Source organism: Polyangium fumosum (assembly GCF_005144585.1).
Lineage (GTDB): Bacteria > Myxococcota_A > Polyangia > Polyangiales > Polyangiaceae > Polyangium > Polyangium fumosum.
In genome coordinates this window covers 1-46087 of the sequence record NZ_SSMQ01000089.1, presented here as the reverse complement: position 1 = coordinate 46087, position 46087 = coordinate 1, and the positions used below count along the sequence as shown (strand labels likewise).

Annotated in this window: 17 protein-coding genes; 16 read left to right on the top strand and 1 reads right to left on the bottom strand. The window is 66.4% G+C overall.

Translation table 11 applies throughout. From position 1 onward, the window contains the following. Window positions 1-292: 292 nt before the first annotated feature. On the top strand, window positions 293-4930 hold the full coding sequence (locus E8A74_RS45870) for an nSTAND1 domain-containing NTPase (RefSeq protein WP_170229882.1): 4638 nt from the start codon (window positions 293-295) through the stop codon (window positions 4928-4930). Further along, entirely contained in the window at window positions 4927-6354 is a 1428-nt protein-coding gene (locus tag E8A74_RS45865; protein ID WP_136967379.1) for a sigma 54-interacting transcriptional regulator, read from the top strand. The genes E8A74_RS45870 and E8A74_RS45865 overlap by 4 nt, the downstream gene beginning before the upstream one ends. Window positions 6355-6365: 11 nt before the next feature. Here the strand turns inward: E8A74_RS45865 and E8A74_RS45860 are convergent, their stop codons facing one another. Beyond that, window positions 6366-8306, bottom strand: coding sequence for a multicopper oxidase family protein (locus tag E8A74_RS45860; RefSeq protein ID WP_136935500.1), 1941 nt, complete (start codon window positions 8304-8306; stop codon window positions 6366-6368). Between the two features lie 556 nt (window positions 8307-8862). Between E8A74_RS45860 and E8A74_RS45855 the strand changes: the two genes are divergently transcribed. The 14 genes from E8A74_RS45855 to E8A74_RS45795 all read left to right on the top strand — a co-directional run. After that, window positions 8863-9096: an MbtH family protein gene (locus E8A74_RS45855; RefSeq protein WP_136935499.1), complete on the top strand. Its 234-nt coding sequence runs from the start codon at window positions 8863-8865 to the stop codon at window positions 9094-9096. A 10-nt stretch (window positions 9097-9106) separates the two neighbouring features. Continuing rightward, window positions 9107-9856: a thioesterase II family protein gene (locus E8A74_RS45850; protein WP_136935498.1), complete on the top strand. Its 750-nt coding sequence runs from the start codon at window positions 9107-9109 to the stop codon at window positions 9854-9856. 11 nt (window positions 9857-9867) lie between these two features. Then, window positions 9868-10434 (top strand): YcjF family protein, encoded by a 567-nt coding sequence (locus E8A74_RS45845; protein ID WP_136935497.1) that lies wholly within the window; start codon window positions 9868-9870, stop codon window positions 10432-10434. 64 nt (window positions 10435-10498) lie between these two features. Continuing rightward, the gene (locus E8A74_RS45840) at window positions 10499-27904 is read left to right on the top strand and encodes a non-ribosomal peptide synthetase (protein ID WP_170229880.1); all 17406 of its coding nucleotides are present in this window, start codon (window positions 10499-10501) and stop codon (window positions 27902-27904) included. After that, entirely contained in the window at window positions 27892-29523 is a 1632-nt protein-coding gene (locus E8A74_RS45835; protein ID WP_136935495.1) for a cyclic peptide export ABC transporter, read from the top strand. Before E8A74_RS45840 ends, E8A74_RS45835 begins: the two co-directional genes overlap by 13 nt. Next, a complete protein-coding gene (locus tag E8A74_RS45830; protein WP_136935494.1) occupies window positions 29520-31145 on the top strand; it encodes a cyclic peptide export ABC transporter in 1626 nt (541 codons plus the stop codon). Before E8A74_RS45835 ends, E8A74_RS45830 begins: the two co-directional genes overlap by 4 nt. Beyond that, window positions 31142-31867, top strand: coding sequence for a DUF6875 domain-containing protein (locus tag E8A74_RS53470; RefSeq protein ID WP_170229879.1), 726 nt, complete (start codon window positions 31142-31144; stop codon window positions 31865-31867). The genes E8A74_RS45830 and E8A74_RS53470 overlap by 4 nt, the downstream gene beginning before the upstream one ends. A 143-nt stretch (window positions 31868-32010) precedes the next feature. Next, the gene (locus E8A74_RS45825) at window positions 32011-33420 is read left to right on the top strand and encodes a substrate-binding domain-containing protein (RefSeq protein WP_170229878.1); all 1410 of its coding nucleotides are present in this window, start codon (window positions 32011-32013) and stop codon (window positions 33418-33420) included. A 39-nt stretch (window positions 33421-33459) separates the two neighbouring features. Beyond that, window positions 33460-34176, top strand: coding sequence for a DUF697 domain-containing protein (locus E8A74_RS45820; RefSeq protein WP_136935492.1), 717 nt, complete (start codon window positions 33460-33462; stop codon window positions 34174-34176). Between the two features lie 23 nt (window positions 34177-34199). Then, a complete protein-coding gene (locus tag E8A74_RS45815) occupies window positions 34200-35282 on the top strand; it encodes a prohibitin family protein (RefSeq protein ID WP_136935491.1) in 1083 nt (360 codons plus the stop codon). 1251 nt (window positions 35283-36533) lie between these two features. Continuing rightward, complete coding sequence (locus E8A74_RS45810; RefSeq protein ID WP_136935490.1) at window positions 36534-37802, top strand: nucleotidyl cyclase domain-containing protein; 1269 nt, start codon at window positions 36534-36536, stop codon at window positions 37800-37802. An 8-nt stretch (window positions 37803-37810) separates the two neighbouring features. Beyond that, window positions 37811-40966, top strand: a complete 3156-nt coding sequence (locus E8A74_RS45805; RefSeq protein WP_136935489.1) for a type I polyketide synthase — start codon at window positions 37811-37813, stop codon at window positions 40964-40966. After that, window positions 40963-44412, top strand: coding sequence for a non-ribosomal peptide synthetase (locus tag E8A74_RS45800; RefSeq protein ID WP_136935488.1), 3450 nt, complete (start codon window positions 40963-40965; stop codon window positions 44410-44412). Before E8A74_RS45805 ends, E8A74_RS45800 begins: the two co-directional genes overlap by 4 nt. A gap of 57 nt (window positions 44413-44469) precedes the next feature. Continuing rightward, window positions 44470-46087 (top strand): type I polyketide synthase (locus E8A74_RS45795; RefSeq protein WP_136935487.1); only part of this gene is annotated, 1618 nt, incomplete at its 3' end.

Below are 46087 nucleotides of genomic sequence, written 5' to 3'. Positions count from 1 at the left end.
GGAATCCGCTGGAGGTTCAGTGTCCAGCACGCTCGCAAGAAGATGGGGCACGCATACCCACAGCCAGCGCATCCCGCGCTGCCCGTCGCAGCGTGAAACAGTCAAGACCCCTGTGTCGAGGAACTAGCTCGACCGATGCGATCCGTGGTCATGTTCGTCGAGGCGGTGCCACATGAGGTGTCCTGAGGAGCGAAGGCTCAGCGCCCGTCTGCCGCCGGATGCGAGCGTCACCGCGGACTTCGCTCGTCACGAGCGGACAGGACGCTTGTCGCAGGCTGCTTCGCCGTCCCCCATGTCCGGCGTGCGAGGCGCGCTCCCCGAGGCCTCCCTTCCGCTCGACGGCTTTCTCAAGCACTACGAGATCATCCGCAAGCTCGGCGAAGGCGGCATGGGGGTCGTGTTGCTCGCGCGGGACATCAAGCTCGCGCGCCTCGTCGCCATCAAGCTCCTCCAGGACAGCGGGCAGGCGCCCTCACGCTTGCTCGCCGAGGCGCGCGCGACGGCGCGTTGCAGGCACGAGAACATCGTGGTCATCCACGACGTGGACGAGACCGACGGGCATCCCTACATGGTCCTCGAATACCTCGAGGGCCGCACGCTGCGGGATCTCCTGTCCTCGGGCGCCGGAGGACCGAGCCGCGTGCTCCCGCGGGGCCTCGCGCTCGACATCGTGATGTCGGTCCTTCGTGCGCTCGTCGCCGCGCACGCGTGCGACGTCGTGCATCGCGACCTCAAGCCCGAGAACATCATGATCCTCGACGCTGGGGGGATCAAAGTGCTGGATTTCGGGCTGGCGAGGCCAAGCGATGGCCTGTACCCGGGTGACGGCGGCACGCTCGCGTACATGGCGCCAGAGCAATGGCTCGGCGAGAAGGTCGACGCGCGCGCCGATCTCTGGGCCGTCGGCATGATTCTGTACGAGCTGCTCGCAGGCGCGCATCCGCTCGCGCCGATCACGATGGAGCGGCTCGAGAGCGTCGCCGACCTCTCCGCGCCCATGCCCAGGCTCCGGGACGTCCTGCCCGATCTCGCCGCGCTTTCGGACGTCGTGGAGCGAAGCCTGCGCAAGCAAAAGGCGGAGCGGTTCGCCTCGGCCGACGAAATGCTCGCCGCGCTCACGCCCTTGCGTGAAGGGGGAAAACCTATCGCGTTCGCCGAGGGCGAGCTGCCGTTCGCGGGGCTCTCGGCATACCAGGAGGCGGACGCGGGCCGCTTTTTCGGCCGCGAGCGGGAGGTCGTGGCCGTCGTGGGGCAGCTCCGTCGGCAGCGGCTCGTCACCGTCGTGGGCCCGTCCGGCGCTGGCAAATCGTCGTTTCTCCGCGCGGGCGTGATTCCGGCCTTGAAGCACTCCGGCGAGGACTGGGACGTCCTCGTCCTGCGCCCGGGCCGCGCCCCGATGGCAGCGCTCGGCGAGGCGCTCGCAGAGGTGCTCGCCAAGAGCACGTCGGACGAGCCCCCCGCGGCCCTCGGCGATCTTCGCGCCGCGCCCGGGCTGTTCGGCGCTCGCCTGCGCGTCCATTGCCGCGCGCGGGGCCCAGAGAGCCGCGCGCTCGTCTTCGTCGATCAATTCGAGGAGCTTTATACCCTGGTCTCCGATCCGGGGGAGCGATCCGCGTTCCTTCAATGCCTCCTCGGCTCGGCGGACGACGCCTCGTCGCCGTTGCGGGTCATCGTGGCCATTCGCTCGGATTTCCTCGACCGCGTCGCCGAGGAGCCCACTTTCCTGGCCGAGGTCACCCAGGGGCTCTTTCTCCTGCCGCCCATGAGGCGCGAAGCCTTGCGGGAGGTCTTGCTCCGTCCTGTGGAGGCGTCCGGGCATCGTTTCGAGGACGAGGCGATGAGCGCCGACATGCTGGACGAGCTGTCGCGCACCAAGACCCCGCTCCCGCTCCTGCAATTCGCAGCCGCGGAGTTATGGGAGGCGCGTGATCGGGAGGCGAAGGCCTTGACGCGAGCGAGCTACGAGCGGCTCGGCGGGGTGGTCGGATCGCTCTCCACGCACGCCGATGCGGTCTTCGGGGCGCTCGCATTGCCGAGCCAGCGCCTCTGCCAGGCCGTCTTCTTGCGCCTGGTCACGCCCGAGCGGACGCGCGCGATCGTGAGCATGCCCGAGCTCGCCTCCCTCGCCGAAGAGCCCGCCGCCGTGGAGGCGCTCGTCCAGCATCTCTGCGGCGCGCGGCTCTTGCTCCTCGAAGTCGGCGGACTTCCGGGCGCGGTGACGGTGGAGCTCGTCCACGAGTCGCTCATCGAGCGCTGGCCGAGGCTCGCGGGGTGGCTCGACGAGAGCACGGCGGACGCCCAGTTCATGGCCCGCCTGCGCGCCGCCGCCTCGCAATGGCAGGCCGGCGGAGAGGCGTCCGGCTTGTTGTGGCGGGACCGCGCCGCCGAGGACGCGCGGACGTGGTACGAGCGAAGGCGCGCGAACCCCGAGGCGGAGCGCGGTTTGCCGCTCGGCCGCGCGGAAGAGCGGTACCTCCTCGCCGTGATCGACCTCCAGGAGCGGGCGCGGCAGAGGCGACAGCGCTCGATCGCCGGGGCGTTCGTGGTTCTCGGCACCGTGTCGGTCCTCGTGTTTTTCCTGGCCATGCGCGCCCAGGCCCAGGCCCGGCGCGCGGACGCCGAGGCCGCGCGTGTCACGGAGCAGAACGGCGAGCTCGCGCTCCAGGCGCTGCGGGGCCGCAATGCCACACGGATGCTCGCCGCGCGCAGGCGGATCGACGATCCCACGCTGGTCCTCGCGCTCGCGCGGGAGGTCGAGCCCGAGGATATCCCCAAGGAGTGGGCCGAGATCGTGAGCGACGCGCTCTGCTCCGGCGTCGCGCGGGACGAGGTCTCGGGCCTCCACGGGGGCTTGCCGGTCTATGCGGCGGCCATCAGCCCGGATGGCGCGCGCATCGTCACGGCGTCCCAGGACCAGACCGCGAGCATCCTGGCCGTGGGCGATTTCCAGAGGATCGCCACGCTGCGCGGCCACGAGGCGCACGTCTGGTTCGCCGCGTGGAGCCCGGATGGAGAGCGCATCCTCACGGCACCCGGGGACAAGACGGCCCGGATCTGGAGCGCGGATGGCGCCGGGGAGCCGCTCGTGCTGCGCGGTCACGAGGACGAGGTCAATTCGGCGCTGATGAGCCCGGATGGGCAGCGCGTCGTCACGGCATCCATGGACAGGACCGCGAGGGTGTTCCGCGCGACGGACGGGAGCCCGATCGCCCTGCTCGAGCACCAGGCGAGCGTCACGAGCGCCCGGTTCAGCCCGGATGGAAAGCGCATCGTGACGACCTCGGTGGATGGGCTCGCGCGTGTGTGGAGCGCGGACGGCAAGGGCGCGCCGCTGGTCCTCCGCGGGCATACGGACGAGGTTGTCGCGGCAACCTGGAGCCCGGATGGAAAGCGCATCGCCACCGCGAGCAAGGACGCCACGGTGCGCGTGTGGGACGCCTTCGAGGGCGCCGAGCGCCTCGCGCTGCGCGGCCACGAGGACAAGGTCATGAGCGTCGCGTGGAGCCGCGACGGCAAACGCATTGCTTCGGCCTCGAAGGACAAGACCGCGCGCATCTGGAATGCTGACGGCGCGGGGCAACCGCTCGTCTTGCGTGGCCACAAGCACTGGATCTACACGGCGGATTTCAGCCCGGATGGCCGCTCCCTCCTCACGGCGTCGCTCGACAGGACGCTTCGCTTCTGGGATCTCGACGAGGTCGTCGCGCCGAGGGTGCTCGAGGGGCACACGGAGGTCATCAACGTGCTCGCGTGGAGCCCCGATGGCGCGCGCCTCGTCACGGCTTCGGGGGACGGGACCGCGCGGGTGTGGCGTGCGGAGGGGGAGGGGAGCCCGCTCGTCTTGCGCGGCCATGCCGCGGACATCGTCGGCGCGAGGTGGAGTCCCGACGGCGCGCGGCTCGTCACGGGTTCGCGGGACGGGACCGCGCGGGTATGGCGCCTCGACGACCCCTCTTTGCCCATCGTCCTCGGCGGCCATCGGACGGGGGTCTGGGGGGTCGATTGGAGCGCCTCGGGGGACCGGATCCTCACCGCGTCCATGGACGGAGCCCTTCGCGTGTGGTCGAGCGACGGCTACACGCTCCAGGCGGAGACAAGGGTTCCGATGGAATCCGAGTGCGTGGTGCAAGTGTGGTTCGAGCCCACGGGCGCGCGGATTCTCGCGTCGTACGAGACCGGGGACATCTATCTCTGGAACGCGGGCGAGGCGGGCGAGCTCGTCGCGCTCGCCGGGCCCCCTGCGAGGTTCGTGCCCACCCACTTCACGGGCGCGCGATGGAGCCCGGACGGCTCGCGCGTGCTCTCCCCGTTCGCGGACGGCGCCGCGCGAATCTGGGACGTACGCGACGCTGCGGGTTCCCTCCTGCTGCAGGGGCACGAATCGAATGTCACCTTCGCTGCGTGGTCGCCCGACGGCGCGCGGATCCTCACGACGTCCCTCGACAGGACCGCGCGCGTATGGAGCGCAGACGGCTCCGGGCAGCCCGTGGTCCTTCACGGTCACAGGGAACGGGTCACATGGGCGTCGATGAGCCCCGACGGCACACGCATCGCCACTGCGTCCGTGGACACGACGGCGCGCATTTTTCATGCGGATGGATCCGGGCAGCCTTTCGTGCTCGGCGGCTCTCCATTCATCTCCGGGTATGCCGAATGGAGCCCCGACGGCAGGTACATCGCGCAAGGCTCCGAGGAGAAGGTCGCCCGCATATGGCCCGACGTGGAGCCTTTTACCGGCCCTGCGGACGCCCGGCTCTGGAGGGCGACCTCATATTGTATTCCCGCGCCGATTCGAAGAGAACTGCTCCAGGTCACCGAAGCCGAGGCCCAGAGGGACCAGGAAGCGTGTGAGCGTCGCGTCGCGGAGGCGCGCGCCGCCGAGGGACACCCAGGTCACGCTTCGGCTCGTGATAGGGTGGTGCGGCCATGACGAGGAAGTTGATCTCGCTCGGTACGACCCAGAACGCCGTGCGCGAGGAGCGGAGGGAGCAAGCCCTCGCGCGTCCTTTCCTCTTCGTCGTGCTCCATTGCGACCAGCCGGCGCTCGGCGGCGCGCGGTATTGCCTCTCGGAGCTCGACGTCGTCGACATCGGCCGCGGCCCCGAGCGTGTCGCCTCGCGCGTCCGCGAGGGGGGCGCTCGGCGGCTCGATCTGCGCTTGCCCGACGGGGCCATCTCGAAGGCCCACGCGCGCCTCGTCCGGAGCGGCGAGGGGTGGGTGTTCGAGGACATGGGCTCGCGGAACGGCTCGCATGTGAATGACAAGCGCGTCACGAAGGCGGCGCTGCGGGACGGTGATTTCATCGAGCTCGGCCACGTCATCCTGCGGTACCGCGCGGGCTTGTTGTCGTCGCCTGCCGCCGGCGCGGATCTCGATCTCCCGCCCTCGGAGGTCGGGGATCTCTCCACGCTCGTCCCCTCGCTCGCGGAAAACCTCTACGCGCTGACGCGTATCGCGCGGGCGCACATCCCGGTGCTCCTCCTCGGCGAGTCGGGCACGGGCAAGGAGGTGCTCGCGAGAAACGTCCACGCCCACTCGGGGCGGGCAGGGCCTCTCGTCGCCGTGAATTGCGGGGCGCTCACGGCGTCGCTGCTCGAGAGCCAGCTCTTCGGGCATGTCAAGGGCGCGTTCACGGGGGCCGTCCGGGACGAGCCGGGCTACGTGCGCCGGGCGGATGGTGGCACGCTCTTCCTCGACGAGGTCGGTGATCTCCCGCTCCCCGCGCAGGCCGCGCTCTTGCGCGTGCTCGAAGAGAACGAGGTCGCGCCCGTGGGCGGGACGAACCCCATCAAGGTGGACCTGCGCGTCGTCGCGGCGACGCACAAGCCGCTCGACAAGATGGCCCTCCGGGGCGAGCTCCGGGTCGACTTGCTCGCGCGGCTCTCCGGGCATCGGCACACGCTCACGCCGCTGCGGGAGCGGCTCGAGGACATGGGGATCTTGGTCCGCGATCTTCTGCGGCGCTCCAAGGTGCCGGGCGCGAGCGAGCTTGGTTTCACCATCCAGGCGGGCAAGTGGCTCTTGTCGCAGCCATGGTCGCTCAACATCCGGGAGCTCTCGCAGGTCCTCGGGGTCGCGGCTGTGCTCGCGGACGGGCCGCTCATCGAGCGCGCGCACCTGGTCGAGCGGAGCCTCGGGCCCTTGGCGCCGCCCAGCGAGGAGAGCGTCGTGGCGCCGGAGCCCGAGGAGGAGAGGGAAACGGCGCCGGACGCGCTGCGCGGGCGTATCGTGGCGCTGCTCGAGAAGCACAGGGGCAACGTGAGCGGGGTCGCGCGCGACATGGGCAAGTCGCGGGTCCAGATCCACCGCTGGATCCAGAGGTTCTCGATCGACGCCGACGCGTATCGCTTATGATCGTGGCCGGCTCACGGCATCGGGCACGTGTCGGTCATCGACGGCTCGCATGCCGCGTCCTTCTTCACCTCGAGGAGCTGCATCATGCCTTCATCCTCGTGCTCCAGGATGTGGCAGTGCAGCACGTATTTGCCCTCGAAATGGAGGAAGCGCGACAGGAACGTGACGGTGCCGTCGACGCCCATCATGTCGCCCGTGGGGATGAGAAACGTATCGCGCCAGATGGCCTGTGCCGGCTTCTTCCCGTTGATGGACGTCACGAGGAACGAGTTGACGTGGATGTGGAAGGGATGGATCGACGCTCCTGCCGACGGGGTCACCTTGTTGTTGAGCGTCCATTCTTCCACGGCGCCCAAAGCCATGCATTGATCGATACGGGTCTCGCAGAACGTCCTGTCGTCGATGGTGAAATGTGTTCCTTGCGCATCGATGGACACGGCGAAATCGAGCTGGCGGTTATTGTCGATCTGGTTGCCAGGCTTCGCCATGTCGTCGAAGGACGGGTAAAGCGCCGGAGGCGTGAGCGTTTGCGGGATCTCGAGGCTCGTGTCCGGCGTCCCCGATACGATCACGGTGGCGAGGACCTGCGGCGCCCAGCAGACGAAGTCCAGGTAGCCGAGCGCCACCATCTGGTAGGTGCCCGGTTCGAATTGGACGAGCAGGTCCGCGCGGCCTCCCGGCGGGATGACGTACTCGACCTCCGAAACGGGGTTGGCCATCGGCATCTTCAGGGGCGCAGCGTAGGTGATCCCGTCCGTCGCGACTTGGTAGTACGTGACCGACTTCGCCCGCAACGCGTCCCGGTTGAGCACGGGCGGCCCCCCGTTGCTCGCGCAAGAATAGCCGAACGGATCATAATCGGGCTTCGGCAATGACGTCGCGGCGTCCACCTGGTCGTCCGGTACGCGGAGGAAGGCGACATCCAGCGGAGCACGGAAGCCCGTGTGAAGGACCCGGAAGCGCTGCACCTCACTCGGGTGCAAGCGAAGGATCGGGTTGATCTGGCCGTTGACGTGGAAGAAATCCACGATGTTCTCAGGCAAGGGGCCGGAATGGCCCATTTCACCGTACGTCGCGAGGCGGATCTTGCCATTGCAAGGATCCTTGGTCTGGAGCATGAGCTCGCCGACGACCAGGAGCTGCTCCTTGCCCTGCCCCTGCTCGGGCTTGGGAGAGAACAGCTTGTCGAGGTCGTCTTTCGTTTCGTCGCGAATGATGAGGGCCCCAGCCATGCCGCCTCCCACCTGGATGGCCGTCGCTCCGTGGAAGTGCGGGTGATACCAGTAGGTCCCGGCCGGATGATCGGCCATCGTCCCATCCGGCATGACCTCGTCCTTGGGGATGTCGATGACGAAATCGTAGCTTTCGCCGGGACCAATCTCCAAGAAGACGTCATCTCCGGGCGGCCCGGGGTCGACGTGCAGGCCGTGCGTGTGGAAGTTGGTCGTGTTGTTCTGCATGCCCGGGCCGTGCCCGCCATGCCCACCGCTGGTGGTCATGCCGCAATCGGGGGGGTCCACGGCGCTGTCGTCGTCCGGAAGGCCGTTGATGAGCTTGAGCTTGAGCTGATCACCCGGGCGAAGCTCGATGCTCGGGCCTGGGATCGTGCCCGTATATGTTCCCTCGAAGCTCGCCTCTCCTGCATTGACTTTGAGGCCCGTGTACGCGCGGGTCATGAACGTATACGTACCCACCGTCACCTCGGTCTCGGTGATGGTCATCTCGATATCGAGAAGGCCGTCCTTGGCTCGGACCGTGGCAGGGTTGAAGAGCTCTCTGCTCGGAGTCGGCTGCGGCGTCGGCGGCTTGTCGTCGGAGCTGCACCCGGTGGTATCGGGCAGCAAGAGGCCAGCGCTGATCGCGGCGCCCAGACTCAAAAAAGCGCGCCGATCGAACGTGAGCGTGGCGCGGGGACGATTTTTATCGGATGAAGATTTGTAATGGGACGTCACGAATTCACCCTGTGGGTTCGCCGGTTGCGCTCCGAATGGTCGACAATGCCCCGAGGAAGCTCCGGGGGACCATGGGCATCACGCGCGGCACCTATCGGAGATGGCGAGCCGCGGGATACGCAGAGAATCCGTCGTGGCTGCTCCGAGCGTGCGCTCTGCAACGAACAGGCCATCCGTGCGTCGCACGGGAGGTGCGTTGCGCGCCCGGCGAGCGTCGCCGAGCGTTGCCGAGCGTCCTGTACCTGTAACAGGATCTGTAACAGGACCATGTTACAGGTCCTGTTACAGCGGTCGGGCCAGCGTGGGTCGCATCTCCAAGAACGATGAGGCGCCCAGGCTCGGAAGACGAACCATGGGCTGGCACCTCGCTTGCTATGCCGCGGGCGTAACGTCTACCCACAGAGAACCTGGATAGCAAAAGGCGACCCCGAGCGCGCGAGAAGGCGAGACGTTCGCCGTCAGCGGCAGTGCCACCGCCCTGTTGGGCGACGCTGGCCGGCGATCGATTCCCATGAGCGCATCTCGAGGCGACCTTTCGACAGCGAGAGGACCCACGATGAGTGTCTTCGACGACGCAGATACCACCTTCGAGGTGGTCGTGAACCACGAGGAGCAGTACTCCATCTGGCCCGCCGGCCGGGAGATCCCTGCGGGCTGGCGCCTGGCGGGGAAGCGTGGGAACCGCGCCGAATGCCTCCAGTATATCGAGGAGGTTTGGACCGACATGCGGCCGCTCAGCCTGCGCAAGCAGATGGACGCGGCTGCGGCTGCGGCCAAGCCATCGGCCTGAGTCGCCGACGATGGAGCCGATCCCGGGTGCGTGGTTCTGGAGGCAAAAGCCCGTGGCGTTGCCGCGGGCGCGGCTATTTTGCTTCCCCTACGCAGGAGCGAATGCGATGGTCTTCCGGACCTGGGTCGCTCACCTGCCGCCCGACGTGGAGCTCGTCGCCGCGCAGCTCCCAGGCCGAGGGCCGCGAATTCGAGAGGCGCCCATGACGACGCTCAAGCCCCTGGTGGAGGCGCTCGGGCAGGCCCTCGCCCCGAGCCGCATCCCGTTCGTGATGTTCGGGCACAGCATGGGCGGGCTCGTCGCGTTTGCGCTTTGCCATTGGCTGCGCGCACGTGGCCTCCGAGCGCCGATGCACCTCTTCATCTCCGGCCGCCGCGCGGCGCAGTTCCCGGACTCGTACCCACCCACCGGCGAGCTGACCGACGCGTACATCCTCTCCTGCATCCGACGTTATGGCGGAACGCCCGCGAGCGTCCTGGCCGAGCCGGGGCTCATGGACCTGATCCTGCCCGCTTTCCGGGCGGACTTCGAGCTCCTCCGGTCCTACCGCCACGTACCCACAGAGCCTCTCGATGTTCCGCTGACCGCACTCGGGGGCGCGAAGGACGACACGGTGCAGCCGGCACAGCTCGAAGGGTGGCGCGAATCCACGAATGGTCCGTTTGCGCTCCGCATCTTCGAGGGAGACCACTTCTTTCTGCATTCCGCCGAGGCGGCTGTGCTGCGCGTGGTCAAGCAGGCTTTCGCGGGCATTGCATAGAGAGCGTGATCATGGCAGGCGAGGCTACGAAGGTCGATCGAACCGAGACGTCCACCAAGCACGAGGTCAGGGCGGACGGCGCCGAGGTGAAGTCGGATCTCGAGTCGAACGACGTGCGACCGCGCGCCAGCCGCGCGGAGGCGATCATTCGGCGGAATGTCCTCTGGACGCTCGTGGCCGGCGTCCTCCCCGTGCCCGCCGTCGACCTGATTGCCATCAAGGGGACTCAGCTCAAGATGCTGAAGGAGCTCGCCGACCTTTATGAGGTGAAGTTCACCCGTGACGTCGCGAAGACGCTCCTTGGCTCCCTCATCACGAGCACGTGGAGCGTGGGTATGGGGACCACCCTCGGATACGGGCTCGCCAAATTCGTGCCCGTGGTCGGCTCGGCTCTCGGGATCATCTCCACGCCGCTCGTCGCGGGTGCGGCCACGTATGCGCTTGGCAAGGTATTCATGATGCATTTCGAAACCGGCGGTACGTTCCTCAATTTCGATCCGAATGCCATGCGGTCACATTTCAGATCGGAGCTCGAGAAGGCCAAGGAGACCGTCGCCAAGATGCAGCAGGAGCCGTAGGCCTGCTGGTCGGTCCTCGGGCTCGCATCGATACCACGAGACTCAATCACGACATACGATGAGCATGCACGACGAGAGCGTAGACATTCGGAGCCAGGACGCAGGCCGCCGCGGCGACCTCGGGGCGCGCTGGAACGAGGGGCACGTCGATCCGGCGCGCCCGATGGGGCGCCTGCCCTTGCTCACCTCCGACGAGCTGCGCCTGCTGGCGGCGTGGAACGACACGGAGGTGGCGTATCCCGCGTGCAAGTGCATTCATGTTCTGTTCGCGGAGCAGGCGGCGCGGACGCCCGACGCGGTGGCCTTGGTGTTCGCCGAGGAGGAGCTGACCTATCGGGAGCTCGACGAGCGCTCGAATCAGTTGGCGCACCACCTGCGCGTGCTGGGCGTGGGCCCGGAGGTGCGTGTCGGGCTGTGCGTCGAGCGTTCGTTGGAGATGGTGGTGGGGCTGCTCGGCATTTTGAAGGCGGGCGGCGCGTACGTGCCGCTCGACCCCGGCTATCCGCGGGACCGGCTCGCCTTTATGCTGGCGGACGCGCGTCCGGCGGTGCTGCTGACGCAGGAGCGCCTGGAGGGCAGGCTTCCCGCGCATGAGGTTGTCACGGTCTACCTCGATGCGGGCGCGGCCCCTTGGCAGGCGCAACCGCTCACGTCCCCCGACGTGCAGGTAGGTCCGGACCATGCAATGTACGTGATTTACACGTCGGGCTCGACGGGTCGGCCGAAGGGAGTGCTCAACACGCATCGCGGGGTGGACAACCGCCTGCGATGGATGCAGCGCGCTTACGGGCTGAAGGCGAGCGACGCGGTGTTGCAGAAGACGCCGCTGTCATTCGACGTGTCGGGCTGGGAGCTGTGGTGGCCTCTCTTGGAGGGCGCCCGGATGGTGATCGCGGCGCCCGAGGGTCACAAGGATCCGCGTTATCTCGCTGCGCTGATGGGGGAGCGCGGGGTCACGGTGACGCATTTCGTGCCGTCGATGTTCGGGGTGTTCCTTGCGGCGACGGAGCCCCGGGAGCGCGCATCGCTGCGATTGGTGTTCGCGAGCGGCGAGGCGCTGCCGGCGCACCTGCGTGCGTCCTGGTATGCGGGGAGCAAAGGCGAGCTTCACAATCTGTATGGTCCGACCGAGGCGGCCATTGATGTGACGAGCCACGCGTGCAGGCCGGAGGAGGAGGGGCCGGTGCCGATCGGGCGTCCGATCGACAACACGCGTACCTACGTGCTCGATGACGAATTGCGCGCGGTGCCCGTGGGCGTCGCGGGGGAGCTTTACCTGTCGGGGGTGCAGCTCGCGCGAGGCTATCTGAATCGCCCCGAGCTGACGGCGGAGCGATTCGTACCTGACCCGTTCTCGCCCGAGGCAGGGGCGCGGATGTATCGCACGGGCGACCTTGCGCGCTGGAGGGAGGACGGCGCGCTGGAGTTCCTGGGCCGCATCGACCACCAGGTGAAGGTCCGCGGATTCCGGATCGAACTCGGTGAAATCGAGGCTGCGCTCGTGACGCACGCGTCGGTGCGCGATTGCGTGGTGGTGGCCCGGGACGAAGCGTCGGGCGACAAGCGGTTGGTAGCGTACGTGGTGGCTGCCGAGGAGACGTGGGCGCCAGTAGCATTGCGGGAGCACCTGGGGACGACGCTGCCGGAGTACATGGTCCCGTCTGCATTCGTGCGGCTGACGGAGCTGCCGCTGAATCCAAGCGGCAAAGTGGATCGCAAGGCGCTGCCGGCACCCGAGACGACGCGCGACGCGGCGGAGACATCGTACGTGGCGCCGCGGACCGAGACGGAGCGCGCGCTCGTGGCCATCTGGGAAGAGTTGCTCCAGGTGCGGCCGATCGGCGTCAGAGACTCATTTTTCCAGCTCGGCGGCCATTCGCTTCTTGTCTTTCGCCTCGTGTCGGCCGTCGAGGCGCGGCTCGGGGGCGCGCTGGGCGTAGCGACGGTATTCCGCCATCCGACGATCGAAGCGCTTTCGACACTCTGGGACACCAGGGCGGAGCGACCGGCGCTTGCGCCGCAAATCCGCCTCTCGCCGCGCGCGGAGGGTGAGCCTCCTCATGAGGGCCTGTCGGGCACGGAGCGGCGCATCTGGTTTTTAGAGAAATTGTCGCCCGAGGCGAGATCGTACCAGATCCCGCATGTATTCGAGGTGGCGTCCGCGTTCTCGGCGTCGGCGCTCCACGAGAGTGTCCGCGTGCTGGCATTGCGCCACGAAATCCTTCGCACGACGTATCCGGATGTGGACGGCACGCCGAGGCGGCGGGTGTCGGACGATGTGGCCATTCCGATCCGCGTGGAAGACGTCTCGTTCCTGCCCGAAGCGGAGCGAGATTCCGCGCTGCAGGCGTTGCTCGCCGCAGAGGTCGCGACCTATTTCGACCTGGAGTGTGGCCCGCTGACGCGGGTCCTGGCCGTGCAGACCGCCGCGGACCGGCATGTCGTCGTCGTGCACCAGCATCACATCATCACGGATGAGTGGTCCTGGGGGCTCTTGCTCGCGGAGCTCTCGTCCCTGTACGAGGCATCGCGCCGCGGGGGGACGGCCGCGCTACCTCCCCTTGTCTCCCATTACTCGGATTACGCACGCGCAGAGCGGTCGGCGCTCGCCGGCGACGGGCTCGCGGCGTCGCGGGCATACTGGAAGGACGCCCTCTCCGGCGTACCGAGGCTCGACCTGTCGATTGTTTCTCCTCCCTCGGGCGTAGGCTCGGGGCCGGAAGGGTGCGTCTCGCTCCATTTATCGCCGGAGACGAGCCGCCGGATGCAGGCGCTCTCGCGCGAGAGCGGCGCGACCCCCTTCATGGCCTGGTATGGGGCTCTTGCGGCTGTGCTGGCTCGGTACAGCCGGCAGACGGATTTCGGCCTCGGTGCGGTCCTCGCGAATCGCCAGGTCGCTGGGACCGAGGCGATGCTCGGGTTTTTCACGAATACGGTCGTGCTGCGGACCGACCTCTCGGGAGACCCTACGTTTGCCGAACTGCTCTCGCGTGCGCGGCGGACCTCGCTCGACGCGTACGAGCACCAGGCGCTGCCGTTCGACGTCGTGGTGCAGGATCAGGGGCTCTCACGGCAGGCCGGCGAGAATCCGCTGTTCGACGTCACCTTCTTCGAGGTGACGCCTCCGACCGCCGGAGATGCGGCCGGCTGGTCACCGCTGCTCGGTGCGGTGCCGGAAGGCGTGACGACGGCGAAGAATGCGCTCGCGGTGACCGTACGCCACGGCGCCGAGGGGGCCGTTGTGGAGGTCCTGTACGACACGAGGCGTGTTTCGCGCACGGCAGCGGAGCGATTGTGCGGCCATTTGCGGGCGCTCGCGACGGATGCTGCGGCGCACCCGGACAAACATTTGTCGGATCTTAACCTCTTGACCGAAGAGGAAACGGAGAAGCTCGCTGCGTGGAACGACACGCCCAAGGTGGACCCGGCCGCCCGGTGCATTCACGAGCTCATTGCGGAGCAGGCGGCGAAGGCGCCGGGGGCGGTGGCGCTCGAACAGGACGGCCGACAGCTCAGCTATGGTGAATTCGAGGCGCAGGCCAATCGGCTGGCGCACTACCTTCGCTCCCTCGGCGTCGGGCCCGAGGTGCGCGTGGCGCTGTGCGTGGAGCGGTCGTTCGACATGGTGGTGGGTCTCGTCGGGATCCTGAAGGCCGGCGGCGCGTTCGTGCCTCTGGATCCAGCGTATCCGGCGGAGAGGCTCTCGCTCCTGCTGTCCGAAGCGCAGGCGCCGGTGCTGCTGACGCACGCGCACATCGAGGACCGGTTCACGGCATCCGGCGTGACGGTGGTGCGGCTCGACGTGGACGCGGGGCAATGGGCGTCGCAGCCAGCCACGCTGCCCGAGAGCGGCGTCCGGCCCGAGCACGCGAATTACGTGGTGTTCACTTCCGGCTCCACGGGCAAACCCAAGCCTGTGGTCAACGAGCACCGGGGGCTTGCGGCGCGTGTGGCATTCCAGCGCGAGCATTTCGTGATCCACCCGAGCGATCGCGTGCTGCAGAGCGCAGCGGTGGCGTTCGACGGGGCCATCATCGATTGGATGATATCGCTGTGCAACGGAGCCGCGTGCGTGTTGCCGAGCAATGCTCACGGCGCGATCGACGGCATAGCGGAGTGCTTGGAGAATCGTGGAATCACGGTATCATTCATTCCGCCGGCGATGCTGCGGGTGTTGAACTGCCGCGCGCCCGCTCTGCGCCATATCACCTTGGCGGGCGACACGACGTCGCCCACGCTCGTGGCGCAGTGGGCGAAGGGCCGTAGGATGCTGAACTCCTATGGCCCTACCGAGTTCAGCATCTTCGGGGCGCAAGCGTATTTCGATGCAGAGCGTCCGGAGAATTTTTCGATCGGTCGACCGGTTCACGGGGTGCAGATTCACGTGCTCGATGGCGCGAAGCGGCCGGTGCCCGTCGGAATGGCCGGGGAGATCCACCTCGCGGGGGTGGGCCTCGCGCGTGGGTATCTGAATCGTCCCGGCATGACGGCGGAGCGGTTTGTCCCGGAGCCATTTTCGAAGGAACCAGGGGCCCGGATGTATTGTACCGGGGACCTCGCGCGCTGGAACGAGGACGGGGAGCTTGAGTTCTTGGGTCGCGCCGACCATCAGGTGAAGATTCGAGGGTTCCGGGTCGAGACCGGCGAAGTCGAGGCGGCGCTCTCGTCGCACGCCGCGGTGGGGTCGTGTGTCGTCGTGGCGCGTGAAGATACGCCGGGGGACAAGCGCCTCGTCGTTTACGTGGTGGGGAAGGACGGCGCGCCGGAGGCGGGTGCGCTGCGCGAGCATCTGCGGAGCAGGCTGCCCGAGTACATGATTCCGTCGGCTTTCGTCTTCCTCGACGCGCTGCCGCTCTCGCCGAACGGCAAGGTGGACCGCAAAGCGCTGCCTGCGCCGGAAGACACGCGGCAGGTCGCGGAGGCCGCCTACACCGCGCCGCGCACGGCGGCGGAGCGAGCGCTCGCGGAGATCTGGTCGGAGGTGCTGCGCGCCGCGTCCGTGGGAATCCACGACAATTTTTTCGCGCTCGGAGGCGATTCGATCCTCGCGATCCAGGTAGTGGGGCGAGCCAAGCGTGCCGGCTTGCACTTGACGGTGCGCGACATGTTCATGCACCAGACGGTCGCGGAGCTTTCGCAGGCCGCGCGCAGTTCCAGCGCAGCCCTGGTGGAGCAGGGCGCGGTGACCGGCAGGGTCTCGCTGACGCCGAGCCAGCATTGGTTCCTGCGCAAGGACCCCGAAGAGATACACCATTTCAATCAGGCAATGACGTGGACGCCGTCGTCCACGCTGTCGCCCGAGATCGTGGCGGAGGCATTGCAGGTCGTGTTGAGGCAACACGACGCGTTGCGATTGCGGTATCACCGCGCGGAGTCGGGGTGGGTGCAACGCCACGCGGAGGAAGTGGCGCTGCCGCTCGAGCGGGTGGACCTCTCGGCGGTGCCGTCCTCGGCACGCAAAGCTGCCGTGCAGAACGTGGCCGACGCTTTGCAAGGGGGGCTGTCGCTGTTCACGGGCCCGGTCGCCCGCGCGACGTGGCTGGATCTCGGCGAGGAAGGGACGCGACTTCTGCTCGTCGTGCACCACCTCGTCGTGGACGGCGTGTCGTGGCGCATTCTGCACGAAGATCTGGAGCGCGCCTGCGAGGACCGGCTGGCCGGACAAACGCCGCAGCTCGCCGCGAAGACGACGTCGTTCCGGCAGTGGTCGGAGCGGCTGCATGCATTCATTGCAGGCGGTGGTTTGTCGGAGGAGCTTGGCTACTGGCAGGCGCAATGCGCGCGCGGCGTGACGCCGCTTTCGCTCGATCGCGACGTGGCGCCGGGCACGGTCGGCGAGAGCCGCACGGTGGACGTGGAGCTCTCGGTGGAGGAGACCCGTGCGCTCTTGCAGGACGTGAGCTCGGCCTACCGCACCGAGATCAATGACGTCCTGCTTTCGGCGCTCGCGTCCGCGCTGAGCGCATTTTGCCATACGGATACGGTTTGCATCGACCTGGAGGGGCACGGGCGCGAAGCGCTGGTCGAGGACGTGGACGTGTCCCGCACCGTTGGATGGTTCACGGCCCTGTTCCCGGTCTGGCTGACGGTGCCGGGGAACGAGGATCCTGCGGCGCTCCTGAAGGGGATCAAGGAGCAGCTCCGGTCGGTGCCGAGCCGAGGCGTGGGGTATGGCTGGCTTCGGTATGCGCACCCGGACGCGGCGGTGCGCGCCTCGCTGTCGGTCGATTCGTCCGTGGTGTTCAATTACCTCGGGCAGCTCGATATGGCGGCGCAGGGCCGAGGGTTGCTTGGGCCGGCGGACGAGCCGGCGGGGAGGGCCACGAGCCCACGGATGAGGCTGTGGCATACGCTGGCGGTGAACGGCGGGGTTTGGCAGGGACGCCTGCGGTTCGAATGGACCTACAGCCCCGTGGTCCACGACGCGTCCACGGTGGAGCAGCTCGCGGCGCGGTTCGTCGCCTCCCTCCGCCGGCTCATCGCACATTGCACGTCGAGCGAAGCGTTTGGATACACGCCTTCGGACTTTCCGCTCGCGCGGCTCGGGCAAGGAGTGTTGGATCGCCTCGTCGGGGGCATGCGCGACGTGGAGAGCGTCTATCCGCTCTCGCCGCTCCAGGCGGGGCTCCTGTTCCACGCCCTGAATGAGCCGGAGTCGCCGACCTACACGGTCCAGCTCGCGCTCGAGCTGGGCGGCGAGGTGAACGCCGCAGCCCTGGAAGGCGCGTGGAGGACCGTGATCGCACGGTACGCGGTCTACCGGACGTCGTTCGTATGGCAGGGGGTTCCGGAGCCGCTGCAGGTCGTGCATCGCCACGTCTCTTTCTCAATGCCGACGTACGACTGGTCCTCGCTGGACGCGGCCGAAGCCGAGGCGCGGTGGGAAACTCTGCAGCGCGAGGAACGCGCGGCCGGATTCGATTTCACGCACGCTCCCCTGTCGCGGGTCGTGCTCGTACGCATGCCCGGAGGCAGGACGTGGATGCTGAACAGCACGCATCACATCCTGTCTGACGGCTGGTCGATGCCGGTTGTGCTCGGTGAACTGCAGGCCGCTTATGCCGCGCTTCGGGGAGGGAGCAGGCTCGTATTGCCGGCGCCGGCGCCGTACGAACGCTACATCGCATGGCTCGCAACGAAGGACGAACAGGCCTCGGCAGCCTTCTTCGCCACGTACCTGGCCAGCGTCGACGAGCCGACGCGGCTGCCGTTCCTGCCGCCCGCGGCGATGCCCGCCGAGGCGACGCGGGAGCACGCGAATCGTAATGACTCGTTGACGGCTGCCGAGACCACGGAGCTCACGGCATTCGCGCGGCGGCATGGCCTGACCGTGAACACGGTGGTGCAAGGCGCGCTCGCGCAGATCCTCGGCCGCTATACGGGACGACCGGATGTCGTCTTCGGCATGACGACCTCCGGTCGCAGCGCGCCCATCCCCGGCATTGAGCGGATGGTCGGCCTGTTCATCAACACGCTGCCGCTCCGGGCCCGGTGGTCGGGCTCGGAAGGTGTGGTCGAATGGCTGCAGCGGCTACAAGCCGAGCAGGTCGACCTGCGCGCCCACGAGGCCACCCCCCTTTATGAGGTGCAGCGGGCGAGCGCGGTGGGCGGAGGTCGCGCGCTGTTCGATACGCTCCTCGTTTTCGAAAACTATCCGGTGGACGAGGCGGCGCAGCAGGCCGAGGTGCTGCCGATCGTGAACTTCCGGTCTTTCGAGCAGACGAGCTACCCGCTGACCATTGCGGTGGTGGCGAGCAAGACGCTCGACCTGCGCTGGATGTGGAACCCCGCAGCTCTTCGCGGGGAAGACGTCGAGCGGATCTGGGGGCACCTGCGCACCCTGCTGCTCGACATGGCCACACGCCCAGACAAACCATTGTCTGAGCTTGCCACGCTCACCGAGGCAGAGCACAGGCAGCTCGCTGCCTGGAACGACACGGAGGTGGCGTATCCCGCGTGCAAGTGCATTCATGTTCTGTTCGCGGAGCAGGCGGCGCGGACGCCCGACGCGGTGGCCTTGGTATTCGCCGAGCAGGAGCTGACCTACCGGGAGCTCGACGAGCGCTCGAATCAGTTGGCGCACCACCTGCGCGTGCTGGGCGTGGGCCCGGAGGTGCGTGTAGGGCTGTGCGTCGAGCGTTCGTTGGGGATGGTGGTGGGGCTGCTCGGCATTCTGAAGGCGGGCGGCGCGTACGTGCCGCTCGACCCTGGCTATCCGCGGGATCGGCTGGCCTTCATGCTGGCGGACGCGCGTCCGGCGGTGCTGCTGACGCAGGAGCGCCTGGAGGGCAGTCTTCCCGCGCATGAGGTTGTCACGGTCTACCTCGATGCGGGCGCGGCCCCTTGGCAGGCGCAACCGCTCACGTCCCCCGACGTGCAGGTAGGTCCGGACCATGCAATGTACGTGATTTACACGTCGGGCTCGACGGGTCGGCCGAAGGGAGTGCTCAACACGCATCGCGGGGTGGACAACCGCCTGCGATGGATGCAGCGCGCTTACGGGCTGAAGGCGAGCGACGCGGTGTTGCAGAAGACGCCGCTGTCATTCGACGTGTCGGGCTGGGAGCTGTGGTGGCCTCTCTTGGAGGGCGCCCGGATGGTGATCGCGGCGCCCGAGGGTCACAAGGATCCGCGTTATCTCGCTGCGCTGATGGGGGAGCGCGGGGTCACGGTGACGCATTTCGTGCCGTCGATGTTCGGGGTGTTCCTTGCGGCGACGGAGCCCCGGGAGCGCGCATCGCTGCGATTGGTGTTCGCGAGCGGCGAGGCGCTGCCGGCGCACCTGCGTGCGTCCTGGTATGCGGGGAGCAAAGGCGAGCTTCACAATCTGTATGGTCCGACCGAGGCGGCCATTGATGTGACGAGCCACGCGTGCAGGCCGGAGGAGGAGGGGCCGGTGCCGATCGGGCGTCCGATCGACAACACGCGTACCTACGTGCTCGATGACGAATTGCGCGCGGTGCCCGTGGGCGTCGCGGGGGAGCTTTACCTGTCGGGGGTGCAGCTCGCGCGAGGCTATCTGAATCGCCCCGAGCTGACGGCGGAGCGATTCGTACCTGACCCGTTCTCGCCCGAGGCAGGGGCGCGGATGTATCGCACGGGCGACCTTGCGCGCTGGAGGGAGGACGGCGCGCTGGAGTTCCTGGGCCGCATCGACCACCAGGTGAAGGTCCGCGGATTCCGGATCGAACTCGGTGAAATCGAGGCTGCGCTCGTGACGCACGCGTCGGTGCGCGATTGCGTGGTGGTGGCCCGGGACGAAGCGTCGGGCGACAAGCGGTTGGTAGCGTACGTGGTGGCTGCCGAGGAGACGTGGGCGCCAGTAGCATTGCGGGAGCACCTGGGGACGACGCTGCCGGAGTACATGGTCCCGTCTGCATTCGTGCGGCTGACGGAGCTGCCGCTGAATCCAAGCGGCAAAGTGGATCGCAAGGCGCTGCCGGCACCCGAGGCGACGCGCGACGCGGCGGAGACATCGTACGTGGCGCCGCGGACCGACACAGAACGCGCGCTCGTGGCCATCTGGGAAGAGTTGCTCGAAGTGCGGCCCATCGGCGTCCACGACGACTTCTTCCAGCTCGGCGGCCATTCGCTTTTGGCGGTGCGTCTCGTGTCCGCGGTGAAAGCGCGGCTCGGGCTCGGGCTGACCGTGGCGACGCTGCTTCAGCAATCGACGGTGGCGGCCCTGGCGGCGTCGCTGGATGGAATGGCGAAGCGGCCGGCGCCCGTGGCAGGCGTTTCGCCCGCTCCGCGCGGCGCGGCCGATTCAGCGTATGCCGACCTCTCGGGGACCGAGCGGCGGATGTGGTTCGCCGACAAATTCTTGCCCGAGGCGCTGTCGTACCAGGTCCCGCAGATGTTCGTCATTCGAGGTGCGCTCTCGGAGCCGGCATTGCGCCAGAGCGTGGTGTTGCTCGCGGAGCGGCAGGAGATCCTGCGCACGACGTATCCCGAGGTGGACGGCGTGCCGAGGCGGGTGGTGGCGCAGAGGGTATCGATTCCGGTGCGCGTGGAGGACGTCTCGGCGCTGCCCGAAGCTGCGCGGGAAGCCGCCCTGCGCGCGCTCCTGGAGGCCGAGATCGGGATGCGTTTCGATCTCGGAGCGGGACCGCTGACACGGGTGCTCGTAGTGAGCGTGTCGTCCGCGCAGCATGTCGTGCTGGTCCTGCAGCACCACATCATCACAGACGAATGGTCGAGCGGCGTGCTGCTCTCCGAGCTCTCGCGCCTGTACGAGGCGTGCTGCCGCGGCGATGCGGCGAGTTTGCCGGCGCTCTCGTACCAATTCGCCGATTATGCTCGGGGGGAGCAGGATGCGCTAACGGGTGGTGGATTCGGGGCTTCGCGTTCGTACTGGAAGAACAAACTTGCGGGTGTGCCGCGGCTCCAGTTGCCGATTCTTCGGCCCGCCTCCGAGGGCGGCCCCGGCCCCGAAGCGAGCGTGAAGGTCCGCATTCCAGCGGATGCGAGCAGCGCGCTGCAAGCGTTGGCGCGTGACCACGGCTGTACGCCGTTCATGGCGTGGTACGCGGTTCTGACGGCGGTGCTGTCGCGCTACAGCGGCCAGAAGGACTTCGGGCTGGGCGCGGTGATCGCGAACCGCGAGGCACCGGGCGCATCTCACCTCCTCGGCTTCTTCACAAACACGGTCGTGCTGCGGACCGACCTTTCGGGGAACCCGACGTTTGCCGAGCTGCTGTCTCGCGCGCGACGGACGTCGCTGGACGCGTACGAGCACCAGGCGTTGCCGTTCGACATCGTCGTGCAGGATCAGGGGCTCTCGCGGCATGCCGGGGAGAACCCGCTGTATGACGTGGCCTTTTTCGAGGTGACGCCTCCGACCACCGGAGATGCGGCCGGGTGGTCACCCTTCCTTGGTGCGGTGCACGAGGGTATGGCGACGGCGAAGGACGCGCTTGCCGTCTCCGTGCAGCACTCGGTCGAAGGGACCGTCTTGGAGGTCCTGTACGACATGAGGCGCGTCTCGCGCACGGCAGCGGAGCGGTTGTGCAGCCATTTGCGGACGGTCATGACGGATGCCGCCGTGCATCCGGACAACCGTTTGTCGGATCTGGACCTCTTGACCGAAGAGGAAACGGAGAAGCTCGCCGCGTGGAACGACACGCCCAAGGTGGACCCCGCTGCCCGGTGCATTCACGAGCTCATTGCGGAGCAGGCGGCGAAGGTGCCTGGGGCGGTGGCGCTCGAACAGGACGGCCGGCAGCTCAGCTATGGGGAATTCGATGCGCAGGCCAATCGGCTGGCGCACCACCTTCGTTCCCTCGGCGTCGGGCCCGAGGTGCGCGTGGCGCTGTGCGTGGAGCGGTCGTTCGACATGGTGGTGGGCTTGGTCGGGATCCTGAAGGCCGGCGGCGCGTTCGTGCCGCTGGATCCCGCATATCCGCCGGAGAGGCTCTCGCTCCTGCTTTCCGAAGCGCAGGCGCCGGTGCTGCTTACGCACGAAAATCTTGAGGGCCGATTCACGGCGTCCGGCGTGACGGTGGTGCGGCTCGACGCGGACGCGACGCAATGGGTGTCGCAGCAGGCCACGCCGCCCGAGAGCGGCGTTCGGCCCGAGCATGCGAATTACGTGGTGTTCACCTCTGGCTCCACGGGCAAACCCAAACCTGTAGTCAACGAGCACCGGGGGCTTGCGGCGCGTGTGGCATTCCAGCGCGAGCATTTCGTGATCCATCCGAATGATCGCGTGCTGCAGAGCGCAGCGGTGGCGTTCGACGGGGCGATCATCGACTGGATGATATCGCTGTGCAACGGTGCCGCGTGCGTGTTGCCGAGCAATGCCCACGGCGCGGTCGAGGGCATTGCGGAGTGCCTGGAGAACCGTGGGATCACGGTGTCGTTCATTCCGCCGGCGATGCTGCGGGTGTTGAACTGCCGCGCGCCCGCTCTGCGCCATATCACCTTGGCGGGCGACACGACGTCGCCCGGACTCGTGGCGCAGTGGGCGAAGGGTCGGAGGGTGCTGAACTCCTATGGCCCTACCGAGTTCAGCATCTTCGGGGCGCAAGCGTATTTTGATGCAGAACGTCCGGATAATTTTTCAATCGGTCGACCGGTTCACGGGGTGCAGATTCACGTGCTCGATGGGGCGAAGCGGTCCGTGCCGATCGGAATGGCCGGGGAGATCCACCTCGCGGGGGTGGGCCTCGCGCGTGGTTATCTGAATCGCCCCGGCATGACGGCGGAGCGGTTTGTCCCGGATCCCTTCTCGAAGGAGCCTGGCGCCCGGATGTATTGCACCGGGGACCTCGCGCGATGGAACGAGGACGGGGAGCTTGAGTTCTTGGGTCGCGCCGATCACCAGGTGAAGATTCGAGGGTTCCGCGTAGAGGTCGGCGAAATCGAAGCTGCGCTCTCCTCGCACACCGCGGTAGGATCGTGCGTCGTCGTGGCGCGTGAAGACGCGCCGGGAGACAAGCGGCTGGTCGCCTACGTGGTGGGGAGGGACGGCGCGCCAACGGCGGATGCTCTGCGTGAGCACCTGCGAAGCAGGCTGCCCGAGTACATGATTCCATCGGCATTCGTCTTCCTCGACGCGCTGCCGCTTTCGCCGAACGGCAAGGTGGACCGCAAAGCGCTGCCATCGCCCGAGGCGACGCGCGGCGAGGCGGAGCCCTCCTACGTGGCGCCGCGGACCGAGACGGAGCGCGCGCTCGTGGCCCTATGGGAAGAGCTGCTCGAAGTGCGGCCCATCGGCGCGCATGACGATTTCTTCCTACTCGGCGGCCACTCGCTTTTGGCGGTGCGCCTCGTGTCCGCGGTGAAAGCGCGGCTCGGGCTCGGGCTGACCGTGGCGACCCTGTTTCAGCAATCGACGTTGACGGCCCTGGCGGCGTCGCTGGACGAAATGGCGAAGCGCTCGGCGCCCGTGGCGACCCTCTCCCCCGCCCCGCGCGGCGCGGCCGATCCTGCGTACGCCGGCCTCTCGGGGACCGAGCGGCGCATGTGGTTCCTCGACAAACTATCGCCCGAGGCGCTGTCGTACCAGGTCCCGCAGATGTTCGTCATTCGAGGTGCGCTCTCGGAGCCGTCGTTGCGCGAGAGCGTTGTGTTGCTCGCGGAGCGGCAGGAGATCTTGCGCACGACGTATCCCGAGGTGGACGGCGTGCCGAGGCGGGTGGTGGCGCAAAGGGTATCGATTCCGGTGCGCGTGGAGGACGTCTCGGCGCTGCCCGAAGCTGCGCGGGAAGCCGCCCTGCGCGCTCTCCTGGAAACCGAGATCGGGGTGCGTTTCGATCTTGGAGCGGGACCGCTGATGCGGGTGGTCGTGGTGAGCGTGTCGTCCACGCAGCATGTCGTACTCGTCCTGCAGCACCACATCATCACGGACGAATGGTCGAGCGGCGTGCTGCTCTCCGAGCTCTCGCGCCTGTACGAGGCGTGCTGCCGCGGCGATGCGGGGAGCCTGCCGGCGCTGGCGTACCAATTCGCCGATTACGCCCGGGCGGAGCAGGATGCGCTGACGGGAGGTGGGTTCGGGGCCTCGCGTGCGTACTGGAAGGACAAACTTGCGGGCGTGCCGCGGCTCCAGTTGCCGACTCTTCGGCCCGCCTCGGAGGGCGGCCCCGGCCCCGAAGCGAGCGTGAAGGTCCGCATTCCAGCGGATGCGAGCAGCGCGCTGCATGCGCTGGCGCGTGACCACGGATGTACGGCGTTCATGGCGTGGTATGCGGTCCTGACGGCGGTGCTGTCGCGCTACAGCGGCCAGAAGGACTTCGGGCTGGGCGCGGTGATTGCGAACCGCGAGGTGCCTGGCACGGCCGACCTCCTGGGCTTCTTCACGAACACGGTCGTGCTGCGGACCGACCTCTCGGGGAACCCGACGTTTGGCGAGCTGCTTTCGATGGCGAGGCGCACGTCCGTGGAAGTCCACGAGCATCAGGCATTGCCATTCGACGTGGTGGTGCAGGACCAGGGGTTGTCCAGGCACGGCGATGAAAATCCGCTGTATGACGTGCTCCTCTTCGAAGTGTCGGCGCCGCACACCGGGGTCGCGGCGGGGTGGTCGCCATTTCCCGACGTGGTGTCCCCCGGTGTGACAACCGCGAAAAACGCGCTGGTGTTCGCCGTGGTCCGTGACGCGGAAGGGACCAGCATCCACCTGGCCTATGACACGACACGCGTGGACGATGCCGCGGCGAGGCGGCTGGGCGAGCACCTTGGTGCCTTGCTCCTCGACGCGGTGGCGCACCCTGACAAACCCCTGTCCGAACTCTCCTTCCTGACCGAGGCGGAGCACGGGCAACTCGCTGCCTGGAACGATACGGCGGCCACGTATCCCGAGGGCAAGTGCATCCACGACCTCTTCGAGGAGCAGGCCGCACGAACACCTGACGCGGTGGCATTGGTATTCGCTGAGCGAGAGCTCACCTACCGCGAGCTCGACCAGCGCTCGAATCAGCTGGCCCACTATTTGCGCGCGCTGGGCGTGGGCCCGGAGGTGCTGGTGGGGCTATGCGTCGAGCGTTCGCTGGAGATGGTGGTGGGGCTGCTCGGCATTCTCAAGGCGGGCGGCGCGTACGTGCCGCTCGACCCCGGTTATCCGCGAGAGCGGCTGGCCTACATGCTGACGGACGCGCGGCCCGCGGTGCTGCTCACCCAGGAGCGCTTGCAGGACAGGTTGCCTGCGCACGAGGCCGTGACGGTGCATCTCGATGCGAGCGCGCCGCCTTGGCAGGAGCAACCGCTCACGTCTCCCGGCGCCCAGGTAGGGCCGGACAACGCGGTGTACGTCATCTACACGTCGGGCTCGACGGGGAGGCCCAAAGGCGTCCAGGTTCTGCACGGCGCGCTGACGAACCTGCTGCACGATTTCGCCGAAACGATGGGGGCTGGGCCCCAGGACGCAATGCTGACCGTCACGTCGCTGTCCTTCGATATCGCCGGGCTGGAGCTGTTCATGCCCTTGCTCCGGGGAGCCTCGGTCCACCTCGCGTCGCAGGAAGACGCGAGCCATGGGGAGGCGCTGGTGAGAGCCCTGGAGCGCGCGACGATGATGCAGGCGACGCCTGCGACATGGCGGATGGTCCTCGACGCAGGCTGGGAGGGGGGAAGGCTCCTGCAGGTGCTGTGCGGGGGAGAAGCAATGACGCCAGATCTCGCGGCCAAACTCGCACGCCGGGCATCCACGGTCAGGAATGTCTATGGGCCGACGGAGACGACGATCTGGTCTGCGCAATATCGCGTCGACGCTGAGCAGAGCAATGTCCGGATCGGCCGAGGTATCGCAAACACGCAGCTCCACGTGGTCGATCGAAACCTGATGCAGGTCCCGGTGGGCATTCCTGGGGAGCTGTACATCGCGGGAGCCGGGCTCGCACGCGGCTATCGGGGGCGCCCCGGACTGACAGCGGAGCGCTTCGTCCCCGACCCGTTCTCGAACGTGCCCGGGGCGCGGATGTACCGCACGGGTGATCTCGCCCGATGGGACGCGAATGGAGAGCTGGAGTTCCTCGGGCGCATCGATCACCAGGTGAAGATCCGAGGTTTCCGCATCGAGCTTGGTGAAATTGAGGCGGTGCTGTCGTCCCACCCGGCGGTGCGAGCGTGCGCCGTGGTCGCATGGGAGTACACGCCCGGTGACAAGCGGCTGGTCGCATATGTGGTGGCCGGGGAAGGCGAATGTACCGAGGGCACGCTGCGCGAGCACCTTCAGGCGTCGCTGCCCGCGTACATGGTCCCCTCTGTATTCGTGCGGCTGTCGGCGCTGCCGCTGAATCCCAGCGGCAAGGTGGACCGCAAGGCGCTGCCGGCACCAGAGATGACGCGTAGCGCGGTGGAGACCTCGTACGTGGCGCCGCGGACCGAGACGGAGCGCGCGCTCGCCGAGCTGTGGTCGCAGGTGTTGCAATTCTCGCCCGTCGGGATCCACGATAACTTCTTTACGCTCGGCGGGGACTCGATCCTCGCGATTCAGGTCATAGGTCGCGCCAAACGAGCCGGTCTCCACTTGACCGTGCGCGATCTGTTCACGCACCAGACGGTGGCGCAGCTCGCGCAGGCTGTGCGTAGAGAAAGCGCGGTCCTCGCGGAGCAGGGCGCCGTGGCCGGGACGGTCCCGCTGACGCCGATCCAGCATTGGTTCCTGGATAGAGATCCCGTGGACGCTCATCATTTCAGTCCGGCGATGTCATGGACGCCGCCTCCCGCGCTGTCGCAGGAGATTGCCGCAGAGGCGCTGCGGATCCTCGCGAAGCAGCACGACGCATTGCGGCTCCGTTATCGTCGCACCGACACCGGCTGGGTGCAGGAGCACGAGGCGGCGGCGACCCCGGTACTCGAGCGGGTGGACCTGTCGTCGATAGAGCCCTCGGCCCGTGATGCCGCCGTGAAGAAGGCAGCGGAGGTCCTGCAACGGGGCATGAACCTGTCCAGCGGCCCGATCTTCCGCGCTGCGTGGCTGGATATGGGCGAAGGCGGGACGCGGCTGCTCCTCGCCATGCACCACCTCATCACGGACATCGTGTCATGGCGCATCGTGTGCGAGGACGTGGAGCGCACCTGCGATATGCTGATCGCTGGGCGAATTCCGGATCTCGGACCCAAGACGACATCCCTTCGCCAGTGGTCCGAGCGATTGCATGCGTTTGTCGGGGACGGCGGCCTGTCGAAGCAGCTCGAGTACTGGCAGGTGCAATGCGCCGGCGGCGTGACGTCGAGCGCGCGGAGTCGCGACGGCGTGGCGGGCACATTCGGCGAGAGCCGTACCCTGGAGGTGGAGTTGCCTCAGGCAGAGACCCGTGCGCTCCTTCACGACGTGGGATCGGTTGGTGGAACGGAGATCCACGCGGTCCTGCTATCGGCGCTCGCAGAGGGATTGAGCGCGTCCTCTGGGACGGATACGGTCTGCGTGGCACTGCAGCATCACGGTCGCGAGCCCGTGGTGGAGGACGTCGACGTATCCCGCACCGTGGGGTGGTTCTCGTCGCTGTTCCCGCTCTCGCTGGACGTGCCTCCGGGGGAGGATCCTGCTGAGCTGCTGAATGGCGTGAAGGAACAGCTCCGGTCGGTGCCAGGGCGGGGCGTGGGATATGGATGGCTGCGGTATGCGCACCCGGATGAGGCCGTACGCGCGTCGCTCACCGTACCAATGCCGGTGCTGTTCAATTATGTCGGGCAACATGAGGCAGGCTCGACCTGGGACTTCGCGGGGACGGAGCAGACGAGCACGAGCCCGAACATGGCGTTGTTTCATGAGCTCGCATTGAGTTGCATCGTGATGCACGGGCGCCTGCGGCTCACGTGGGGCTACAGCCCCGCGATGTACGAAACATCGACGGTAGAGAGGATTGCGGAAAGGGTCCTCTCGTCGCTGCGACGCCTCATCGCACACTGCACCTCGCGCGACGCATTCGGGGAGACGCCTTCGAGTTCCTCGACCGCACGCGAGGAGGGGGCCTCCACGCATGTGGAAGCTCGCTCGATTGCGAGGCAGCCATGTACGTCCTAGACCTTCTCCTCGAAGAGGCGAAGGGGCAGCGAGCTTCCCTCCTGGCCGTCGCGACGATGGGGGGGATCGCGAACGCCCTCCTCCTCGTCGGCGCCAATGTCCTCGCCGGGGCCCCGGAGTGGGCGGACATGCGGGCGCTTTTCCTGTTCGGGTTGACGATGGCCACCTACGTGCTCGGTGCTCGAGCAACGTACCACCGGACGACGTCCCTCGTCGAAGCTCTGCTCCACCGCATAAGAACGAGGATCGCCGAGAAGATCGAGCGAACGGAGCTCGAGGGGCTCGAGCGCGTCGGGACCGCAGAGATTTTCGATCGCGTCACGGAGAACATGTCCGTCGTGTCGGAGCAAGGGTGGGTGCTCGGGAGCTTCCTGCAGGCGCTCTTCGTCCTCGTGTTCGGGCTCGTTTACATTGCGTGGATCTCGTTGCCAGCCTTTGCGCTGATCGCGCTCATGTTGGTGTTCGGTTTCTTCATCGTTCAATACAGATTCGACGAGGTCGTCCCTGTGCTGCGCCAGATGGGGCAGCTACGGCTCGAGCTCTTCGATAGGGTCATGGATCTGCTGAAGGGCTTCAAAGAAGCCAAATTCAGCCGCCGACGTGGGCGTGAGATCCACGACGATATCGTGACGATGGCCGAGTCCCTCCGCACCGGCGCCGTGAGGACGGCCGAGGGGCTCAGCGGCGTCTTGGTCATGCCCAACTGCGTCCTGTACATCCTGCTGGGGGCGGTCATTTTCACCCTGCCTAGGTACAGCGGCGTGGATGTTCCGACCATGGCCAGCCTGGTCACGTGCACCGCGTTCGTATGGGGCCCCTTCACCAGCGTGGCCGGCGGGCTCAATGCGGTGTTCCGCTCCAGCGTCGCATTCGAACAGATCCGGGCGCTGGAGGGGAAGCTCGATGAGGCAGTTCAGCGAGCGGCAGTCCAGAAGCCGGAGGATCCGTGGAACGGTCGCATGGGCACACTCTCGACACGCGATATCGTGTACGAGTATCCCTCCGACAACGGAGACAGGTGCTTCCGTGTCGGCCCCCTGAGCCTCGACATCGAGCCGGGCGAGGTCGTCTTTCTCGTCGGTGGGAACGGGAGCGGCAAATCGACGCTGCTCAAGGTGCTCACGGGGCTCTACCCGCGGAGCGGCGGAGAACTGCGCGTCGGCGGCGCCCTCGTCCAGCCGGAGAACGTGGCCGCGTACCGCGAGATGATTTCGGCGATCTATTCGGACTTCCACCTCTTCTCCAAGCTCTATGGCATGCTCGACGCGGAGCCGGAGGCGGTGCGCGCGCTGATCGCGCAGATGGGCCTAAAGGGGAAGACCTCTTTCGAGGAGCAGCAATTTACCCGGCGCACGCTGTCGACCGGCCAGCGCAGGCGTCTGGCCACGATCATGACGCTCCTCGAGGATCGCCCCGTTTACGTATTCGACGAGTGGGCTGCCGATCAGGACCCTGAATTCCGCAGGTACTTCTACGAGGAGCTCGTGCCCGCGTTGAAGGGCCGGGGCAAGACGGTCATCGCCGTCACCCACGATGATCGCTACTTTCATTGCGCGGACCGCGTCATCAAGTTGAGTTACGGGAAGGTCCAGGCGACCACCCGAATGGATGCGCCTTGACGATCGTCGATCTCATCACCCAGGAGGCGGGAGGCGAGCGCCGTCGCATCCTCATGGCGGCGTGCGTGGCGGGCGCCACGAGCATGTTCGTGCTCATCGGGGCGAATGTGGTCGCCAGCGCGCCGGAGCGTTCGGGGCTGCTGGCGGCAAGCCTCTTCGCGCTCGTCGTCGCCGGCCATTACATCAGCGCCAAGTACATGTACTGCCGGACGGCCACGGTCGTGGAGTCGGCGCTGCACCAGATCAAGATCAGGATCGTCGACAAGCTCGAAAAGGCGGACATCCAGGGGGTCGAGCGCATCGGCACCGCGGCGATTTACGACGGGATCACGGAAAACCTGAGCGTCGTGTCCAACTATGGGCCGCTGATAGCAGCATTTTTGCAAGCGGCCCTCATCCTGGCGTTCGCGGTGCTGTACATCGCCTGGATCTCGTTGCCAACCTTCATCGCCATTACACTCCTGCTCGCCATCGGTTATTCGACGTATCGAGACAGGGCCAAGGAACTCGAGCGCTATCTGCAGCGCCTCGGGGACGCTCGTGTCGTGTTCTTCGATCAGCTCACGGACCTGCTGAAGGGTTTCAAGGAGGTCAAGCTCAGCCGTCGGCGCGGCCGCGACATCTGCACCAACATCGAGCGGTCGTCGGAGGTGTTGCAGGGCTTCAACCTGAAGTCGGGCGAGATGAATGGAGACAATGTCATCTTCGCGAGTTGTAACCTCTATGCGCTGCTCGGCGTCATCGTTCTCGTCATCCCACAGCACATTGACGTGGACTCCTCTGTGCTGGTCGGGATCGTCGCGGCCATCCTGTTCCTCTGGGGACCGATGACCGTGCTGATCACGGGGGCGCCGGCATATATTCGCTCGAATGTGGCGCTGGACAGGGCGCGGACGCTGGAGGAAAAGCTCGACAAGGCCATCCTGGAGACACAAATCGCGCTGGACGCCGAGGACGCATGGCGAGGTGGATTCGGCGCCATCGCGGGGCGCGGTATCGAATTCGAATACGTTTCCGAGGACGGCGACGGCGCGTTTCGCATCGGCCCCCTCGACGTCGACATCGCGGAAGGCGAGATCGTGTTCATCGTCGGCGGAAACGGGAGCGGCAAGTCGACGGCCCTCAAGGTGCTCACGGGGCTGTATCCGCCGACGGGCGGTGAGCTTATGGTCGGCGGGATACGCGTCGATTCCAGCAATGTCGCCGCGTATCGGGAGAAGATCTCGGCCATCTACTCGGACTTCCACCTGTTCGCCAAGCTCTATGGGCTGCTCGACGTCGACCCAGCGGCCGTGCATCGGCTGCTCGCGCAGATGGATCTGCAGCAGAAGACGTCGTTCGAGAACAAGGGCTTCACGAACCGCAATCTCTCCACCGGACAGCGCAAGCGCCTGGCCATGATCGTGACGCTCCTCGAGAATCGGCCCATCTGTGTGTTCGACGAATGGGCCGCTGATCAGGACCCCGAGTTCCGCACGTATTTCTATGAAGAGCTTTTGCCGGCGCTGAAGCAGCGAGGGAAGACGGTCATTGCAGTTACCCACGACGACCGATTTTTCCACTGTGCGGATCGTGTGATCACCATGGAGTATGGCCGAATTCGGTCTGTGGAACGCGCATGAACCCGAGAATCGATGAAATGGCCAGTGAGCCTGAATTGCTCAGCGCCAACCAGCTCGTCGAGCAGAGCGTCGATCTGCCTGCACATGCCCGCGCGCAGCTGCTCGAGGTGCTGACCTGGCTCCAGACCTACATCGCCAAGCCGAATCCGCAGCTCGGTCGCAAGGGCCACGTCTGCCCCTTCGTCGGGCCTGCCCTGGCCCGCTTTCGGGCCATTCGCTTTCACGTGTACCAGGGCGAGCTCCACCGCGCCGCCGTGGAGCCGGTGATGCGCGCGCTTGCGGCGCGCTTTCCGACGCTGCCGCCCGCCACCGAGGTCGGCCGCGAGTTCCGCGCCATCCTGACCCTGTTTCCGGACCTGCCCAACGACGGCGGGCCCATGCTGATCGACCCCGTGCACCAGGCGCTGAAGCCCGAGATCACCGCGCAGGGCTTGATGATTGGCCAATTCTACCCCGGCTGCCTCGAGCCCGGCTTGCACAACCCTGACTACCGCCCCCTCGAGGCGCCGCACCCGATGCTGGTGATTCGCTCGATGCAGCTCACCGATCTGATGTTCTTGTTCTCGCGTCCGGAATGCCTGCTCGCCTATGTCCGGAAGTTCGACGTCTCCTCCCGCGACGAGCTCATGGCACGCGTCGCAGCCGCCGATATCCCAAAATTGCCGACGCTTTGGGAGGAGGTCGTGGATGCAGCGTTTCGACCGGATGGATACGTCGATTGATGGAGGATCTCGTGGCCCCGATTCGGAAACACGACGAACATCGCTCGAGAAAAACGACGCTCGGGCTCACCATTCGCGACATTGTCATCTCCTCGGGGCTGCTCGCTCTTTTTGCTGCGTTTTTCGCGCGAGGTGGCAGGTTCGTGATCGACCTTCCAAAGCCATCACGGCTCGCGGACGTGAACGTCACGAACGGCGTCTCGAGCGAGACGTGCGGGCCGGCGCCGCAGGACGGCCACACCATCATTGTCGAGATGCTGTACAGCGGCGACAAGCGGGCGTGGATCGACGAGGCAGCAACTCGGTTTGCGAAAATATGTCCGACGATCCAGATCAAAGCGACTTCGGCGAGCAGTGTCGAGGGAGCCGACGCCATCCTGAAAGGCGAAGTGAAGCCGACGATCTGGTCCCCCGCGGATGATCTCGTCCTCCGCTATTTCGATGCTCGCTGGAGGGAGGATCATGATCGATCGCCATTCGACATCACGAAGCAGGTCTCGCTCGTCCGATCCCCGCTCATGGTCTTGATATGGGAAGACCGGCTCGAGGTCCTCGGAGCGATCTTCGAGAAAAACAAGAATGGTGAAGGGCAGTGGGTGAACTCGTTGTGCCCGGGGGTGCCGAGGGATCCGCAGAATCTCGATGAGATGGCCCTCGAACACAAGGTGCCGGGGACGTGGAGCGATTGGTACGACTCGGTCGTCCCGGCCGCGCTCCCGCAACCACCGGCGCCGGCGGCTCGGCGGGTCGACAAGAGGACCAAGCGCGCCTATATCGCGCCGTTTCCGACGGTCGACGAAATCAAGCGGTGGGGACAGGTGAAAATCACGCACCCATCGCCGACGCGCTCGGCGGAGGGGCTCGAAGCGCTGTACCTGATGGCGTACGAGTACGCATTGCCGCCGAGCGACAGGCCGGCCGCGCTCCAAGAGCGCATCAAGGAGGCGTTCGAGCAACCCGCGAAAGAGGGGGGGATCGTGCGAGGTGATCTCGCCGAGGCGGACTTCGCGCGCTCGTTTCAGGAGCGACGTGAACCTTTCCAGCGCTGGCTCGAGCGATGCGAGGCAGGAGCACCGCCGCCCACAGCGTCGGCGGATGTTTTGACCGATGCCATGTTCAGCCTCGGTGCGAGCCGATATGACGCCGTGGTGACGCAGGAGCATCTCATTTTCGGTGTCTTCCAGCAGATCGACATGCATGCCGACGTCATGACGGAAGTGCGCGTCGTGTATCCGCAGCCGACGATCGTGAACGAGCATCCTGTCGTCATCTTCGACGACGGCCAGATCACCGCCGAGCAACGCACGGCTGCCGAGAAGTGGATCGGCTTCCTTCGCAGCATGGAGATGCAGAAGCTGGCCGTCAAACGGGGGTTCCGACCGGTGAACACCGAATTGAAGCTCCGGAACATCGAGGACACCGAGAATCCATTTCTCAAATTTCGACGTTATGGCGTGGAGCTCGACACGACGTTCGTAGAGGCACCGCGCCTGGACGGTAAGTTTGTAGCAGAACTCACGCGCGCTTGGCGGGACGCGACGGGGAGACACTGATACCTGCTCATTTTCTCGACCTGCAACCGGAGAGGAATCATGGCGAACGAAACCACGCAATCTAAACAGTCGACAGAGAAGAAGACGGACGCGCCGAAAATCGAGGTGACCGAGGAGGCGACGAGCACATCCGAGGTCGAGCCGAAGGCCGAAGCCAAGGTCGAGCCGAAGGCCGAAGCCAAGGTCGAGCCGAAGGCCGAAGCCAAGGTCGAGCCGAAGGCCGAGGGAAAGTCCCCGAGCAGCACCGCGCCGAAGTCCCCTGAGCCCGTTTCACGCGTGGGCCGCGCGGATGCCATCATTCGGCGCAACGTGCTGTGGGCGCTCGGCGTCGGGCTCGTTCCCGTGCCTGTCGCTGATATCATCGCGGTCACGGGCGTTCAGGTGAAAATGCTCGCCGAACTCTCGGAGCTTTATGAGCTGAGTTTTCGGGAGGACATCGCCAAGAAGCTCATCGGCTCGCTCCTCTCGGGAGTCCTCGGCGTCGGCGCCGGCGCTGTGATCGGTGCCAGCCTGGGGAAGCTCATTCCGTTCGTGGGCACCGCGTTCGGCATCGTCACGGTCCCCGTCATCTCGGGCGCGTTCACCCGGGCGCTAGGAAAGGTATTTGTCATGCATTTCGAGACAGGCGGCACGCTGCTCGATTTTGATCCTCACAAAGTGCGCAGCCACTTCAAGCAGGAATTCGAGAACGCCAAGGAGTACGTCGCGGACGTGCAGAAGTCCAAAGAGGACTCCAAGGCGACCAAGCCGTCCTGACCAGCGCATGATGAGAGCCGCCCATGAGCAAGCCGGAAGCGGATGAAGAGATGCAAAAGGGATCTTCGAGTGGCGACGTGAAGAAGCCACCCTTCCGGGAGCGGCTCGTGAAGTGGCTCCGGAAGGCCCGATTCACCCTCTATACGACGCTGGTCGTCCTCCTGTTCTTGGTTGGCTTCCTCTGGCCGCGGATCTTCATCCGCGTGCCGGCGGGGAGCAGCGCCGTCATGTATCGTTTTTTCCTCGGTGGGACGGTGACGGATCGTATCTGGGGCGAGGGACTCAACGTGGTCCCGCCCTGGGACGAGCTCACCGTCTACGAGACGCGGATGCAGCAGCAAAAGCTGAAATTCGACGTGCTCAGCGAGGAGGGGCTCAACCTCCCGCTGGAGGTCTCCGTACGATACCAGCCGAACAGGGACATGCTCGGTTACCTACACCAGGACATCGGTGTCGATTACTTCGAGCGGTTGATTCGGCCCGAGGTCGAGTCCCACGTCCGGCGCACCTTCGGCAACCGGACGGCGCACGAGATCTACACGAGCGTGCGTGACCTCCTGCAGGAGGTCGGCAAGGTATCGGCGCTCGGGCGCCTCGATGAAAGCGGCAATGCGCGTCCCTACGTGCAGCTCTACGAGCTCAAGCTCATTGATATCGAGCTGCCCGAGATCGTTCAGAGCGCGATCGCCGACAAGTACAAGCAAGAGCAGCTCATGCTCGAGTATCGCTTCCGGCTGGAGAAGGAAGAGAAGGAGGCCGAGCGGAGGCGAACGGAGGCGGCTGGGATCCGCGACTACAACCTCATCGCGAGTAAAGTTTCTCCGGACATGCTCAAGTGGCGTACGATCGAGGCGTCGCTGGAGCTCGCGAAGTCGCAGTTGGAGCTCGCGAGATCGCAGAACACGAAGGTGGTCGTGCTAGGCGGGGGGCCGGGAGCGCAGATGCTGTTGAACGTCGATGGAGCCACGGGCGCTCTGGCAGCAGCGCCGGGCGAGGTTTCCAGCTCCGCAGATGGGAAAAAGAATCAGGAAACCGCTACATCCGCGTCTCAAGCGACTCCTGCGTCGACTGCGAGCGAACAAGGGACACAGGGGAGCGGACAGTAACGAGAGTAGAGGGTACGGCCGCGCGCCGCGCACTCGTCGAGCCGCTTCGAGCGGCAGCCATGGCCGTCGAAAAGGATCGGTCCTGGAAGCAGGCCCTGGACGATTCCGAGACCATTGCACGATGGTAGCGCCTCACGGCGGGTGGACTGGCCGTCATGGATCGGTTCGATGCCCACGGCCGGCGCTACCTTATTGTCCTTGATGTTCGGTCCCTGCGATACCGCGGAGCACTGACGGAGCGCGAGGCCGAGGTGCGAAGGCTCGCCAGCCAGGGACATGCCTCCAAGTGGATTGCCGGAGAGCTCTCTCAGAGGATGTTCATCACGAAGTTCGGCCCTACCAGACTGTCGTGCCAAACCCGGTGTCCATGGGCATCGACGAGCGACCTTCCCGCCAGGGTTATCCTTCCGATCTGGCTGATGCCGAAGGGGATCTCATCGCCGAGCTGCTTCCGCCTCCGATCTGGATCCTAAATCTCCAGGAACCGAAGTTCCACCCGCGGGAGATCATGAACGCCGTTCGTTACTGTACGCGGACCGGCTGTTCGTAGAGACAACTCCCGCATGATTTCCCACCGCTTTCTATCTATCAATGGTGCCGGCGGTGGACGAACGTATCCACGACCGGCTCCGCCGCATGCTCCGCGTGAAAGCCGGCCGTGAGCCAGAGCCGACCGCGGCCATCGGCGATAGCCAAAGCGTCAAAAAACCAACGGGCTTCAACGCGGGGAAAAGGTGAACGGGCGGAAGCGTCATCTGCTTGGCGACATCATGAGGATGCTCCTCGCCGTCCACGCAATGATCGCATTGATGCTCCGGCGCCTGACGACCTCAGACGAGTCGCGTAAGGAAGCCCGAAAGTCCTGTGAACACCATCGAACTGCGCACCAAGGTGAGGTCTACGCAGCGCGTTGGTTTTCTGGCATAGATGTTGCTGGTCGCCGTCGCAGGAGCAGCACAATCCATGGAATCCAGCCCAAACGGGCCCACGGCGACTCTTTTTCTGATGCCTCCAGTACGCAACTGATGCTGGCAACACGCCACGGGTCCTGGAGAAAATCGGCCAAGTGACCGGAGGACTAGGAAACGCGGTCGTATTGGCTCGCGGCAGTGTCATCCACCTCATCGCGCGGACCCGTGTTGGTTGTGTCTGGTTTCAACTTCACAAAATGTTCGCCCAGGACGGGCCGTTTTGTGTTGACCTGTGAGTCCGCGGCCAGTAGCAGTTGGGCAGCAAAGTGTAGGGTAAAACATGGGGTTCAAAGCCACAAGGGAGCAGTACTCGCCTAGCCTCTTCGACGTCGCGCAGGACATCACCGGCACTTTGCCGGTGAAGCTCGTCGAGCGATGGTTGAGCAGTGAACAGGGACCACAGGATGCCCAGAATCTGCTCGAGCCTTTCAAGGTCAGAGGTTACAGCGTCTCCTCCGACTCGTCTGGTCTGACCAAGCTCTCGGGGCAAAAAAGCCTCATCGAGATTCTGGCGATCCTCAGCCAGCCGAAGGAAATCGTATATGGCTACGGTGCGGCGATCGGCGGGCAGGGGGTCGGCATCTGGGCCGCGGACAACACCCAAATGTTCTACCCTCCCGCCGTCTCGGCGGAGACCCTGCTCTCGGCGCTGCTGACGATACAGGACGAGATCAACGAGAGGTGCCAGATCAAGATCGGCCTCGGCGCACATTACGGCGAATTCTATTCGATCAGCGGCGGCCTGTACGGCACCGAGGCGGACGCCATTGAAGAGATCGCCGAAAATGACACCGCAGGCGGGGAAATCGTCATCACCCAGGCCTTTCTCGACCTCCTACCGCCGACGCACGCGTTCACCGCCGTCAAGCGGGAGGACGAGCCGATGGTGGTTGGCAGCCTGTACCGTATCGTGGACGGGCCGCGCCTCTCCGGCGTCGTACCCACGAAGGAGAGATATCCGATCCCCTACTCGGAGCAATTCTACGGCGAGCTCATCACCTACGACGCCGCGCTCCACGACGCCGCGTTCGGCGCACGGATACTGCAGAGGTACACGCAAAGCAAGGTCGTCGTGCTCATCGAGCGGGAAAGCAAGCCCGACGAGTCTTACGAGGTCGATCTCCTCGGCAACATGGCCCTCTCCGCCTTCATGAAGGACGTGGGCATGCGGCACCTCTCGCAGCACAATGGCACCGAGATCAAGGTGGTCGGGCCGCTGGGCATCTACGTCTTCGATACCGGCACCGCCGCCCTTGCCTTTGCGCGAGAATTCGGCGCGGATCTGACGAGGCAGGACGTCTCTTGCCGCATCGGCATCGATGCGGGCACCCTCATGATCTTCGACCTGGCGACGGGTGGCAGGGATATCGCAGGCCAGCCGGTGAACATCGCCTCGAAGATGGCCCAGGACAAGGGCACTCCAGGGCACATCTACCTGAGCCACGCGATGAAGGACCTCGTGGACGTGAGCGGATTCAAAGAGATCAAGCTGTCCGTCTCGGGGGTCGAAATGATCGCATTCGAACAAGGCGTCAATTCGTCGAGGTGAAACGAGACATGCGATGGATACGTGAGCGACGGGATCCCGGCGTGCCGTCGAGGAGTCTGCCGATCGCGATCATCGGTCTCGCCTGTCGCCTCCCAAAGGGCCCGAGTGCCGACGCCTTCTGGCAGACGCTGTGCAGGGGCGAGGACGCGATCACGGAGACGCCGAGCGCACGATGGAGTGCCGACGCATTCTATCACGCCGACGTTCACGCTCCCGGCAAGATGAACACGCGCTGGGGGGGCTTTCTCGAGCAGGTGGACCAGTTCGATCCCCTGTTCTTCGGGATCTCCCCGCGCGAGGCGTCGGAGATGGACCCCCAGCAGCGGCTCATGCTCGAGCTCTCCTGGGAGGCCCTGGAGGATGCAGGGGTACCGGTGGATGCCCTCACGGCGACCCAGACGGGCGTGTTCTTCGGGGCGATGTGGAGCGATTATGCCAGGATCGCGGGCGGGAGGCCCGACGCCATCCTCCAGCATACGGCCACGGGGCAGGACCTGAGCATCATTCCGGCCCGGATTTCGTATTCGCTCGGCCTTCGGGGGCCCAGCATCGCGGTCAGCACCGCCAGTTCGTCGTCCCTCGTCGCCGTCCACATGGCGTGCCAGAGCTTGAGCAGCGGCGAATCCACGCTCGCCCTCGCCGGGGGCGTGAACCTGATCCTCGCTCCCGAGAGCACGATCGCCATGTCCAAGCTCGGAACCATGGCCCGCGACGGCCGCTCGAAGGCGTTCGATGCGCGCGCCGACGGCTATGTGCGCGGCGAGGGCGGCGGGGTGGTGGTGCTCAAGCCGCTCTCCCTCGCGCTCGCGGACGGCGACCCGATCTATTGCGTCATTCGTGGCAGCGCGGTGAACAACAACGGATTCGGCGACGGGCTGCTCGCGCCGAGCGTCGAGGCTCAGGAGGCGCTGCTCCGGGAGGCCTACGCGCGGGCAGGGGTGAATCCCGCCGATGTGTGCTACGTCGAGGCCCACGGCACCGGGACGGCTCTCGGTGATCGTATCGAGGCAAGCGCGCTCGGAGCCGTACTCGGCGCGGGTCGCCCGGCCGAGCGCCCGCTCCGGATAGGCTCGGCCAAGACCAACATCGGTCACCTCGAATCCGCAGCCGGGGTCGCAGGCCTCATCAAAGCAGCGCTGGCCTTGAAGCACCGCTTCATCCCGCCGAACCTCCATTTCAGCGAGCCGAATCCAGATATCCCCTTCGGAAAGCTGCGCCTCAAGGTGCAAGACGCTGTCGAGGCATGGCCGGCTGTTGGCGATGCACCGGCGCTGGCCGGCGTGAGTTCTTTCGGATTCGGAGGCACCAACTGCCACGTCGTGCTCGAGGGGGTCCCTGCGCGTCGCACGGGAGAGGTTCAGGGCGATGTCGCATGCGCGGCAGCGGCCGACGAGCCGCGCGCGGAGTTGCTCGTGCTCTCCGCCCGGTCCGAGGCCGCGCTGAGCGCACGCGCGGGCGACCTTTCATCCTGGCTCGTAGAGCGGCCCGATCTCGCGATATCCGATCTCTGTTGCACGGCCGGCCTTCGCCGCACCCACCACGAGCACCGCCTGGCCGTGATCGGCGGGACGCGGGAGGAGATGCACGCCACGCTTTCGGCGGCGGCGCGCGGCGAATGGCACGCCGGCGTCGTCCGGGGCAAGGTCGAGCCCGGGGGCATGCCCGGGGTGGTGTTCGTCTTTCCGGGGCAGGGATCGCAATGGGCGGGGATGGGGAGGGCGCTGCTCGCCGAGGAGTCGGTTTTCCGGCGGGTGATGGAGGAGTGCGACGCCCTCATGCGGCCGCACGCGGGGTTCTCGGTGATCGAGGAGATCCTGGCGCCCGAGGCGGCTTCGCGGCTCGGGGAGACGGCCGTGGCGCAGCCGGCACTTTTCGCGATAGAGGTGGCGCTCGCCGCCCTGTTCGCGTCGTGGGGCGTGCGGCCCGACGCGGTGATCGGGCATAGCGTCGGCGAGGTGGCCGCGGCCCACGTCGCGGGCGCCCTCGAGCTCGCGGAGGCGGTGCGCCTCGTGTGTTGCCGCGGCCGGGTGATGCAGCATGCCACGGGTCGCGGGAAAATGGCGGCCGTGGAGATGACGGCCGGTGCGGCGGCCGAAATGCTCTCCAGGTACGAGGGGCGGCTCGCGATCGGCGCTGTCAATGACCCGGGCTCGGTGGTGCTCTCGGGGGAGACCGCCGCGCTCTCGCAGGCGCTCGCCCGGCTCTCGGGCGAGGGGCTACGCTGCCAGGAACTCCGGGTCGATTATGCGTTCCACAGCCCGCAGATGGATCCCCTGCGGGAGGAGTTCGTGCGCGCGCTGCGCGCGGTCTCCGTGCAATCGACGGCCGGCACGATGTACAGCACGGTGACGGGTGAGCGCGTCCCGGGCGATGCCCTGGACGCGGCGTACTGGGGGAGGAATATCCGGGAGCCGGTCAAGCTCGCGGACGCAATGCGAACGGCCATCCGTGACGGACATCGGCTCTTCCTGGAGGTGGGCCCGCACCCGGTGCTCGCCGCTCACCTGGAGCGGTGTCTCGCGGCGGAGCGGGTGCAGGGACAGGTGCTGTTTTCGATCCGGCGCGGGCAGGAGGCGCGGCGCCACCTCCTCCGGGTCATGGGGGCGCTGTACACGAGGGGGGCCGCGGTGGATCTCGCGCCGCTTTATCCCGACAGCGCGAAGTGCGTGGCGCTCCCAGCCTACCCGTGGCAGCGCCGATCGTACTGGATCGCGGCGGCTGCTTGGAGGGACGGCGCCGGAGAGCCCTCGAGCGATGCGTATGTCGGCAATGAGCACGAGCGCAGGGACAAACCGCAGCGCAGCGCGTCCTCCCTGCGACAAACCTTCCATGCAGCCGCTCCCGGTGATCGCCGGCGGCTGCTCGAGGAGTTTCTCTCGGCGCAGCTCGCGGAGGTCCTGCAGCTCGAGTCGGCGCACATCGATCCCCTCCTGCCGCTCGGGAAGCTGGGGCTCGACTCGCTAATGGCCATGATCATGAGGAACCGCATCGAAGCCACCCTGGGGATTGCGGTGCCGACCATGCTCGTCCTCCAGAAGGGGGATGTCCGCCGGATCAGCTCCTATCTCCTGGAGCAATTGACATCGGAGAGCCTGGTGAGCGCGGTGCGCGACACGGTCGGGGAATCAAGCACGGGTGAGGAGTGGGAGATCGTCACGGTATGAGCGCGGTCCAGCTACTGACCGATCTTGCGCGGCTCGGCGTCAAGCTCTCGGTCGAGGCAGAGCAGCTTCAAATTCGAGCCCCGCGAGGGACACTGGACGCCACGCTCCGCGATCGAATCGTGGAGCACAAGCAGGAGATCCTGGCGCTTTTGCGCCGATCCGAGCACGGCTCCGCGTCCCAGCTCGTACCGGCTCCGGCCGAGCGGCACCTCCCTTTCCCGCTCACCGAGATTCAGCAGGCCTATCTGCTGGGCCGGCTCGTACCCACCGCGGGCGGGAACGTCGGGTGTCATTTCTATTCGGAGGTCGACGCCGCCGATCTCGATATCGATTGCCTGGCGGCCGCCTGGCGGCAGCTCATCGACCGCCATGACGTGCTCCGGACGGTCGTACTCCCCGATGGCAGGCAGCATTTCCTCGAGGCGGTGCCCACCTACGGGATCGAGACGCTCGATCTGCGAGGGCAGCCTCCGGAAGCGGTCCTTGCCATGCTCGAAGAGACACGCCGGTCGATGTCCCACCGGGTCTACAATCTCGAGGTGTGGCCGCTGTTCGACATCCGGGCGATTCGCCTCGACGAGCGCCACACGAGGATCTATTTCAGCATCGATCTCTTCCTCGTGGACGCCGCGAGCCTCCTCCGGCTCATCGAGGAGTGGCGACACCTTTACCGCGATTCCTCCACGCCCTGGGTCAGGCCGGGGCTTTCGTTTCGGGATTATGTGGTCGCCGAGGCGGGGCTCCAGGGCTCGGATCAGGTACGGGCGGCGGAATCCTACTGGTTCCGTCGTGTGGTCGACTTCCCGACGGCCCCCGAATTGCCACTCGGACCGGTGCCGGCCGCTGGGCAGCCCGAGGTCCTCCGCCACGCGGGCACGCTCGCTGCGGACGCCTGGCGACGCCTGAAGGGTCGGGCCGCGGAGCTGGGAATGACGCCGACAGGGATGCTCGCCGCCGCCTTTTCGGAGGTGCTCCGGATCTGGAGCCGGCGCCAGCGCTTCAGCATCACCCTGACGATGTTCCGCAGGTTGCCCCTCCATGCGGAGGTCAACGATCTCATTGGAGACTTCACGTCGACACTCCTGCTCACGTGTGACGCCCCTCCGGGCGGGTTTGCGGCGCGCGCACAGCACCTCCAGGCGCGGCTGCTGGAGGACATGAATCACTCCCACGTCGGTGGCGTGCGGGTCATGCGGGAGGTCACGCGGGCCCGCGGGCGGATGGATCTCGACCTGATGCCCATCGTGTTCACGAGCCTCCTCGGGCTGCCCTGCGCCGAGAACTGGCGAATGGGCTGGCTCGGAAAGAGCGTTTACGCGGTCACCCAGACGCCGCAAGTCTGGCTGGATCACCAGACCTACGAGCATGACGGCGAGCTGTGTTTCCACTGGGACGCGATCGATGCGATGTTCCCCGAGGGAATGGTCGCCGATATGTTCGACGCCTACGCCCGCCTCCTGGAACGGCTGGCCTCGGACGACGCCGCGTGGCAGGAGCCCGTGACGGCGCCCCTGCTCCTGCGCGAGGAGCACCTCGAGCCCCGCCGCCGGGCCAACCTCACACAGGAGCCGACCTCGACCGAGCTGCTCCACACCCTGTTCACCTCGCAGGCAGAGGCCCGCCCGACGCATCTCGCCATTGTTTCGCCGGAGAGGCGAATGACGTACGGCGAGCTCGACCGCCTGGTCTGTCGCATTGGGCGCCGCCTGCGAAAGGAGGGGGCAGCCCCGGGGAAGCTGGTCGGCGTGGTGATGGAGAAAGGCTGGGAGCAGGTGGCCGCGGTGCTCGGCATCGTCGCGTCCGGCGCCGCGTATCTACCCATCGACGCGGCGCTCCCGGAGGAGCGACGGAATTATTTGATCGCACACGGTCAGGTCGAGCTGGTCCTCACCCAATCCAAGGTGAACGACGGGCTGCAATGGCCCGACGCGGTCACGCGGCTCTGCGTCGACGACGAGACGACGTGGTCTGGCTTCGAGGACGGTCCCCTTTCGCCGGTGCAGGTACCCGAGGATCTGGCCTATGTGATCTACACGTCCGGATCGACCGGCTCGCCGAAAGGCGTCGTCATCGATCATCGCGGCGCGGTCAACACGATCCTCGACATCAATCGTCGCTTCGGCGTTGGCCACGAAGATCGCGTGCTCGCGGTGTCCTCGTTGAGCTTCGATCTGTCGGTGTACGATATCTTCGGTCTGCTCGCGGCGGGCGGGACGATCGTGCTCCCGGACCAGGAGCGCAGGCTGGATCCAGAGCATTGGGCGGAGCTCGTCGTCCGCGAGGGCGTCACCCTCTGGAACTCCGTGCCGACGCTGATGGAGATGCTGGTGGAGCACGCGACCGGCCGGCCGGAGGCCACGCCGGATCGGCTGCGTCTGGTCCTCATGAGCGGCGATTGGATTCCCGTCACGCTGCCGGGCCGCATCGCGGCGCTGGTCGGCGACGACGCGCGGGAGGCGCGAAAGGTTCAGGTCATGAGCCTCGGCGGCGCCACCGAGGCGTCGATCTGGTCGATCCTGTACCCGATCGACCACGTCGATCCCGCGTGGAAGAGCATTCCCTATGGCCGGCCGATGGTGAATCAGACCTTCCACGTGCTGGACGAGGCGCTCGATGCGTGTCCCGTATGGGTCCCGGGCCATCTCTACATCGGCGGAATCGGGCTGGCCAAGGGCTACTGGCGGGACGAGCAGAAGACGAGAGAGAGCTTCCTTCGCCATCCACGGACGGGAGAGCAGCTCTATCGGACCGGTGATATGGGCCGATACCTGCGGGATGGTAACATCGAATTCCTGGGGCGAGACGACGACCAGGTGAAGGTCGGTGGACACCGGATCGAGCTCGGCGAGATCGAGGCCGCGCTGGTCCAGCATCCGGGCGTCACCGCCGCTGCGGTGGTGGCAAAGGGGGCGCACGGCGGCGGAAAGCAGCTGATAGGTTATGTCGTGCCGAGCAACGCCGACGCCGCGCGCAGGGGGAGCTTCGACGCGGCGCTTCGTGATTTTCTGCGCGCGAAATTGCCGGCATACATGATCCCGGCGGGTTTCATGCTGCTCGACGCGCTGCCCTTGACGGCCAACGGCAAGGTCGATCGAAAAGCGCTGCAGCTCATTGCCATGCCGGTCTCTTCCGAGGCGGAGCTCGTGGCGCCGCGGGACGCGATGGAGGCGAGCCTCGCGGCCATCGTGATGGACGTGAGCGGGCTCCAAAAAGTCGGGATCCACCAGAGCTTTTTCGAGCTGGGGATCAACTCGATCCTGATGGTCCGGATAGCGAGTCGCATCAAGGACAGCATCACCAAGGACTTCGCGGTCGTCGAGCTGTTCCGCTACGCGACGATCAGTGCCCTCGCGGCCCGCCTGCAGAAGGGCGGGAGCGAGGAGGTGCCCCTCGACAAGGCGCTCTCCCGTGCAGAGGCCCGAAGGAAAGCCCGAGGGCGTCGATAACGAGCGTGCTGGTCGATGGGTGCATGCGGAATCCGTGTTCGATAGAGGAACGTGCGTATGAGTGAGCGTGAGCCTGAGGAGCTGTCCGACGCGATTGCCATCATCGGCATGGCCGGGAGGTTCCCGGGCGCGAGGAACGTCGACGAGCTCTGGAGGAATCTCCGGAACGGCGTGGAGTCCATCGCCTTCTTCTCGGAGGAGCAGCTTCAGGCGTCGGGGGTCGATCGCACGTTGATGCAGGATCCAAGTTATGTGCGGGCCGGCGCGATCCTGCAGGATGTCGATCGGTACGATGCATCCTTTTTCGGGGTCAGCGCGCGCGAAGCGGCGACGATGGATCCGCAGCATCGCATCTTCATGGAGTGCGCATGGGAAGCGCTCGAGGGTGCCGGCTACGATCCTTTCGCGTACGAAGGCGCCATCGGTGTGTATGCCGGCGCCAGCGTGAGCACCTATTTGCTCTCGCATTTCCTGACGACCAGCGGATTCATTGCGAAGGGCGCTGTCGGCTTCCAGGAGATGATCGGCAATGACAAGGACTACCTGGCGACCCTGACCTCCTATCGATTGAACCTCCGGGGTCCGAGCATCAGCGTCCAGACCGCGTGCTCGACGTCCCTGGTGGCGGTCCATCTGGCATGCCAGAGCTTGCTGGATCGCGAATGCGATATGGCCCTGGCGGGCGGGATCACCGTTCGGCTCCCGCAGCACGCCGGATATCGATACGAGGAGGGGTTCATCCTCGCCCCCGACGGCCATTGCCGGACGTTCGACGCGAAGGCGCGGGGCACGATCGCGGGCAACGGCGCCGGTATCGTGCTCCTCAAGCGGCTGGACGAGGCGATTGCCGACGGCGACATGATCCACGCCGTCATTCGTGGATCCGCGATCAACAACGACGGCTCGCTCAAGGTCGGTTACACCGCGCCGAGCGAAGTGGGCCAGGCGCAGGTGATCGCCGAGGCGCTGGGGCTCGCGGGGGTCGAGGCCCGGAGCATCCAGTACGTCGAGGCGCACGGGACGGGGACGCCGCTCGGGGATCCCATCGAGATCGCGGCGCTCAGCCGGGTGTTTCGCGCTGGCACTTCGGCGAAGCAGTTTTGCGCCATCGGATCGATCAAGAGCAACTTCGGGCACCTGGAGTCGGCAGCCGGTGTCGCGGGCCTGATCAAGACGGTCCTGGCCCTTCGCCACGGGGAGCTGCCGCCTAGCCTGAACTTCGAGACGCCCAATCCGGCGATCGATTTCGCGAACAGCCCCTTCTACGTCAATGCTGCGCTCAAGGAGTGGAAGCGTGGCGCGACCCCTCGCCGCGCGGGCGTGAGCTCGTTCGGCATCGGAGGCACCAACGCGCACGTGGTGGTGGAGGAGGCACCGATGGGCGCCGTGGCGGCGGCTCCCGTGGAGGTGTCGAGCCGGGTGTTGCCGCTGTCCGCGCGCAGCCCCGAAGCGCTCGCCGCGCTCGTCGACGCCTACCGAGGCTACCTGTCCGGGGAGTGCGCGGCGTCCCTTCAAGACATTGCGTATACGGCGAGTGTCCGGCGCAGGCATTTCGAGCACCGTCTTGCGGTGGTGGGAGGCTCGCGGGAGGAGCTGCTCACGTCGCTGGCTGCGGTGGCGCGTGGCGAGGCGAGCCCGTGGGCGGCGCGTGGCGAGGCGAAGCTCGACGCGCGGC

Coding starts and splice junctions, on each gene's coding strand:
- E8A74_RS45870 (WP_170229882.1), top strand. CDS start 293: ATGTCCGGCGTGCGAGGCGCGCTCCCCGAGGCCTCCCTTCCGCTCGAC.
- E8A74_RS45865 (WP_136967379.1), top strand. CDS start 4,927: ATGACGAGGAAGTTGATCTCGCTCGGTACGACCCAGAACGCCGTGCGC.
- E8A74_RS45855 (WP_136935499.1), top strand. CDS start 8,863: ATGAGTGTCTTCGACGACGCAGATACCACCTTCGAGGTGGTCGTGAAC.
- E8A74_RS45850 (WP_136935498.1), top strand. CDS start 9,107: ATGGAGCCGATCCCGGGTGCGTGGTTCTGGAGGCAAAAGCCCGTGGCG.
- E8A74_RS45845 (WP_136935497.1), top strand. CDS start 9,868: ATGGCAGGCGAGGCTACGAAGGTCGATCGAACCGAGACGTCCACCAAG.
- E8A74_RS45840 (WP_170229880.1), top strand. CDS start 10,499: ATGCACGACGAGAGCGTAGACATTCGGAGCCAGGACGCAGGCCGCCGC.
- E8A74_RS45835 (WP_136935495.1), top strand. CDS start 27,892: ATGTACGTCCTAGACCTTCTCCTCGAAGAGGCGAAGGGGCAGCGAGCT.
- E8A74_RS53470 (WP_170229879.1), top strand. CDS start 31,142: ATGAACCCGAGAATCGATGAAATGGCCAGTGAGCCTGAATTGCTCAGC.
- E8A74_RS45820 (WP_136935492.1), top strand. CDS start 33,460: ATGGCGAACGAAACCACGCAATCTAAACAGTCGACAGAGAAGAAGACG.
- E8A74_RS45815 (WP_136935491.1), top strand. CDS start 34,200: ATGAGCAAGCCGGAAGCGGATGAAGAGATGCAAAAGGGATCTTCGAGT.
- E8A74_RS45810 (WP_136935490.1), top strand. CDS start 36,534: ATGGGGTTCAAAGCCACAAGGGAGCAGTACTCGCCTAGCCTCTTCGAC.
- E8A74_RS45805 (WP_136935489.1), top strand. CDS start 37,811: ATGCGATGGATACGTGAGCGACGGGATCCCGGCGTGCCGTCGAGGAGT.
- E8A74_RS45800 (WP_136935488.1), top strand. CDS start 40,963: ATGAGCGCGGTCCAGCTACTGACCGATCTTGCGCGGCTCGGCGTCAAG.